The following is a 57,671-nucleotide window of genomic DNA, read 5'->3' as shown; positions in this document are numbered from 1 at the left end:
CGCCAGGTCTGCCAGCAACTGCGCCTGGTGCTGCGCGAAAGCGATGTGCTGGCGCGCGTGGGCGGCGACGAGTTCGCCGTGCTGCTGACCCATTGCCCGCCCCATGCCTCGATGCAGTCTGCCGAGCGCTTGCGCCAGTCCATCCACAATCTCAACGTGCAGTGGCGCCAGCACAACCTGCACACCGGCGTCAGCATTGGCGTGGTGCACATCGACCCACAGCAAAGCAGCGATCCGGCCAGCCTGCTGGGCATGGCAGAAAGCGCCTGCAAGCACGCCAAGGAAAGCGGGCGCAACCGCATCACGGTCTACAACCCGCATGACCGTGCCTTCCAGCGCTACCAGGGCGACATGGAATGGGTGCAACGCCTGCGCAACAGCCTGGAAGAAGACAAGTTCACCCTGTTTGCGCAGACGGTCTACCCGCTGCACCCCGAGGACCAGGGGGGCGTGCACTTCGAGGTGCTGCTGCGACTGTCGGACGTGCCGGGCCAGCAGTTGTCGCCGTCCGAGTTCATCCCGATCGCCGAGCGCTACGACCTGATGAACCTGATTGACCGCTGGGTGGTGCGGCACGCCCTGCAACTGCTCAAGACGCACATGGCGCAAGGCGCCGACATCCGCACCTGCTCCATCAACCTGTCCGGCTCCAGCCTGGGGGACAGCGACCTCACCGAGTTCATCCGGCAAAGCATCCTGGAGTTCGGCATCGCCGGCGACAAGCTGTGCTTTGAGATCACCGAGACCAGCGCCATCGCCAGCATGGACAGCGCCATCGCCATGATCACCGAGCTGCGCAAGCTCGGCTGCCGCTTCTCGCTGGACGATTTCGGCTCCGGCATGGCCAGCTTCCGGTACCTGCAACAGTTGCCCGTGGACTACCTCAAGATCGACGGCAGCTTCGTGCGCGACATGCTCAAGAACCCCAGCAACTTCGCCATGGTGGAGGCCATCGGCCACATCGGCCACGTCATGGGCAAATCCACCGTCGCCGAGTTCGTGGGCGACCAGGCCACCTTCGACGCCCTGCGCAGCATGGGCATCGACTACGCCCAGGGCTACTACATCGCCACCCCGGTGCCGCTGGACACCGCTTACTTCCAGCACGCCCACCAAGCCCCACAGCAGCGCAGCCGGGCCACCGCCGCCCCGGCCCCACGCGACTGAGGCCGCCCACAAAAAAGCCAGCGCAAGCGCTGGCTTCTGGGGTCAGCGCCTTCAGCGCTTGGGCTTGGGTTTGCCCCCGGCCGCAGGGCGTGGCTTGACGCCGGGGCGCGGCGGCAGCCCGGTGTGCTGGGTCAGCAGCTTACCGGGACGCGGTGAATTGCCACGCACCTCGGCCCCGCGGAAGCGCACATCGCTCTTGGGCTCCATCAGGGCGTGCTCGTCCTGCTTGCGCGGGCGCAGCGCCACGGCCTTGCCATCCTGGTTGGTGGTATAGCCCAGGCCGGTCTTGCCACCTGCCGAAGGCGTGCTGTTCTTCTTGCGCGCGCTCTGGTAGCTGCCGTCCACCATGGGCTGGAAGGTCGGAATCAGGTGGTGCTTGCCGTTGCCGATCAGATCGGCACGCCCCATGGTCTTGAGCGCATCGCGCAGCAGCGGCCAGTTGTTGGGATCGTGGTAGCGCAGGAAGGCCTTGTGCAGGCGGCGGCGCTTTTCGCCACGCACGATGTCCACGGTTTCCTCGTCCCGGTCGCGCATCTCGCGGCGTACCTTGGTCAAGGTGTTGCGGCCGCTGTGGTACATGGCCGTGGCCGTGGCCATGGGGCTGGGGTAGAAGGTCTGCACCTGGTCGGCGCGGAAACCGTTCTTCTTCAGCCAGATGGCCAAGTTCATCATGTCCTCATCGCTGGTGCCGGGGTGGGCGGCGATGAAGTACGGGATCAGGAACTGCTTCTTGCCCGCCTCTTCGCTGTACTTCTCGAACAGCTGCTTGAACTTGTCGTAGCTGCCGATGCCGGGTTTCATCATCTTGGACAGCGGGCCGGCCTCGGTGTGCTCGGGCGCGATCTTCAGGTAGCCACCCACGTGGTGCTGCACCAGCTCGCGCACGTATTCGGGCGACTTGACGGCCAGGTCGTAGCGCAGACCCGAGCCGATGAGGATCTTCTTGATGCCCGGCAGCTTGCGCGCGCGGCGGTAGATGTTGATCAGCGGACCGTGGTCAGTGTGCAGGTTCGGGCAGATGCCGGGAAACGCGCAGCTGGGCTTGCGGCAGTGCTTCTCGATCTCGGGGCTGGAGCAGCCCAGGCGGTACATGTTGGCGGTGGGGCCACCCAGGTCGGAGATGGTGCCGGTGAAGCCCTTGACCTTGTCGCGGATGTCCTCGATCTCCTGGATGATCGAATCTTCCGAGCGGCTCTGGATGATGCGGCCTTCGTGCTCGGTGATCGAGCAGAAGGTGCAGCCGCCGAAGCAGCCACGCATGATGTTGACCGAGGTGCGGATCATCTCCCAGGCCGGGATCTTGGTCGCGCCTTCGTGGCTGCCCTGCTCGTCGGCGTAGCTGGGGTGCGGGCCACGCGCGTACGGCAGGCCGAACACCCAGTCCATCTCGGCCGTGCTCAGCGGGATGGGCGGCGGGTTCAGCCACACATCGCGTGCCGTCGCGCCCTCCCCGTGGGCCTGCACCAGGGCGCGGGCGTTGCCGGGGTTGGTCTCCAGGTGCAGCACGCGGTTGGCGTGGGCGTACAGAATCGGATCGCTCTTGACCTGCTCGTAGCTCGGCAGGCGCAGCACGGTCTTGTCGCGCGGCGGCTGCTTGGCCTTGCTGCGCTGCGACAGGTTGGGCATGAACTGGATGTGCCGCACGGCCGGCATCGCCGATTCAGCAGCATTTTGGCCTATCGCGCAGGCTGCGCCTGCGCTGGGCGCTACACCATTTGCAGCATCTTCCTTGGAGCAGCTCTGGCCCTGGGCCGCGGCCTGCTCGCTGGTGGTCATGTAGGGATTGATGTGGGGCTCGACCACGCCGGGCTCGTCCACCACGGAGGAATCCACCTCGAACCAGCCGTCTTCGGAGCTGCGGCGGAAGAACGCCGTGCCGCGCACATCGGTGATGCTCTCCACCGGATCGCGGCGGGCAATACGGTGTGCCACCTCGACCAGGGCACGCTCGGCGTTGCCATACAGCAGGATGTCGCACTTGCTGTCCACCACGATGGAGCGACGCACCTTGTCGCTCCAGTAGTCATAGTGGGCAATGCGGCGCAGCGAACCCTCGATGCCACCCAGCACGATGGGCACATCCTTGTAGGCCTCGCGGCAGCGCTGGCAGTAGACGATGGCCGCACGGTCCGGGCGCTTGCCACCCACGTCACCGGGGGTGTAGGCATCGTCGCTGCGGATCTTGCGGTCCGCCGTGTAGCGGTTGATCATGGAATCCATGTTCCCCGCCGTCACGCCCCAGAACAGATTGGGCTTGCCCAGGGCCTTGAAGGCCTCGGCGCTCTGCCAGTCGGGCTGGGCGATGATGCCCACGCGGAAGCCCTGGGCTTCCAGCACGCGCCCGATCACCGCCATGCCGAAGCTGGGGTGGTCCACGTAGGCATCCCCGGTCACCAGGATGATGTCGCAGCTGTCCCAGCCCAGCTGATCCATCTCTGCCCGGCTCATCGGCAGAAACGGGGCCGTGCCAAAGCGTTTCGCCCAGTACGGGCGATAGCTGGTCAGCGGCTTGGCATCGCGCTGAAAAAAGGAAACATCAATCGGTGCGTTCATCGAGGGATTTCGTGCGGGAAAATTCAACCTGCCAGTGTACGTTTGACCCTCCAACATTGGAGGCTGTAGGCTTATAGCGCTGCAACCCGGCCATGCGCTGGGCGTACCCAGACCTGCCCGGCTGCGCCGCCTTCCCTTTTTCGCCTCTTCATCCAACCATGAGCATTGTCGTCTTTCACCTGCACAACGCCCAGCCCGCTGCCGAAGCCCCTGTCTGGGTGCCGCAGTGCCATGCCTACAGCGACAGCGCCATGACCCAGGCGCTGGCCCACTGCCAAAGCCTGCGCGCCGACCCGCGCAACGCCCATGTCTGCATCTCGTCCGACCTGAGCGAGATGGTCGGCACGCTGGGCGTGGCGGCGGTGGAGAACGGCCGCACTCCCGATGGTGAACCCTACGACTGGAGCAAGGCCGGCCGCGCCGGGGCCGTGCGCCGCCGCTAGGCGCCGGACATTCATCATCAAATCGGCGTTTTGCGCAGTACCAGCAATCGCTGACTGCTATGGTTCTCGTCAGCCCTGAGCGAGAGAGTCGACACCCAGGGCGTGGCGGCGGTGGAGAACGGCCGCACCCCCGATGGCGAACCCTACGACTGGAGCAAGGCCGGCCGCGCCGGTGCCGTGCGCCGCCGCTAGGCGCCGGACATTCACCATCGAATCAGCGTTTCGCGCAATACCGGCAAGCGCTGAATGCTATGGTTTATAAATTTTCTTGGGGCGGTTTGTCCACCGCGGCCTTCCAGCCGAAATGCTGCAAGCCCGGCAGGGCGGCCTGCGCGGCGGCATAGCCCGCGGCCACGGCCTCCTTGGCGCGGTGAAAATCCAGCAGCCCCATGTCGGACAGCCTGGGGGCAATCACCAATTCCGGCGGATCGCCCGCCATGCGGCTGCGCGTGATGCGCATCTGCATGATGTTGACGCTGGTCATCGCCACATCCAGCAGCGAAGGAATGGGGATCGCATCGCTGGCCTGGGTGGCGCGCCCGGCACGCCGCCCCCGCAGGCGGCTTTGCAGGCGCGCCACCCAGGCCGCGCTGTGCGCATCCACCACCTCCGCCGGCTGACCGGCCGTCTCGTCGGGGTGCGTCGCCACCACCCCCAGGGGGTGCATGTGGCGGTGCAGCAAGCTGGCGTTCAAATCCACGGCGATGACAATGTCCGCCCCCATGGCGCGCGCCAGCGAGGCCGGCACCGGGTTGACCAGGCCGCCATCGGCCAGCAGCCGCCCCTCGCGCACCACCGGGGTGAACAGGCCCGGCATCGCGATCGAGGCCCGCACCGCGTCGGCGATCGAGCCATGGCGCAGCCAGACCTCAGCGCCCGAATGCAGGTCCGTGGCCACGGCGGCAAACGGCAGGGCCGAATCCTCGATGTTGAAATCCGCAAAATTGCGGCGCCAGAAGCTGATCAGCTTCTCGCCCTTGAGCATGCCGCCCGACAGGTTGAAGTCCATGAAGCCGAAGACATCGCGCATGCCCAGGCTTTGCACCCAGTCTGCAAAACGCTCCAGCTCGCCGGCGGCATAGGCCGCGCCGACCAGGGCACCGATCGAGGCGCCACAGACCACATCGGGGCGGATGCCGGCTTCGTCAAGCGCCTGCAGCACACCGATGTGCGCCCAGCCGCGTGCCGAGCCACTGCCCAGCGCCAATCCAATCTTCGGGGTGCGCCGGGCCAGTGTCATGCTCAGTTCTCCGTAGCGTTCAGCAGCGCCAGCATGCCGGCTTCGTCCAGTACCGGCACGCCCAGTTCCTGGGCCTTGGTCAGCTTGCTGCCGGCCTCGGCCCCTGCGATCACATAGCTGGTCTTCTTGCTGACCGAGCCGCTGACCTTGGCGCCGGCCGCCTCCAGCAACTCCTTGGCGGCATCGCGCCCCAGGGTGGGCAGGGTGCCGGTCAGCACCACGGTCTTGCCCGCCAGCACCTGCGGGGCTTTTTCCGCCGGTGCGCCCTCGTCCCAGTGCACGCCGCAGGCGCGCAATTGCTCCACCACCTCGCGGTTGTGGGGCTGGGCGAAGAAGGTGTGGATGCTTTCGGCCACCACCGGCCCCACGTCACGCACCTGCAGCAACTGCTCGACGCTGGCATCCATGATGGCGTCCAGCGTGCCGAAATGGCGCGCCAGGTCCTTGGCCGTGGCCTCCCCCACATGGCGGATGCCCAGGCCGAACAGGAAGCGGTTCAGCGTCGTGGACTTGGATTTTTCCAGTGCTGCCAGTACGTTTTGGGCCGATTTTTCGGCCATGCGATCCAGCGAAGACAGCGCGGTCAAGCCCAAGCGGTACAAATCCGGCAAGGTGCGCACCACATGGCCATCCACCAGCTGGTCCACCAGCTTGTCACCCAGGCCTTCGATGTCCATGGCGCGGCGCGCGGCAAAGTGCAGGAGGGCTTCCTTGCGCTGGGCCGGGCAGAACAGCCCGCCGGTGCAGCGGTGGTTGGCCTCGCCGGGTTCGCGCACCACCTCCGAGCCACAGATCGGGCAGGCCTGGGGCATCTGGAAGTTGGGCACGTAGACCGGGCGCTCGCCGGGCACCTTGCCCACCACCTCGGGGATCACATCGCCGGCGCGCCGCACGATGACGGTGTCGCCCACGCGCACGCGCTTCTTGCGGATTTCAAACAGGTTGTGCAGCGTGGCATTGGTCACCGTGACCCCACCCACACTGACCGGTGCCAGCCGCGCCACGGGCGTGAGCTTGCCGGTGCGCCCGACCTGCACGTCAATGCCTTCCATGACGGTGGGCATTTCCTCGGCCGGGTACTTGTGCGCCACGGCCCAGCGCGGCTCGCGCGTCACAAAGCCCAGCTGGCGCTGCAAGGCCAGGCTGTTGACCTTGTAGACCACGCCGTCGATTTCATACGGCAGGCTGGCACGCTGCTGGCCCAGCTCGGCATGGAAAGCCACCAATTCAGGAGCACCCCGCGCAATGCAGACCTGCGCTGCCACCGGAAAACCCCAGGTGCGCAGCTGCTGCAGCAAGCCATAGTGGGTGCTGAACACCGGTCCTCCCTGCTCGGGCGGCGTCACCTCGCCCACGCCGTAGGCAAAGAAGGACAACGGCCGTTGCATGGCGATGTGCGAATCGAGCTGGCGCACCGAGCCCGCCGCCGCATTGCGCGGATTGGCAAACAGCTTGCCGCCGGCGGCTTCCTGGCGCGCATTCAACGCCTGGAAGTCGGCACGGCGCATGTAGACCTCGCCGCGCACTTCCAGCACCGGGGGCACGCCGTCCGGCAGGGTCAGGGGAATCTGGCGGATGGTGCGGATGTTGTGGGTCACGTCCTCGCCCACCTCGCCGTCGCCGCGCGTCACGGCGTGCACCAGGCGGCCCTGCTCGTAGCGCAGGCTCATCGCCAGCCCGTCGAACTTGGGCTCGGCCACGTACTCCACGGGCGGCGCGGCCAGGTCCAGCTCCAACTCGCGGCGGATGCGTGCATCGAAGGCCTCGGCACCCGAAGCCTCGTTGTCGGTTTCCGTGCGGATGGACAGCATGGGCACCACGTGGCGCACCGGTTTCAACCCCTCCAGCACCGCACCGATGACTCGCTGCGTGGGCGAATCCGGCGTCTGCAGCGCGGGGTAGGCGCCTTCCAGGGCCTGCAGCTGCTGGAACACGCGGTCGTACTCCCCGTCGGGCACCGAGGGCGCATCCAGCACATAGTATTCATGCGCCCACTGGTTCAGCTGGGCACGCAGCTGCTGCACCTTGGCAACAACGGTTTTAGGAGCAACAGGCGCAGGCTGCTCGGGCGCTGGAGCGCCAAAAAGGTCCAGATTGTCGTGCATGCCGCCTCAATTGAACAGACGGCGCGCCAGCATGGAGCCGGCCGACAGTTCACGGCTGTCGAGCTTGTCGTACAGCTTTTGCAGGTCGGCCTCGATCGGGTCCAGCACCTGGGGCAGCAGCTGGTAGCCGTTCTGGTCGCACAGCATGCCGTCCATGCCTTCGCACAGCACCTGCACCACCTGGCGCAGGCGTCCAAACGGCTCCTCGGTGCGCGGCACCTGGGGCACGTCCAGGCTCAGCCAGACCTCGTGCACGGCGGTTTGGTCCAGGTTGTCGGCCTGGGCCGCCTGGGCGTCATAGGCCAGGGTCAGCAGCGGCGCATGGCCGGGCGTTTCGGACGGCAGCAGCATGCGCCCGGGCATGGTGGCCGGCACGAAGCCGACGGCCGCAGCGTGCTGCTCGATGTAGCCCGGGCTCCAGGCCGCGCGGCGCGGGCGCAGCATGAAGCTCAGCTGCGCATCGTGCTCGCCAGCGAACTGGTCCAGCTCGCGCGCGCGGGCCACCTCATGCAGCATGTCGGGCAGGTCCACGGCGGCATTCAGCGCATCGCCAAAGCCCTGCACCTTGGCCACGAACTCGGAAAACTCGATCTCGTTGAGCGCCCCCAGGCGGTTGGCCAGCTGCACCCCGGCCTGAAACGCCGTGTAGCGCTGGCCGGCACGCACGGTTTCCCATTCCTGGGTCGCGGCGTTCAGGCCTTCGATGCGGAACTGCTTGCTGCCGGCGCGGCGCGTGGTGGGCTGCACCATCAGGGCGGCATCGCCGGTGACCACGTGCTCCACGCGCAGCGGGGCAATCGCGTCGATCAGGCCATCCAGCGCCAGCTTGCGCTCGGCCGCCGCCGCGGGCGACACGGCCACGGCCGCACCGCCATCCACCGCGGCCGTGGCCGGGGCGGCGTCCAGCGCCGGATCGGCGGCCAAGATGCCGGCCTGCGCCTCTTGCGCGGGCGCGGTGTCCATCAGGGGGTCGACCACCGGAGTGCGGTGGCTGGGTGGCAGATCGGTGACATCCACACCGTCCAGGGCCGGGTCGAAGCGCGAATGCCCCTCGCCCAGGCGCGTGTCCCCATCGGCATACTGCGCGCGCTTGGGGGCATTGCGCCGGTGGGTCCAGGTGTTGTAGGCCACGATCAGGCCCAGCAGGATCACCCCCACCACGGCCAGACTGATTTGAAGGGTACTCATGGAATTGCTTCGTCCCGTAATCCGTTGACTCAGGCGTGGGCCATGGACAGGGCCGATTCCATGTCCACGGCCACGATGCGCGAGACACCTTGCTCCTGCATCGTCACACCGATCAGTTGTTGCGCCATCTCCATGGCAATCTTGTTGTGGCTGATGAACAGGAACTGGGTTCCCTTGCTCATGCTGGCCACCAGTTTGGCATAGCGCTCGGTGTTGGCGTCATCCAGCGGCGCGTCCACTTCGTCCAGCAGACAGAACGGCGCGGGGTTGAGCTGGAAGATGGCGAACACCAGCGCAATCGCCGTCAGGGCCTTTTCGCCACCCGACAGCAGGTGGATGGTCTGGTTCTTCTTGCCGGGTGGCTGGGCCATGACCTGCACGCCGGAATCCAGAATTTCATCGCCGGTGATGATCAGCTTGGCCTGCCCGCCACCGAACAGCTCGGGGAACATGCGGCCAAAATGCTCGTTCACCGTGTTGAAGGTGCCCGACAGCAGCTCGCGCGTCTCGTTGTCGATCTTCTTGATGGCGTTTTCCAGCGTGGTCATGGCCTCGGTCAGGTCGGCCATCTGGGCATCCAGGAAGGTCTTGCGTTCCTTGGCCAGCTGCAGCTCTTCCAGGGCCGCCAGATTGACCGCGCCCAGGGCCGCGATCTCGCGGTGCAGGCGGTCGATTTCCGACTGCAGGCCGTGCAGCTTGACATTGCCCTCGAGGATGGACTGCGCCACCGCCGCCAGGTCGGCCCCGGCTTCGGCCAGTTGCTGCTCGTACTGGGCACTTCCCAGCGAGGCGGCCTGCTCCTTGAGCTGGAATTCGGTGATGCGCGCGCGCATCGGGTCCAGCGCGCGTTCGATCTGCACGCGGCGCTCGTCGCTGGCGCGCAGCTTGTTGGTCAGGTCTTCGTAGGCGCTGCGCGCGGTGGCCACGGCCTGCTCGCGCTCCATCTTCAGCGCCAAGGCATCCTGCAGCCCGCCCTGGGCGGCGGCATCGTTCAGGCGCCCCTGCTCGGCCTGCGCGCGCTCGCGCTCTTCCAGCAGCGCCTTGGTCTGCTGCTCGGCGGTTTCCAGGGTGCGCTGCAGCTCGCCCTGGCGGGCCTGCATGCTGCGCTGGCTGAACGTGGCTTCCTGTGCCCGGCGCTCCAGCGTGCGCAGCTGCTCCCGGCTTTCGGCCAGCTTGCGCTCGGCCTCGATCACGCGGTCGTCCAGCTGGGCGTGCAGCTCCTGGCTGTCGGCCAGTTGCATGTCGAGCTCTTCAAAGCGCGCCTCGGCGGCCACGGCGCGCTCCTGCAGCTCGTCCAGCGCGGCCTGCACCTCGGCCACGTCGGCCTCGATCTGTGCGGTGCGCGCGCGCGCCTGCTCGGCCTGCTGCGTCAGGCGCAGCATGTCCACCTGCAACTCGTGCGCGCTCTGCTTGGCCTCGCTGGCCTCGCGGCGCGCGCTGACCAGGCGCTGCGAGGCGTCGCCATAGGCGGCCTCGGCCTTGGCCAGGGCGGTGCGGGTCTCTTCGCTGATCAGGGCCTGGGCGCGCAATTCTTTTTCCAGGTGTTCGATCTCCTGGGCGCGCGCCAGCAGGCCGGACTGCTCCGAATCCTGCGCATAAAAACTCACGCTGTGCGCCGTCACGGCATGGCCGGTGGGCACATAGATGGTGTCGCCGGGCCGCAGCTGCGCCCGGTGGCTCAGCGCCTCGTCCAGCGAAGCGGCGGTGTAGCAACCGGCCAGCCATTCGCAGAGCACGGCCTTGAGGCCCGCATCGGTCACGCGCAGCAGGTCGGCCAGCAGGGGCAGGCCCTGGCTGGTCAGCGCAATGCTGGCGTCGGGTCGGGAGTAAAACGCCAGGCGCGCCGGCGGTGCGTCCTTGGCGCCGGCCCCGAGGAAGCCGCGCACCATGTCCAGGCGGCTGACTTCCAGCGCGCCCATGCGCTCGCGCAAGGCTGCTTCCAGCGCGTTTTCCCAGCCGGCTTCCACGTGAATCTTGGTCCACAGGCCCTGCAGGCTTTCCAGCCCATGCTGGGCCAGCCAGGGCTGCAGCTTGCCATCGGTCTTGACTTTCTCCTGCAGCGCCTTGAGGGCTTCCATGCGCGCGGCCAGCTCGGCCTGCTTGGAGGTCTCGGCATTCAGGGCCTGCTGGCGCTGGCGCCGCTCGTCATCGAGCTGGGGCACGCTGTCCTGCAGCTCCACCAGCACCGCCTCGGCCATTTCGGCCATCTCGGCGGCGTCCGCGTACTGGGCGCTGACTTGCTGCAGCCGGTCTTCGTCGGGGGCAGCCAGCGCATTGCGATCGTTGCGCAGCCGCTCCAACCGGGCTTCGTGCTGGCGGGTTTGCTCGTTCAGGCTGCGCTGCTCGGCGGCCAGCACCTGGATCTGCTGCTGCACCTGCACCACCTGCTGGCGCTGGGTATTGGCCTTGTGCTGGGTGGCGCGCAGCGCGTCTTCGAGGTCCGGCAGGCGCTGGCTCTGCTCTTCCAGCTGCGCGGCCAGCATTTCGGCCTGCTCTTCGGCATCCATGCCGCTGGCGGCCAGGTGCTCCAGCTCGGCATCGGCATCGTCCTTGCGCTGCGCCCACTGGGCAATCTGCTCGGCCAGCTGCTGCATGCGCTGCTCGACACGCTGGCGGCCCTCGACCACGTAGCGGATCTCGGCCTCCAGCTTGCCCACCTCGGCCGTGGCTTCGTACAGCCGCCCCTGGGCCTGGTTGACCTGGTCGCCGGCCTCGTAGTGCGCCTGGCGCACGGCTTCCAGGTCGGCCTCGATGTGGCGGATTTCCGCCATGCGGCTTTCCAGCTCGTTGACGGCCTGCAGGCCTTCCTGGCGGATCTTGGCCAGATCGCCCTCGGCGTCCTGCTTTTTCAGGAACCACAGCTGGTGCTGCTTGAGCGTCACGCTGGACTGCAGCGTGTTGTACTGGGCCGCCACCACGGCCTGCTTTTCCAGCTTGTCGAGGTTGGCGTTCAGCTCGCGCAGGATGTCCTCGACGCGCGTCAGGTTCTCGCGCGTGTCGCCCAGGCGGTTCTCGGTCTCGCGGCGGCGCTCCTTGTACTTGGACACGCCGGCCGCCTCTTCCAGGAACAGGCGCAGCTCCTCGGGCCGCGACTCGATGATGCGGCTGATGGTGCCCTGGCCGATGATGGCGTAGGCGCGCGGGCCCAGGCCGGTGCCCAGGAACACGTCCTGCACATCGCGGCGACGCACCGGCTGGTTGTTGATGAAGTAACTGCTGTTGCCATCGCGCGTGAGCACGCGCTTGACGGCGATTTCCGTGAACTGGCCCCATTGGCCGCCCGCGCGGTGGTCGCTGTTGTCAAACACCAGCTCCACGCTGGAGCGGCTGGCCGGCTTGCGGTGGGTCGTGCCGTTGAAGATCACGTCCTGCATGCTCTCGCCGCGCAGCTCGCTGGCCTTGCTCTCCCCCAGCACCCAGCGCACGGCATCCATGATGTTGGACTTTCCGCAACCGTTGGGGCCGACCACGCCGACCAACTGGCCCGGCAGCAGGAAGTTGGTGGGTTCGGCGAAGGATTTGAAGCCGGAAAGCTTGATCGAATTAAGGCGCACGGAGGTCGGGTCGGAGAAGCAGACGTGGCAACAGTGGAAACCAGGGGCCGATGATAACGCGCCTGCTTACAACTGCCGCCCGGGCTTCGGCGCGGACTTTGTAACAAAAAAGGCTTTTGCGCAGGTGCAGCCAGCGCGTTCAGCTCTCAATTCAGGAGTTAACGGTCCGCGAGGGTTCTCACACCGGGCGCGGCGCCAAGGCGATGATGGCCATGCCGCACAGGCAGACGGCGACGCCGGCCCATTCCCAGGCCGTGGGCCGCAGGCCGTCCACCAGCCACAGCCAGACCATGGCCACGGCCACGTAGACACCACCGTAGGCCGCATAGACCCGACCAGCGGCGGCCGGGTGCAGGGTCAGCAACCAGACAAAGGCCACCAGGCTGGCGGCGGCCGGCAGCAGCAACCAGGCGCTGCCGCCCTGCTTGAGCCACAGCCACGGCAGGTAGCAGCCCACAATCTCGGCCACTGCCGTCGCCACGAACAGGCCCGCCGTCTTGAGCAGCCCCCCCAGGCTGCCCACCCAAACCACCTCAGACATGGCTGCGCTCCGAACGTGCCGCGCCGTAGGCCCGTGTCCAGGTCTCGAATTCCGCAATCGGCTTGGGCTGACTGAACAGGAAGCCCTGCCAGTAATGGCAGCCGCTGGACGCCAGGAATTCGCGCTGCGCCTCGGTTTCCACGCCTTCGGCGATCACCTGCAGGCCCAGGCTGTTGCCCAGGGCGATGATGGAGCGGGCGATCGTGGCGTCGTTGGCGCTGGACAGCACCTCGTAGACAAAGCTCTGGTCGATCTTGAGCTTGTCCAGCGGCAGGCGCTTGAGGTAGCTCAGCGACGAATAGCCCGTGCCGAAATCGTCCAGCGAAAAGATCACGCCCATGGCCTTGAGCTGCACCATCTTGCGGATGGTGTCCTCGACATCGGCCAGCAGCATGCCCTCGGTCAGCTCCAGCTCCAGCATGCGCGGCGGCGCACCGGTGACGCGCAGGGCCTGCTGCACCTGCTCCACAAAGCTGGGCTGGTAGAACTGCCGCGGGCTGACGTTGACCGACATGGTCAGGCCCGCCATCTGCGGGTCCTTTGCCCACTGCGCCAGCTGGCGGCAGGCGGCGTACAGCACCCATTCGCCCAGCGGCAGGATCAGGCCGGACTCTTCCGCCGCCGGCACGAACACACTGGGGGAGATGAAGCCCTTGACCGGGTGCTTCCAGCGCAGCAGCGCCTCGGCACCGATCACCTTGTCCTTTTGCACCTGGGGCTGGAAGTACAGGTCGAACTCATGGCGCTCCAGGGCCAGGCGCATGTCCTTTTCCATCTCGACCCGGGCACTGACGGCCTTTTGCATGCTGGGGTCAAAGAACTGCAGCGTGTCGCGGCCCGCGCTCTTGGCCTGGTACAAGGCCAGGTCGGCACGCTTGAGCAGCTCTTCCACAGTGTCGCTCTTGCCGCTGAACACCACGGCGCCCATGCTGACGGTGACGTGAAAGTCCTGCGCCCCCAGGTAGAACGGTGTGCGCAGCGCCTCCAGCACCGCGCAGCCCACCTGCTCGGCGCGGCGCCCGGCCTCCAGGGACTCGCTGGGCAGATCCTCCAGGACCACGGCGAACTCGTCGCCCCCCTGGCGCGCCAGGGTGTACTGGCCCGCGATGCAGTTGCTCAGGCGCGTGGCCACCAGGCGCAGCAACGCATCGCCATGCTGGTGACCCAGGGTTTCGTTCAGGGATTTGAAATTGTCGATGTCCAGCAGCAGCAGCGCGCCCTTGCCCCCACCCGGGCGCTGGCAGCGCGCCACGGCCTCGGCCAGCCGCTCCAGCAGCAGGCGGCGGTTGGGCAGCTGGGTGACGGTGTCGTAAAAGCCCAGCCAGCGGATTTCCTCTTCCGCGGCCTTGCGCTGGCTCAGGTCCACAAAGCTCAGCAGGATGCGCCCGCCCAGGAAGCGGCCCGACACCTCGATGGGCAGCTCCTTGCCGTCCTTGCTGCGCAGCAGGTATTCGGCCGCCGGCATGTTGACGCCGGTGGGCACCACCTCGCAGCGCCCGGCGTTCAGGCGCTGCAGCAGCGCGGCATGCTGCATGGCGTCCACGCACAACAGGCGCCACAGCGTGGTTTCGTCGGCCATGTCGCACTGCGACCAGCCGGTCATCACCTCGAACTGGTGGTTCACGAACTCAATGTTGCCGCTGGGCCCGACCACCACCAGCCCCACCGGCATGTAGCGCAGCATTTCGCTGGAATAGGCTTCGCGCGCGTGCAGCTGCGCCTGCAGGATCTGGCGTTCGGTCACATCCAACAGCAGCACGATCTGGCGGCCCATGGACTGGCCGGTGTTGTCCACCACGGGCGAGACCCAGACCTCGGTCCAGACCTCGCTGCCATCGGCGCGCACCATGCGCTGCGTCACCGTGAAATGGGCCAGACGGCCGGCTGCCAGCGCGCCTTCCAGGCGCTGGAACTCGGGGCGTTCCTCGGGGTGCAGGATCTGGTAGAGATCCATCGTCTCCAGCGTCTTGGGGTCATAGCCCACAACATCAGAGAAGCGGCTGTTCACGCTGAGGTAGCGGCCGGTGCCGGGCTCGATCTCGGCCACGCCGATCGCCGACTGGTGCAGCAACGCCTTGAGGCGGTCGCTTTGCTGGCGCAGCAAGTTGTGCTTGACGCGGGTCTGGAATTGCGCACGCAGCCGCTGGTGCGACAGCACGGCCACCAGGGCCGCCAGCACCAGGGTCGCGCCCAGCCCGCCAATCCCGACAATCATGGGGTAGGCGCTTTCCAGCGCCGACAGCACCTGGGGCTGGGGGGCAAACTCCAACGACCAGATGCGCCCCCAGACCAGCAGCTCATGCTGCACCCTGGGGGCGGTGCCCGGCAGCTGCGCCCAGCCCTCGCTCACATAGATGGGCAGGCTCGGTGCACGGCTGGTGGCACTGCGGTGCGAAGCCGAGCCCTGGTCCTGGATCGACACCAGCCCCTGGTCCAGACCCCCACGTTCCATGAAATGTTCCAGCAACTGATCGGCACGCAGGCCCATCGCCAGAATGTCGCCCTGGTGCACCGCGGCGGAGCGGACCGAGGCCGGCCACACTGGCATGCCGATGACCACCCGCTGCGGCGAGGCGTCGCCGCCCAGCACCGCGAACGGCTCGCTCATGCTGGGCTCCAGGCTCTCGGGCAGCCGGGACCACAGCTGGGTCAGCGCTTCCAGGTGCTGGGCGCCCTCACCCATCCAGACATCGGTGCTGCGGGTGGGCCAGACATCGGACATTTCATAACCAGCCACGGCCGAGGGCATGCGCCGCACCAGGCTCAGGAATTCCACGCCCGGATAGCGCTGCGCATTGAGTTGGGGCAGCAAGGGCGACGACAGGCTCTCCGGCGATTTGCCGAGCACGGCCATGCCATAGACCAGCTCGCCGTAGGCATCCATCTTCTGTTCCAGCGAGCTGCTGAACTGCAGGGCCTGCTGCTCCAGGCGCTCCAGTGTCATGCTGGCCCGGTGCGCTTCCAGGGTGTGCCACAGGCCCAGACTCAGGGCACCACCCACTACGCAGACGGTCGCGGAAAGCCACCACAGTTGCAATCGCTGTCGGAACTTAGAGCGAAGTTTCATGAATCACTAGAGCTGTGCCGCAATACAGGTATGCAATTGCTAACAAAAATTAACCGAAGCGATAGCATAACCTTGGCTCAGGCCCTGTTTGGGCAAACCAAACTGCTAAATAACCCTGAGTCGAGCACGCTCACAGGGGCTTGAGCCGGGACTGGTGTTCTGTAAACAAATGCTTCAGTAGTTTCCATACCACTTGGATGCGCGGCACCCCCTTGGCTTCCTCGGGCATGGACATCCAGAAGCTGCGCTCGAACCGCGCCTGCTCGGGCAGCACGCGCTGCAGCAGCGGGTCCCGGTCGGCCAGGAACGCCGGCAGCACCGCCAGGCCTGCGCCGGCGCGCACGGCCTCGTACTGCGCCGCGATGCTGGTGCTGCGGAACACGAAATGGGTGGGCTTGTACAGCTGCGACAGCAGTTGCAGCTCCTGCGAGAACAACAGGTCGTCGACGTAGTGGATGAACTGGTGGTGGCGCAGGTCCTCGCTGCTGTGCACCAGCGGCTTGCGCGCCAGGTACTGGCGCTCACCATACAGATACAGGTGATAGTCGGTCAGCTTGCTGACCACCACCGTGCCGCGCTTGGGCCGCTCCAGGGAAATGACGATGTCCGCCTCGCGCCGCGACAGGTGCATCAGCCGGGGCAGCGCCAGCAGATCCACCGACAGCTTGGGGTACTGCAGCGACAGGCGCGACAGCGGCGCGGCCAGCAGTTGCACACCCAGCCCCTCGGTCACGCCAACGCGCACCAGCCCGGCCACCGCCGCATGCTCGGCATCGCTGTGCCGCGCCAGGTGCTCGATGCCGCTGGCGGCCTGCTCCATGGCCTGGGCCGTGGGCAGCAGCTGGCGCCCGGCCTGGTTGAGCTTGTGCCCCGTGGCATCGCGCACGAACAGCGGGGTACCCAGCTGGTGCTCCAGCGCCTGGATGCGCCGGGCCACGGTGGTGTGCTCCACGCCGAGTGCACGCGCCGCCCCCACCAGCGTGCCGGTGTGGGCCAGGGCCGCAAAGAAACGCAAATGATCCCAATCCATGCCCACAGTATGACTGTGCATTTATGCAAAGCCAAGGTGCGTAAATGCGTATTGCTTTGGCAGTTTTGCACACCTAGCATGTCCTCCATGGTCGGGCGAATGCACCGCAGCCGCTGCCAAGCCCACCTGATTCCTACAACACCCTGGAGACACGCACCATGAATGCACCTGCTTCCCAAGCCGTCCTGGCCCCGACCGTCAAACTGCTGATCAACGGCCAGCTGGTCGAATCCAAGACCACCCAGTGGCGCAACGTGGTCAATCCGGCCACCCAGGAGGTGCTGGCCCGCGTGCCCTTTGCCACCCCCGAGGAAATCAACCTGGCGGTGAGCAACGCCAAGGAAGCCTTCAAGACCTGGAAGAAGACCCCCATCGGCACCCGCGCCCGCATCTTCCTGAAGCTGCAGCAGCTGATCCGCGAGAACATGAAGGAGCTGGCCGCCATCCTGACCGCCGAACAGGGCAAGACCCTGCCCGACGCCGAAGGCGACGTCTTCCGCGGCCTGGAAGTGGTGGAGCACGCCGCCAACATCGGCACCCTGCAACTGGGTGAGCTGGCCAACAACGTGGCCAACGGCGTGGACACCTACACCCTGAACCAGCCCCTGGGCGTGTGCGCCGGCATCACCCCCTTCAACTTCCCTGCCATGATTCCGCTGTGGATGTTCCCCATGGCGATCGCCACCGGCAACACCTTCGTGCTCAAGCCTTCGGAGCAGGACCCCATGGTCACCATGCGCCTGTGCGAGCTGGCACTGGAAGCCGGCGTGCCCCCCGGCGTGCTGAACGTGATCCACGGCGGTGAAGACGCGGTGAACGCCATCTGCGACCACCCCGACATCAAGGCCATCAGCTTTGTTGGCTCGACCAAGGTCGGCACCCACGTCTACAACCGCGCCAGCCTGAACGGCAAGCGCGTGCAGTGCATGATGGGCGCCAAGAACCACGCCATCGTCCTGCCCGACGCCAACAAGGAGCAGTCGCTGAACGCCCTGGCCGGTGCCGCCTTTGGTGCAGCCGGCCAGCGCTGCATGGCGCTGTCGGTGGTGGTGCTGGTGGGCGAGGCCCGCAACTGGATCCCCGAGCTGGTCGAGAAGGCCAAGACCCTGAAGGTCTCCGGTGGCACCGAGCCCGGCACCGACGTCGGCCCCGTGGTCAGCTGCGCCGCCCTGTCGCGCGTGGAAAGCCTGATCGAGCGCGGCATTGCCGACGGCGCCAAGCTGGAGCTGGACGGCCGCAAGCCCCAGGTGGCCGGTTACGAGAAGGGCAACTTTGTCGGCCCCACCATCTTCAGCGGCGTCAAGCCCGGCATGAGCGTGTACGACCAGGAAATCTTCGGCCCCGTGCTGTGCATTGCCGAGGCCGCGGACATCGATGAAGCCATCGCCTTCATCAACGCCAACCCCAACGGCAACGGCACGGCCATCTTCACGCAAAGCGGCGCCGCTGCGCGCAAGTTCCAGGAAGAGATCGACGTGGGCCAGGTCGGCATCAACGTGCCAATCCCTGTGCCTGTGCCCCTGTTCTCGTTCACCGGCAGCCGCGCCTCCAAGCTGGGCGACCTGGGCCCCTACGGCAAGCAGGTGGTGATGTTCTACACCCAGACCAAGACGGTCACCGCGCGCTGGTTCGACGACTCGACCACCAGCCACGGCGTGAACACCACCATCAGCCTGAAGTAAGACTGCGCAAAGCATAGCTGGCAGCGCTGGTGCAGATTGGGCAGGAGGCCGTTTGGATACCAAACTCTGGGATGATGCAGGCATGAATTTGCCTGCCCCCTCCCTGGCCACCGCCTGCTTGCTGGTGGCCGTGCTGATCCACAGCCCTGCCGTGCGGGCCCAGGCCGGCGCGGCCTGCGAACCCGGTGCCAGCGACACCGCCAGCCGCAATGCCTGCGCCGTGCAGCGCTTTCAGCAGGCCGACAGCGCGCAGAACATTCTGTATGGCGATGTGATGCGCGCCCTGTCGGCCCACGAGCGCCCGGCCCTGCGCAAGGACCAGAGCGCCTGGAGCCGCCAGCGCACCAGCACCTGCAAGGCCCGCCATGCCAGCGATGAGGGCCGCGCCGACTGGCCCCAGCGCCTGCACGACTGCCTGACGCAGCAGACCGAGGCCCGCCACGCCAAACTGCGCTACTGGCTGCACCACGGCGAAGCGCCGCCCTGAGTTGCGGACGCTGCATGCGCAGGCCCCGCCTTCCACAACAACAAAGAAACAGGAGACACCGCCATGGACTTTGAACTCAGCGCAGACCAACGCGCCTTTGCCGACACCGCGCGCCAGTTCGCCCAGACCGCCCTGGCCCCGCATGCCGCCGAATGGGACCGCGAAGCCATCTTCCCGCGCGAGGCCATCGCCCAGGCCGGTGAACTGGGCTTTTGCGGCCTGTACGCCCCCGAGAACGCCGGCGGCCTGGCCCTGCCGCGCCTGGATGCGACGCTGGTGTTCGAGGAACTGGCCGCCGTCGACCCCAGCACCACCGCCTTCATCACCATCCACAACATGGCCACCTGGATGCTGGGCACCTGGGCCACCGAAACCGTGCGCACCACCTGGGGTGAGGCACTGACCAGTGGACAGAAGCTGGCCAGTTACTGCCTGACCGAACCCGGCGCCGGCTCGGACGCCGCCTCGCTCAAGACCCGGGCCGACAAGGACGGCGGCCACTACGTGATCAACGGCGCCAAGGCCTTCATCAGCGGCGCCGGCAGCACCGACGTGCTGGTGCTGATGGCCCGCACCGGCGCCCCCGACTCGGGCGCCAAGGGCATCAGCGCCTTTGCCGTGCCGGCCGATGCCCCGGGCATCAGCTACGGCAAGAAGGAAGAGAAGATGGGCTGGAACAGCCAGCCCACGCGCGTCATCAGCTTTGACAATGTGCGCATCCCGGCCAACCACCTGCTGGGCCAGGAAGGCGAAGGCTTCAAGATCGCCATGAAGGGGCTGGACGGCGGGCGCATCAACATCGCCACCTGCTCCATCGGTGCCGCCCAGGGCGCACTGACCCAGGCGCAGCAGTACATGCAGGAGCGCAAGCAGTTTGGCAAGGCGATTGCCAGCTTCCAGGCGCTGCAGTTCAAGCTGGCCGACATGGCGACCGAGCTGGTCGCCGCACGCCAGATGGTGCGCCTGGCCGCATCCAAGCTGGATGCCGGCGCGCGCGACGCATCGACCTACTGCGCCATGGCCAAGCGCTTTGCCACGGACGCCGGCTTCATGGTCTGCAACGAAGCCCTGCAACTGCACGGCGGCTATGGCTACATCCGCGAGTACCCGCTGGAGCGCCTGATGCGCGATGCGCGCGTGCACCAGATCCTGGAGGGCACGAACGAGATCATGCGTGTCATCATTGCCCGGCGCATGCTGGAGGCCGACGCGCCCGACGCCATCCGCTGACATTTTTCATAGCTGGCAGCGCGCACTGCACAAGCCCCAAGACCCTTTTTCACCCCAAAAACGCCATGCCTGCCCGCCCGCTGTCCGACGACACCCTGCAGCTCATCGACGCCGTGCGCGCAGCGCTGCTGGAGGCCGGCGAGGTCGAGGAAAAGCGCATGTTCGGCTGCCATGTCTTCATGGTCAACGGCAAGCTGTGCCTGGGCGTGGAAGGTCACGAGCTGCTGGTGCGCCTGCCGCCGGACACGCACGCCGCCGTGGCGGAAACGCCGGGCGTGCGCACCCTGTCCAGCAAGGGGCTGATGGACGGCTACTTCTACATCAGCCCCGCCGCCTACGCCACGCGCGCGCAGTGGCAGCACTGGATCGCCGCGGCCCTGGCCTTCAACCCGCTGGCCAAAGCCACGCGCAAGAAGGCGGCACGCGGTGACGGAGCACCGACGCGCTCCACCAAAGAGAGCACACCACGCGCTTCCAGCTTGCGCAAAACGGCCAAAACACCCAGCAACACGAAGGCCACGCCGCGCCCGCCTGCGCGCAAGCACTCCGTGTTCGATGACGACGCCTGACCGGCCCGGAGACACGCCATGCCCATCCGCATCCTTCAACTTGGCAGCCCGCGCAGCGCGGGCGAAGGCCTGCGCATCGGCACCGTGCGCCGACCGCCGCGCGGTGTGCCCAAGGCCGAATTTGCCAGTCGCGACTATTACGACGTCTGGTACCCCGAGCTATCACCCGAAGCCGACACCATGCAACTGGCGTTGCAGTCGCACCAGCTGCAGGCCCAGGGCCAGACGGCCGAGGCCGACAAGCTGTGGAAGCAGTTCCAGCAGCGTTTTCGCAAGCAGCTGGCGGCCGCGCCCGCCAGCCGCACCCTGGACCTGCTGGCCGCCCTGTCGCACCAGACGGCGTTTGCGCTGGGCTGCTACTGCGAGGATGAAGCCCGCTGCCACCGCAGCATTTTGCGCAGCCTGCTGGCCGAGCGCGGGGCCGACTTCAGCATCGGCTAGCTCACATTGCAAGACTTTTAAGCCTCCAGCCCTTATCACACCAGCGCAGACAGCTAGTTTTTTTGAAGATTACAACCACAGTTCAACACCACCAGGAGACAACGGTATGACCACCATCGCTTTCATCGGCCTCGGCAACATGGGCGGCCCCATGGCCATCAATCTGCAAAAAGCCGGCCACGCCGTGCGCGCCTTCGACCTGTCCAAGGAGGCCGTCGCCAAGGTGGTCGCTGAAGGCGCCACCGCCGCCTTCAGCGCACAGGACGCCGTGCAGGGCGCCAAGGTGGTGGTCACCATGCTGCCCGCCAGCCAGCACGTGGAGGCCCTGTTCCTGGGCAAGGACGGCGCCCCCGGCCTGCTGGCCAGCATTGCCCCGGGCACGCTGGTGATCGACAGCTCCACCATCGCCGCCGCCACCAGCCAGAAGGTGGCCAAGGCGGCCGATGCCGCCGGCATCGACTTCATCGACGCCCCGGTCTCGGGCGGCACGGGCGGCGCGATTGCGGGCACGCTGACCTTCATGGTCGGCGGCACCACGGCGCAGCTGGAACGCGCCCAGCCCTACCTGGAGAAAATGGGCGCCAACATCTTCCACGCCGGCGTCGTGGGAGCCGGCCAGACCGCCAAGATCTGCAACAACATGCTGCTGGGCATCCTGATGGTGGGCACCAGCGAAGCCATCGCCCTGGGCGTGGCCAACGGCCTGGACCCCAAGGTGCTGAGCGAGATCATGCGCCGCAGCTCCGGCGGCAACTGGGCGCTGGAAAAGTACAACCCCTTCCCCGGTGTGCACGAGAACGCACCGGCCAGCAAGGGCTATGCCGGCGGCTTTGGCACGGACCTGATGCTCAAGGACCTGGGCCTGGCCCAGGACAACGCCATCGCCACCAAGGCCAGCACCCCGCTGGGCGGCATGGCCCGCGCCATCTATGCGGCCCACAGCATTGCGGGCCACGGTGGCCAGGACTTCTCCAGCGTCATCAAGATGCTGCAAAAGCCGTGAGGGCCTGAGCCACCGCGGATGCCCCCGCCCAGGCCGCCAGGCACATGCCTGGCGGCTTGTTTTTTTCGGGGGTGCCGGTGCTCTGGCACCCACGGCCTCAGAGAACTATTCACTCTGCGCACGCGGCCCCCTGCCCCCGTGACCTGCTCTTCGAGCCGGACGTGCCAGCCGTGCAATCGCGCAAGCAGCGGCACCGTCCGGCTGGGGTCTGGGGCCACGACTGAAGCAGGAGCGCGCCACAGCACCAGCGCAGTCCTCGCCACCACGGAGCAAGGAAGAAGGACGAGCATTCACCCTCGCCAGACGTGGCGCACCCTGCGCCGTTTGGAGCCTGCACGCACAGGCTGCGCCACGCCCCGGGTTCTGCCGCTCTCATTCCGATGGATCATTCGGCCACCCGGTCGGGCGCCGCCCTGGCATGCCCCCAAACACTGGCTATTGCCGCGGACAGGATGCACACCCCGCCCACCACCAGCCCCAGATGCAAGGAGGCACCACCCCACCACACGGCAGTGACGGCCGCAAACAGCACTTCGCACGGCAGGACCACCGCCGTCACCCGGGCGCTGAGGCGGGCAACGGCATATTGCAGGCACAGGTTCACTACCAGAAAAGCCAGGGCCAGTCCCGCAACGGGCCCCACCCACGCTGCCGCGGCGCCAGGCCAGGTGACGGTCAGGACTGCGGCATCCCCGGCCCCGGACAACAAGGTGGCCGCAGCCCCCGCGACCAGGGCCCCGCCCAGGAACATGGCCATCGCCCGCCCTTCGCGCAGTACCGCGGCCGCACGCCGCAGCAGCACGGTGTTCAAGGCAAAGGCAAAGCCGGCCAGCAAGGCCAAGGCATCGGCAAGGCTGGCAGAACTGGCCCACATGTCCCCGATGGCTGCCGCGGGGCCGGCCAGCACGCAGGCGGCCCCAACCACCGCCAGCACGGCGCGCACGCACGCACCAACCGTCACGGCTTCGCCGAGCAACCGCCTTGCCAGCAGCAGCGACCACAGCGGCATCAGATAGAACAAGAGCACCACACGGACTACATCCCCGATGCTGACGGCCCAGTTGAAGGCCGCATTGGTCAGGTCGGAGGCGATGACGATGCCCCACAGCGACGGCAGGCGCACGACCTGCCCCAGTGCCTGGGGGCGCCACAGCCCGATCCCGCTGGCCGCCAACCCGTAGATGCAGGCGGTCGCCCACAGCGGATGCAGCCCCAAGGACTGAAGCTGCCGGAAAGGCCACCACGCGACACCCCAGGCCAGCGCATTGAGCAGCAGCGCCAGCACCGGCGCGGCTGTCGTATTCGAGATACGTTGCACGCATATATTCCACTATAGTAGATATCCACTATAATGGAATGCATGTCGCCCCACACATCCCCCGAACACCTCATTCCCCACCGCGTTCGCGAAGAGCGGATGCGGCGCGGCCTGACCCTGGACCAGCTAGCGACCCAGGCGGGCGTGAGCCGGGCCATGATTTCCAAGATCGAGCGCGGGGAGAGCAGCCCCACCGCCGTGCTGCTCTCGCGCATCGGTGATGCCATGGGCCTGAGCATGTCGGCCCTGATGCGCGAGCCCCGGTCGGCCCCCACCGCGATCCAGCGCGTGCAGGAGCAGCAGCAATGGACAGACCCGGCCACGGGCTATGTCCGGCGGCTGCTGTCCCCACCGGGCGATGCTGCCGAGGTGGAGATCGTGGCGGTCGAGTTGCCACCGGGGCAAACCGTCAGCTTTGCCGCCAGCGCCACGCTGCACTCGGACGATCAAATCCTGCTGCTTGAAGGCCAATTGACGCTCACCAGCGGGGTCACCGTCTACGAACTACAGCCCGGGGACTGCGCGCGCGTGTCCACCCACGAAGAACAATCCTTTGGCAACAGCGGAACGACCGCTGCGCGCTATCTGGTCACCAAGCGCCACTTTCGCTGACCCCCATCGGCAACGCCGCCTCGCCCCTGCCCCCCCCGCTCACCACATGATGCATCTGAACTACCACTGGAACCGCCTGGAGGCCTTCACGGCCCTGGAAATCTACGAAGTGCTCCGCGCCCGAGAATCGATCTTCATCGTCGAGCAGCAGTGCGCCTACCAGGACGCCGACGGCTTGGACCCACAGTCCTGGCACCTGCGGGTGACGGTGGGGGGCGAGCTGGCGGCCTATGCCCGGGTCGTGGATCCCGGGCTCAAATACACGGAGCCTTCGATCGGGCGTGTGATCACGCTGGCCCAATTCCGCAACATCCAAATTGGCCGTGCGCTGGTCGCCGAGGCCATCGCCTTCACGGAAAAACACTTTCCCGGCCAAGGCATACGGATCGGTGCGCAGGCGCACCTCGAAAAGTTCTATGGACCGCTCGGATTCCAGGCCGTCGGGGATGTCTATGACGAAGATGGCATTCCCCATATCGACATGCTGAAACCGGCGCCATCGGCCGGCGGCGCTGCGGCGTGATGGCACTCGAAAGCGCCCACGCCGTGGCCTGGGCCATGCGCACCGCCCCCACGCTGGGCGCGGACCAGCACATCCTGGTCAACCTGTCCGGCCGTGGCGACAAGGATGCGGACTATGTGGCCAAAATCCTCAACCTATAAAACGATCGTCAAGAGGTTGGCGCGAAATTTGCGAAACATTTTGTATACCGTTGCCACAAGCAGCGGGGCATACCCAAGGATTCGTGATGAACTTCGTTGCCAACCTGTCGATCAAGCGCCGCCTGTACTGCGGCACCCTGTTTTGCCTGGCCATGCTGGCCGCCATTGGCGGCGCGGGCTTTTATGCCCTGGAGCAGACCCACCACACGGTGGAAGAGGTCTTCGCCACCCGGGTGCAGACCCTGACCGATATCAGCGAGCTGCGCACCAATCTAGGGAGCCTGCAGATCGCCGAGAAAAACACCATCGTGAATGCCGACAGCTCGGACCGGGCCGAAGAGATGCTGGGCCGCTGGCAGGCCACGCTGGCCAGCATCAAGGAACGCGCCCAGATGCTGGGGATGCTGCAGCCCGACACCTCGGACTACGCCCAGAAGCTGGGCGTGGTCCACACCTCGCTGGAGCGCTATGGCAACGACCTGTCCCCGCTGCTGGAGCAGGTGCGCCAGGGCCTGGTCAGCCCGGCCGAGGGGGCCGAGCAGGCCGAGTTCGTGCGCTCGGCCATCCATGACGCGGACGCCCTGCTGAGCGCCGCCGTGATGCAGGCCCAGGCCGAGCTGGACACCGCCCGCCAGCAGATCACCGCCCAGGCCGAGCAGATGAAGCGGCTGATGGCCGCCGTGGTGCTGATCGCCGTGCTGGTGATGCTGCCGGTGACGGTGGTCAGCGTGCGCACCATCATGCGTTCGCTGACCATGGCGCGCGACATGGCGCAGCGCGTGGCCGCCGGCGACCTGTCGCAGGACATCGTGGCGCTGAACCGCGACGAGGTGGGCCAACTGGTGACCGCCATGGCCGTCATGCAGGCCGCCCTGCGCAGCCTGGTGGCCCAGGTGCAGGCCGCCTCGGGCCAGGTGTCCACCGCCAGCGCGGAAATCGCCACCGGCAACCACCACCTGAGCGAGCGCACGGAGGACACGGCCTCGCACCTGCAGACCACCACCGGCGCCATGGAAGAGCTGGGCCAGGGCGTGCAACACAACGCACAGGCCAGCGAAACCGCGCACCAGCACGCCCAGGCCGCCACCAGCGTGGCCCAGCGCGGGCGCCAGGTGACGGCGGAGGTGGTGCAGACCATGGCGCAGATCGCCCAGAGCTCCGAGCGCATCGCCCACATCACCGGCGTGATTGATGGCATCGCCTTCCAGACCAACATCCTGGCGCTGAACGCGGCCGTGGAGGCCGCCCGCGCCGGCGAACAGGGCCGCGGCTTTGCCGTGGTGGCCAACGAGGTCCGGGCCCTGGCCGGCCGCAGCGCCGAGGCGGCGCGCGAAATCAAGGCGCTGATCACCGCCTCCACCCAGTGCGTGGACAGCGGCACCAGCCTGGTGCGGCAGGCCGGCAGCACCATGGACGACATCGTGGGCAGCGTGCACCGCGTGGCCCAGGTGATTGCCGAGATCAGCGAGGCAGCCCACACCCAGCACCGCCAGATTGCGGAGGTGATGCGCTCCGTGGACGAGCTGGAACAGATGACCCAGCAGAACGCGGCCCTGGTGGAGCAGTCCAGTGCGGCCTCGGCCTCGCTGCGCGACCAGGCCGGCGTGCTGGACCAGGCCGTGCGGCAGTTCACCCTGCCCGGCAGCGCCCAGTCGGCCGAACAGGCACTCCTGGAATCAGAGCAGCCCGCGCTGATGCTGCAAGGCTAGAGGCCATTTTCACCCCTTGAGCACAGCCACAGGGTGTAGGCCAGCATCGCCGGGCCCTCGGCCAGGGGCGGGGGCCGTCACCCAGGGCGACCACACGCGCGATGCCGCCCAGACCGACCCCGCCCAATATCAGCCAAATTGGCCTGCAGCGCCTGTGCAGCAAGCGCAGGCAGCTATCAAAACCGAATAATCCGTTTTCAGGGCAGCGGCGGGGCCATCAGGCGTCGCCCTTCCCCGCCGGGCACGCTGCCAAAGCGTTCGCTCTGGACCTGCCAGGCCTCGCGGTAGGCGCGGATGCTCACCAGATCCGGGCCCACAAAGTTCCACCACATGGTCACCGGGTCGGCAAACGGCGCGCCACCGATCAGCAGCAGCCGGGTGCCGGCCTGCATCTGGAGCGTCACCGCGGTGCGCCCGGCAGCCAGGTACGCCAGTTCGTTGGCAATCCAGGTCTCGCCGGCCACGGCCAGCCCGCCAGTCAGCGGCAGCAAGCCGTATTCAAAGTCTGCGCGCAGCGGCAACGTCACGGTGGCCCCGCGGTCGCAGCGCACCTCCAAGCCCACCAGTGGGGAATGCAGCTGCGTGGGCGCGGTGTGTTCGCCATAGCTGCCGGCCATTAGGGCCCAGTCGCAACCCTGTGCCTGCCAGGTGGGCAGCACCGGGTAATGCGCAAAGGCGGGCGACTGGTCGGCCACCGCGGCCGGCAGGGCAATCCACAACTGGGCCGCATGCAGGCGCGCACCGGGCGTGACCGAGTCTTCGGTGTGCGAAATGCCGTAGCCTGCCGTCATCAGATTCACCTGACCGGGGCGCACCACCTGTTCCGAGCCCAGGCTGTCGCGGTGCAGGATTTCACCCTCGATCATCCAGGTGAAGGTCTGCAGCCGGGTGTGCGGGTGGGCCCCCACATGCATGCCCTGGCCGGCCGGAAAATCCACCGGACCCAGGTGGTCCAGAAAACACCAGGCGCCGATCATGCGCCGTCCCCGGGTGGGCAGGACGCGGGCCACCGTCATACCCTCCCCCAGGCTGCTGGTGCGGGCAACGATGCGTTCAGGCGGGACGGGTGCTTCGGACATGGTGCAAGACTCCTGGTGGGGCACATCAAACATGCGACGTTGTACCACCCAGCGGGCCTGCCCGGTGTCATCCAGGCACGCCAGACCCGCCGGCATCCAGGCCGTGGCGCCTGGGCGCCCCGCTGTCAGCCCAGGGCGACGACCGCGCCGGCCAGACGGGCGAAGGCGGACTCGGACAGGTCGTCGGCCGCCAGCGACTGGCGCCCGCCCCATTGGGTGAAGTGGCGCGACTGCGAACGCTGGTACTGGGGGTCGTAGTGCAGGCGCATCAGCTCGTCAAACAGCTGCGGCAACGCGCCAGCCTGGGCCCAGTCCTGCCAGCGGGCAATCGTCTCACTGCCCTGGATTTCCTTGAGGTAGGCCAGCCGCTCGCACAACGAGGCCACGTCATCGCCCAGGTAGGCGTAATCGCGCAACAGGTAGTCCAGCCGCGCCGCCTCGGTGGCCTGGATCTCGATGACCGGCGCCTGGCGCATGTGCTGCACCAGTTGCAGGGGCAAGGCCACGCGGCCGATCTTGGGGCTTTCCCCCTCCACATACACCGACCGGCTCAGGTCCAGGGTTTCCAGCACGGCCACCAGCTGTGTATCGAAGCTCTTTTGCGAGGGCTGCGGCACGCCCGGCAAGGCGCCCAGCAACGACCCCTTGTGGCAGGCCAGCCCCTCCAGGTCCACCACCTGCGCACCCTGCTGCTGCAAGGCGTGCAGCACCCGGGTCTTGGCGCTGCCGGTGGCGCCGCACAGCACGCGCAGCTGCAACTGCGGCACCAGGCGCTCGATCTCGTCGACCACATGGTGGCGGAAGGACTTGTAGCCACCCGCCAGTTGCTGGGCATCCCAACCGACCAGACGCAGCCACGTCACCATGGAGCCGCTGCGCAGCCCCCCGCGCCAGCAATAGACCACGGGACGCCAGTTCTCTGGCTTGTCGGCAAAGGTGGTGTGCAGGTGCTGGGCCAGGTTCTGGGCCACCAGGGCCGCCCCCAGGCGTTTGGCCTCGAAGGGGCTGACCTGCTTGTAGATGGTGCCGATGGTGGCGCGCTCGGCGTCGCTCAGCACCGGGCAGTTGATCGCACCGGGGATGTGGTCAAGGGCAAATTCTGCAGGCGTGCGGGCGTCGATGATGGTCGTGAACTGAGCAAGATCGGCCACACGGACGGGCTGGCGATGGGACATGGAAAAAACCGCAACAAGGAACAAAAGCCGACGCAGACAAGACGACCGGCGCATCTGCGCACAGCAGCCACCGCTGTACGCCAACACGAAGATGGGTCGACCCTCGACACGTGGCACACCCGCCTTCACGGGTTGCGCACACCTTGCAGTTGATGGCCCGCATTGTCGCCGCTGCAGGCGGCGCTTGCTGGATTTTCCATAAAGCACACACGGCCCGCACCTACAAAACTCGGGTTCTTCCCGCCTTATATGTGCCGCCGATCTATGCAACCATATGCATACATTCCCCGGCAGGCGCTATCGGTTAAAGGCTGGGGAGTGGGTCTTGTATGAGACACATAACTAGAATTTCGCCTACAAGCGTCAAGTTTTAAAAGGTAACCCCATGGTGCAACTATCCAGACGCCAGTTCATGCAAGTGACTGGCTCGAGTCTGGCGGCATCCAGTCTGGCAGTGATGGGCTTCTCGCCCACCGCTGCCCTGGCTGAAGTCCGTCAGTTCAAACTGGCCGCAACCACCGTCACACGGCAGACATGCACGTACTGTTCGGTGGGCTGCGGCATCCTGATGTACTCCTACAGCGACGGCGTCAAGAACGCCAAGATGTCGGTGATGCACGTTGAAGGTGATCCCGATCACCCCGTGAATCGCGGCACGCTGTGCCCCAAGGGCGCCTCGCTGCTGGACTTCGTTCACAGCCCCAACCGCCTCAAGTACCCCGAGTACCGCGCTCCCGGCTCGACCGAGTGGAAGCGCCTGTCGTGGGACGAAGCCCTGGACCGTATCGCCAAGCTTCTGAAGGAAGACCGCGACGCCAACTTCGTCGAGAAGAATGAAAAGGGTCAAACGGTCAACCGTTGGCTCACCACCGGCATGCTGGCTGCTTCGGCCTCTAGCAACGAAGCCGGTTACGTCACCCACAAGGTTGCCCGTTCCTGGGGCCTGCTGGCGCTCGATAACCAAGCACGTGTCTGACACGGCCCGACGGTGGCAGGTCTTGCCCCGACGTTTGGCCGTGGAGCCATGACAAATCACTGGGTCGACATCAAGAATGCTGATGTGATCCTGATCATGGGCGGTAACGCTGCGGAAGCGCACCCCTGTGGTTTCAAATGGGTGACCGAAGCGAAGGAGCACAACGGTGCGCACTTCATGGTGGTCGATCCGCGTTTCAACCGATCTGCTTCCGTAGCCGATTTCTATGCCCCTATCCGTTCGGGCTCGGACATCGTGTTCCTGGGCGGCATCATCAATTACCTGCTGACCAACGACAAGATTCACCACGAATATGTGAAGAACTACACCGACTTCACATACATCGTGCGCGAAGACTTTGCGTTCGACGAAGGCATCTTCTCCGGCTACAACCCCGAGACCCGTACTTACGACAAATCGTCGTGGGACTACGAGATGGGCGAAGACGGCTTCGTGAAGACCGACCCCACGTTGCAGCACCCCCGTTGCGTCTACCAGTGGCTCAAGCGCCATTACGCGGGCTATACCCCTGAGAAGGTGGAAAGCATCTGCGGCACACCCCAGGCCAAGTTCCTGCACGTGGCCGAGCAGTTTGCCTCGACCGCAGTGGCCGGCCGTGTGGCGACCATCATGTACGCACTGGGCTGGACCCAGCACACCACGGGCGCACAGATGCTGCGTACCGGCGCTATGATCCAGCTGCTGTGCGGCAACATCGGCGTTGCAGGTGGTGGCATGAACGCGTTGCGCGGTCACTCCAACATCCAGGGCCTGACCGACTTGGGTATCTTGTCCGCTTCGTTGCCGGGTTACCTGACGCTGCCCAACGAGCGCGAGCAAGACTACCAACAGTACATCGCCGCACGCACGCCCAAGCTGCTGCGTCCCGGCCAGATGAACTACTGGTCCAACACACCCAAGTTCCACGTCAGCTTGATGAAGGCATGGTGGGGTCCTGCGGCGACTGCGGAAAACAACTGGGCATTCGATTACCTGCCCAAGCTGGACAAGCAGTACGACATGCTGCAGATCACCGACATGATGGTGCAGGGCAAGGTGAATGGCTACATCGCGCAGGGCTTCAACCCCCTGGCCGCGTTGGCCAACTCCAACAATGTCCGCGAAGGCTTGAAGAAGCTGAAGTTCCTGGTCGTGATGGATCCGCTGGTCACCGAGACTTCCGAGTTCTGGAAGAACCACGGCGAATTCAACGATGTGGACTCCGCCTCCATCCAAACCGAGGTGTTCCGCCTGCCCACCACCTGCTTCGCCGAAGAAGACGGTGCCGTCGTGAGCTCCTCGCGCGTGCTGCAGTGGCACTGGAAGGCCGCCGATGCACCGGGTGAAGCCAAGACCGACATCGCGATCATGTCCGGCCTGCACCTGCGCCTGAAGAAGTTATACGAGAAGGACGGCGGCAAGTTCCCCGACCCCATCGTCAACCTCTACTGGCCATACTCGCACGCCGACCACCCCACTTCCGAGGAAATTGCCAAGGAATACAACGGTCGCGCCCTGGTCGATCTGTACGACCCCAAGGACCCCACCAAGCTCATCCGCAAGGCGGGCGAGCAGCTGGCGGGCTTTGGCGAAATGCGCGATGACGGCACCACCCTGGGTGGTTGCTGGATCTGGGCAGGCAGCTGGACGTCTTCGGGCAACCAGATGGCGCGCCGCGACAACAGCGACCCCACCGGGATCGGCAACACGCTGAACTGGGCCTGGGCCTGGCCGGCCAACCGCCGTGTGCTGTACAACCGCGCATCGTGCGACCGCCAGGGCAATCCGTTCAACCCCAAGCGCGTGCTGATCAAGTGGAATGGCAAGCAGTGGGGCGGCGCGGACGTGCCAGACGTGGCCGTGGGCCTGGATCCCGAGGTGATCAACCCCTTCATCATGAATCCCGAGGGTGTGGCGCGCTTGTTCGCACGCAAGGGCATGAACGAAGGTCCGTTCCCCACGCACTACGAGGCGTTCGACAACCCGCTGGGCTACAACCCCATGTATCCCAAGAACCCGCTGGCGGTCATCAACCCTGCGGCGCGTATCCTGGAGTCCACCAAGGGCACCGCGGGCGATCCCAAGGACTACCCACACGTGGGCACGACCTACCGCCTGACCGAGCACTTCCACTATTGGACCAAGCACGTTCAGCTGAACAACATCGTTCAGCCCGAACAGTTTGTGGAAATTGGTGAAGCGCTCGCCAAGGAGCTGGGCATCGAAACCGGCCAGAAGGTCAAGGTGTCGTCCAAGCGTGGTTTCGTCAAGGCTGCGGCAGTGGTGACCAAGCGCATCAAGCCCATGCAGATCGACGGCAAGACCATCCACCACGTGGGCATTCCGATCCACTGGGGCTTTGCCTCGACAGGTCGCAAGGGCTACCTGGCGAACAACTTGACTGCGTCGGTCGGTGACGGCAACAGCATGACCCCTGAATCCAAGACCTTCCTCGTGAAGGTTGAGAAGGCATAAGGAGAAATAGCTGATGTCCTCAACCATGTCCCTCGATATCAAGCGTCGCTCCGCAACGACCACCCCCGCCCCCAGTGCGCGTGAAGCGCACAGCGGGGAGGTCGCCAAGCTGATCGATGTCTCCAAATGCATTGGCTGCAAGGCTTGCCAGACCGCCTGCATGGAGTGGAACGATCTGCGCGACGAAATCGGCACTTCGGCTGCTGGCGTGTACGACAACCCGACCGATCTGACCGATCAGTCGTGGACCGTCATGCGCTTTGCCGAGTACGAGAACGAAGCCACCGGCAATCTGGAATGGCTGATCCGCAAGGACGGCTGTATGCACTGTGAAGACCCCGGCTGTCTGAAGGCCTGCCCCTCGCCTGGTGCGATCGTGCAGTACGCCAACGGCATCGTGGACTTCCAGCAGGACCAGTGCGTCGGTTGCGGCTACTGCGTGACCGGCTGCCCGTTCAACATTCCACGCATCTCCAAGAAGGACCACAAGGCGTACAAGTGCACCTTGTGTTCCGACCGCGTGGCAGTGGGCCGCGAACCTGCCTGCGTCAAGACCTGCCCGACCGGCGCCATCATGTTTGGCACCAAGAAGGCGATGCACGATCAGGCAGAGCGCCGCATCGGCGATCTGAAGCAGCGTGGCTACTCGAACGCCGGTTTGTATGACCCAGCAGCTGTGGGCGGCACGCACGTCATGTACGTGCTGCACCATGCTGACAAGCCTTCGCTGTACAAGGGCCTGCCGGACGATCCCAAGATCAGCCCGATGGTGTCCCTGTGGAAGGGTGTTGCCAAGCCTCTGGCCATGGCCGCACTGGGCGCAGCTGCTGTCGGCAGCCTGTTCCACTACATCACCAAGGGTCCGAACGACGTGTCCAAGGAACTGGAAGATGAAATGGAGCGCAAGGACGCTGAAGCGCTGAACAAGGAGAACGGCAAATGAAACGCAACCCTCGCGACCTCGTGCGCTACAACGCATCGGAGCGCGCCAACCACTGGGTGGTAGGCATTTGCTTCATTTTGCTGGCCCTGTCCGGTCTGGCGTTCTTCCACCCCGCCTTCTTTCCGCTGACTCAGCTGTTCGGTGGCGGCCCCTGGACGCGCATCCTGCACCCCTACATCGGGGTGGTGATGGCCGTGTTCTTCATCATCATGGCCTGCCGTTTTGCCAAGCTCAACATCGTGGAACCCCGCGATATTGACTGGCTGAAAAACGTCAACAAGATGATCGACGGCGACGACCACGACATGCCCGAACAGGGCAAGTACAACGGTGGCCAGAAGCTCCTGTTCTGGGGCCTGGTGATCGGCATGCTGCTGATCACGGTCACCGGTGTGCTGATGTGGCGCTCCTGGTGGACGCTGCCCGTGGGCGTGGTGCGTGCCGCTTCGGTGGTGCATGCCATCGCTGCGGTGTGGATGATCGGTCTGATCATCATGCACGTCTATGCGGCTATTTGGACCCGCGGCACCATCCGCGCCATGTTGTATGGCACAGTGACTCGTGCTTGGGCCAAGCAACACCACCGCGGCTGGTATCGCAAGATGACTGGCGACAACGACTGATCCGATCGGTCTTTAGATAAAGTCACTTAGACGCTTGTTGATTGCCGCCGGACGCCCTCTGCTGGGCGTGCCGGCGGCTTCAATTTCTGGACCCCTATTTCTATGCAACAACGCATTCTTCAACCCGGCGAAATCGAAGCGCTGGACAAGACCAGCTTCCCCCGCATCCTGCTGCCCCAGGTCGCCAGCCTGTTCGCCGACCGCGCAGCGCGCCTGCGCCAGCTGTCGGACGGCAACCCGATCGCGGACTACCTGCAGTTTGCCGCCAAGATCGTGGATGCCCAGCATGCGGCCGCCGCCCAGGTGACGCTGCAGCCCCTGGACACCAGCAGCATGGAACGTGCACAGCAGCACTCCATGCCCCTGCTGCCTGCCGCTGACCACATCGACCCTGCCTGGCACACCGTGCTGGATGCCATGCTGGACACCCTGGCGGGCAACGAAGGCCTGCCCGAGCCGCTGCAGCCCCTGATCACCTCACTGCGCGCCCTCAGCCTGCAGGAGCGCGATGAAATCGCCCAGCGCCTGCTGCAAAAGGAGGTGGCCGCCCGCCACATCGGCATGGCCCCCTTCATCATGGCCGCGCTGCAAGTGACCTATGCCCAGCGCGCCGCAGCCCTCAGCGTGCGCGACGTGCCCTACACCGAGCCCGCCACCATCTGCCCCGTCTGCGCCAGCGAGCCCGTGGCCAGCGTGCTGCGCATTGGCGGCCAGAGCAGCGGCCACCGCTACCTGCACTGCGGCACCTGCTGCACCGAATGGCACATGGTGCGCGTGAAGTGCTCGCACTGCGAGTCCACCGAGGGCATCCACTACCAGACCATCGAAGGCAGCAAGGACGTCATCACCGCCGAGACCTGCGACCAGTGCAGCACCTACCGCAAGGTCATCAACCAGGAAAAGGACCCCTTGGCCGAGCCGCTGGCCGACGACCTGGCCAGCCTGACCATGGACCTGCTGATGAGCGAGAGCACCCGCTTCCAGCGCTCCAGCGCCAACCCCCTGCTGTTTGTGGCCGTGGCCGAAGAGCAGGCGGCCGACGCCGAGGCCGGCCTGGTGGACCCTGCGGCACAATAAGAGGCCAGCCCCAGCCGAAAGGCCGCTGCGGCGGCCTTTCTTCATTGCCCGATTGTTTTTTGACTGCGAGATCCCCCGCCGTGAACGCTGCCACCCCGCGCCTCCCCTCCGTTGACAAGCTGCTGCACACCCCGGCCTTGCAGGCCTTGCAGCAGCAGTACGGCACCAGCAGCACCACGGATGCCGTGCGCCAGGTGCTGGAAGGGCTGCGCCCGGCGCTGCGCGAGGGCAGCCTGCACGCAGACCAGGTGGCCGAGACCGCCCTGGTGCAAGCGACCGAGGAGCGCCTGACCGAGCGCTTTGCCCCTCGCCTGCGCAGTGTGTTCAACCTCACCGGCACGGTGCTGCACACCAACCTGGGCCGCGCCCTGCTGCCCCAGGAAGCGGTGGACGCCGTGGTCGAAGCGCTGACCCACCCCGCCAACCTGGAATACGACCTGGCCACCGGTGGCCGTGGCGACCGCGACGACCTGGTCGAACAGCTGGTCTGCGAGTTGACCGGCGCCGAGGCCGCCACCATCGTCAACAACAATGCCGCCGCCGTGCTGCTGGCCCTGTCCACCCTGGCGGCCGGCCAGGAAGTGGTGGTGTCGCGCGGCGAGCTGGTCGAGATTGGCGGCGCCTTCCGCATCCCGGACATCATGAAGCGCGCCGGCTGCCAGCTGGTCGAAGTGGGCACCACCAACCGCACCCACGCCAAGGACTATGCCGAGGCCGTGACCGATGCCACCGCCCTGCTGATGAAAGTGCACACCAGCAACTACGCCGTCATGGGCTTCACCAAGAGCGTCTCGGATGCCGAGGTCACCGCCATGGCGCACGAGCGCGGCCTGTCCATGCTGGTGGACCTGGGCAGCGGCACCCTGGTGGACCTGCGCCAGTGGGGCCTGCCCCACGAGGTAACGGTGCGCGAGACCGTGGAGGCCGGCGCCGACATCGTCACCTTCTCGGGCGACAAGCTGCTGGGCGGGCCCCAGGCCGGCATCATCGTCGGCCGCAAGGACCTGATCGCCAAGATCAAGAAGAACCCCATGAAGCGCGCCCTGCGCGTGGGCAAGCTGACGCTGGCTGCGCTGGAGCCCACGCTGCGCCTGTATCTGCACCCGGAAAAACTGGCCGAGCGCCTGACCACGCTGCGCCTGTTCACCCGCCCGCCCGCCGACATGCAGGCCCAGGCTGAGGCCCTGCGCCCCCGGTTGCAGGACGTGCTGGGCGATGCCTGGGTCGTCGAGACCGCCGCCATGCACAGCCAGATCGGCAGCGGCGCCCTGCCCGTGGACAACCTGCCCAGCTGGGGCCTGAAGCTGTACCCCGCCAGCGGCAAGCAGGCGGGCCGCCAGCTGACCCAGCTGGAAGCGCGCTTGCGCGCCCTGCCACGCCCGGTGATTGGCCGCCTGCACGACGATGCCCTGTGGCTGGACCTGCGCTGCCTGGAGGCCCCAGCCCAGCCGCAGTTTGAACAACAGTTGCATGCCTTGCGCTGAGCACGGCCCGCACGCCACGACCCAGGCGATGAATGATGACGACGAAGCGCGCAGCCGCAAGCCGTCCTTCAGTACGACAATCCCAGGCAACGGCGTACCCAGGTTTGCACAGGGCTATCTAAATACATAGCTACCGGCGCTTGCTGGACAAGCGCTGGATGCCAATTTGACTAGGAACCATCGGGGTTCTGGAAAGTGTTTGCATGATCATCGGTACCGCGGGACACATTGACCACGGCAAGACCACGCTGGTGCGCGCCCTCACGGGGGTGGAGACCGACCGCCTGAAAGAAGAAAAGGCGCGCGGCATCTCGATCGAGCTGGGCTACGCCTACGCCCCCCTGCCCAATGGTGACGTGCTGGGCATCATCGACGTGCCCGGCCACGAAAAGTTTGTGCACACCATGGCCGCCGGCGCCGTGGGCATCGACCACGCCTTGCTGGTAGTGGCCGCCGACGACGGCGTGATGCCGCAGACGCTGGAGCACCTGGAAATCCTGCAACTGCTGGGTATCCGCCAAGGCACCGTGGCCCTGACCAAGGTCGACCGCGTGCTGCCCGAGCGCATCCAGGACGTGCGCGACGAGATCACCGCCATCCTCAGCGTCACGGCCCTGGCCGGCAGCCCAATCTTTGAAACCGCCGCCGCCCAGCCCGACGCCCCCGGCGTGCAGGCCCTGCGCGCGCACCTGGACGTGCAGGCCCAGCTGATGCCCCCGCGCCCGCGCGACGGCCTGTTCCGGCTGGCGGTGGACCGCGTCTTCACCCTGCCCGGCCAGGGCACCGTGGTCACCGGCACGGTGTTCAGCGGCCGCGTGGCCGTGGGCGACAGCCTGGTGCATTCGGCCAGTGGCCAAACGGTGCGGGTGCGCAGCATCCACGCCCAGAACCAGGCGGCCGAGCAAGGCGTGGCCGGCCAGCGCTGCGCGCTGAACCTGGCCGGCATCGCCAAGGACGACATCCAGCGCGGCGACTGGATCGCCGATGGCCGCGTGCTGCAGGCCACCGACCGCATCGACATCCGCCTGCACCTGCTGGCCGAAGCGCCGCCCATGGCGCAGTGGACGCCGGTGCACGTGCACCTGGGCACCCAGCGCGGCACGGCCCACGTGGCCCTGCTGCAGGACCAGCCGATCGAGCCCGGCACCGAAGTGCGTGCGCAGCTGGTGCTGGACGCCCCGGTCTTCACCGTGCCCGGCGACCGCCTGGTGCTGCGCAACGCCCAGGCCAGCCGCACCATTGCCGGCGGCCTGGTGCTGGACCCGTACGCCCCCGTGCGCAAGCGCCGCAGCCCGGAGCGCAGCGCCACCCTGGATGCGCTGGAGCACCTGGTGGCCACGCACGATGCCACGCCGCTGGTCGCCCAGGCCGCCCACGGCCTGCCCCTGTCGCAGCTGCAACGCCTGACCGGGCGCAGCCTGGACGGCATCGCCCTGGCTGGCACGCAGCGCATTGCGCTGGCCGACGGGGATGCGCTGCTGATCGACGCCCAGCGTCTGGCCCAGCTGCAGGCCCAGGTGCTGGACACCATCACGCGCTTTCACGACAAGTACCCGGATGAGCCCGGCATCAACGCCGCACGCCTGCGCCGCATGGCCTGGCCCGGCCTGGTCCATGCGCAGCACGACATGCTGTGGCGCGCCATCATCGACCAGTTGCTGCAGTCGCAGCAGCTGGCCAGCAGCGGGGCCTGGCTGCACCGACCCGGCCACAGCGTGCAACTGTCCGCCGCCGAGCAGGCCCTGGCCGAGCAACTGCTGCCGCGCTTGCAGGACGGCCGCTTTGATCCACCCTGGGTGCGCGACCTGGCGCGCGACACCGGCAGCGGCGAGGAAGTGGTGCGCCAGCTGCTGCGCAAGCTGGCCCGCCAGGGCCTGCTGTTCCAGGTGGTCAAGGACCTGTTCTACACCGCCGCCAACATGGACCAGCTGGCCGCCATCGTCAAAGACCTGGCCGCCACCACGCCCCACGGCGAGGTCGAGGCCCGTGCCTTCCGCGACGCGACGCAACTGGGCCGCAAGCGCGCCATCCAGATCATCGAGTGCTTCGACCGCCTGGGATACACCCGGCGTGTGCGCGACGCCCACGTGCTGCGCCCCGACGCGCAGTGGCACCCCCAGGCATGAGCCCGGCATCGCCCCGATTGCCGCGCTGCGCCACGCCAGCGCGTTACAATCGGCGCCAGCTTCTTCGGAAGGCAATCGTGCCCGGTGGTGCGGCCGGGCTTCAAACCCGGCGAGGGGTGTTAGCCACTCCTGGGTAGGTTCGACTCCTGCTGCTTTCCGCCACACATTCAAGCCCTGACTCTGCCGGAGTCAGGGCTTTTTTAATGAACCGCACGTTTGTATAAATAAATGAGCAATTAGCGCCTGCTCACTCGGCCTTTCCTTTTACTTTTGCTTGCAATCCAAAGAGAATCAAGCGCTTCGCGCTATGGTTTTAGGCCACCATGTCTTTGCATCTTTCTGACGAAGAGTTTCTGGACTTTCAAAGCTTCATCCATCGCCAGACGGGCATCCAGATGCACCGCGGCAAGAAAGCCTTGATCTGCGGCCGCCTGGCCAAGCGCCTGCAGCAGTGCGGCATGCACAGCTATGGCGACTACTTCCGCTTCATCCACACTGCGGAAGGCCAGGGCGAACACCAGACCTGCATCGACCTGCTGACCACCAACGAAACCTATTTTTTCCGCGAACCCAAGCACTTTGACTGGCTGACGGATTACCTGCAGGGCCTGTCGCCCGGCACGCAGCCACTGCGCCTGTGGAGCGCGGCCTGCTCCAGCGGCGAGGAGGCCTACAGCCTGGCCATGGTGCTGGCCGAATACAGCCCGCGCGCCTGGCAATTGATGGGCTCGGACATCAGCACCCGCATGCTCGAGCGTGCGCGCACCGGGCACTATCCGATGGCGCGCAACAAGCACCTGCCGCCCGATCTGCTCAAGAAGTACTGCCTGCGCGGCACCGGCCGGCAGGATGGCACCTTCCTGATCACCAAGGCCCTGCGCGAGCGCGTGGAGTTCTGCCACATCAACCTCAACGAGGCCCTGCCCCAGGTCGGCCTGTTCGATGTGATCTTTCTGCGCAACGTGATGATCTACTTCGGCTCGGCGACCAAGCAGGCCGTGGTCAACCGGCTGGCGCAGCAGCTACGGCCCGGCGGGTTCCTGTGCATCGGGCACTCGGAAAGCCTCAACGATGTGCAGCACCCATTGCAACCCCTGGCCCCGGCCATCTTCCGCAAGCCCGGCACGGCCGTCTGACGATGAGCATCCGCGTTCTGCTGGTCGACGACTCCGCGCTGATGCGCCAGACACTGGGGGCTCTGCTGCACGACAGCCCCGGCATCGAGCTGCTGGCCGCCGTCTCCGACCCGCTGCTGGCCATGAAGCGCATGCAGCAAGAATGGCCCGACGTGATCGTGCTGGATGTGGAAATGCCGCACATGGACGGCATCACCTTCCTCAAGAAAATCATGCACGAGCGGCCCACGCCCGTCATCATCTGCTCCACCCTGACCGAGCAGGGCGCACAGGCCACCCTGAACGCCATGGCCGCCGGCGCATTCACGGTGATGGCCAAGCCGCGGCTGGGCCTGCGCCACTTTCTGGACGAGCATGCCAAGGAGTTCATCACCACCATCCGCGCCGCCATGCAGGCCAACGTGCGGCGCCTGGTGCCGCGCGCGCCCTTGCCGGCGCCAGCCCCCAAGCTGAGCGCCGACGCCGTGCTGCCGGCCGTCGCGTCCCGCCATGCCCTGGCCCACACCACGGAGCGGATTGTGGCGGTGGGCACCTCCACCGGCGGTACCCAGGCCCTGGAGCGCATCCTCACCGCCCTGCCGCGGCTGTCGCCGGGCCTGGTCATCGTGCAGCACATGCCCGAGCAGTTCACCGCGGCCTTTGCCCAGCGCCTGAACCAGCTGTGCGACATCACCGTGCAGGAAGCCCAGAACGGGGACCGCGTACTGCCAGGCCATGCCTTGATCGCCCCGGGCGGGCGCCACATGCTGCTGCGCCGCAGCGGTGCGCAATACCGTGTGGAGATTGTGGATGGCCCCCTGGTCAGCCGCCACCGCCCCTCGGTCAATGTGCTGTTCCGTTCCGTGGCGCAGACCGCTGGCGCCAATGCCCTGGGCATTTTGCTGACCGGCATGGGCGACGATGGTGCAGCCGGCTTGCTGGAGATGCGCCAGGCAGGTGCCCACACCCTGGCGCAGGACGAGGCCAGCTGCGTCGTATTCGGCATGCCCAAGGAAGCCATCAAGCGCGGTGCGGCCGCCCAGGTGCTGGCCCTGCACGACATACCGGAAGCCATCGCGCGCTACAACAAAAGTACCGCCTAGGTAAAGCCTTTAACCGCGTGGTCTGCCCAGGATTCTAGGGTTTACCCGGTAAATCTTCGGCTTTGCGCATATCCTCGCCGTATACATTTTTTAACAAAAGCGCACACCGGGTCATCCGGCACTCGCGCTGCATGGCATGCCCCCCCTTTCTTCCAGCGCCTCGGCCGCAAGGCCAGCTTCGGCATGTGCGGCTTTTGCCGCACGCATGCACACCTTTGGTGAATGGGCCGGCAGTCCCACCACCTTGGGGATTGCCGCCGGCCTGGGTATCTGGGCGGCCAGTGCCTGGCAACCCGCAGCCGCGCTGGCAGGCCTGGCCTGCAGCGCCTGGGGGGTACTGGCCCACCGGCGGCATGCCCGGCACCTCCAACAGGTGCATGCGCAGCACAGTTCGCAGCACCAAGGCCTGCAGGCCTTGGGCCACGAACTGCTGCCACTGTGGCGCCAGCACCTGGGCGCATCCCAAGGGCAGATGGAAACGGCCGTGACGCAGCTGACCCACCGCTTTGCCAGCATCGTGGACCGGCTGGACCAGGCCATGCAGGCCTCCACCCTGTCCTCGCAGGCCGGGACCCAGGACGGGGTGCAGTTGTTCCAGCACAGCCAGACGCAGTTGCAGGCCGTGCTGCAGGCCTTGCGCGCGTCGATCGATTGCAACCAGCAGTTGCACCAGCAGGTGCAGGACCTGGAGCGCTACGTGCAGGAGTTGCAGGACATGGCGGCGGAGGTGGCCTCAATCGCCTCGCAGACCAACCTGCTGGCCATCAACGCGGCGATTGAAGCCGCCCACGCGGGCGAAGTCGGCCGTGGCTTCTCCGTGCTGTCGCAGGAGGTGCGCAAGCTGGCCGCCCTGTCCGGTGCCACGGGCCAGCGCATGACCCAGAAAGTCACGGCGATCACGCAGGCCATCAGCCACACCCGCCTTCAGGCCGCCGACACGGACGCGCAGCAGACTGCATCGCTGACCGCCTCCCAGGACAGCGTGGAGCAGGTGCTGACCCGCTTCCAGAGACTGACAGGGCAACTGACCGATGCCGCGCAGCTGCTGCAGGATGAAAGCCGGGGCATCCAGACCGAAATCGTGCAGTCGCTGGTCCAGTTGCAATTCCAGGACCGAGTCAGCCAGATGATGGGGCACGTGGGCGACAGCCTGCAGCAGCTGGGCGCCCAGCTGCAGTCCGCCCAGGGGCTCGACATCCCCCACCTACTGGCCACCCTGGAAAGCACCTACGCCATGGCCGAAGAGCGCCAGGCCCATGCCGCACAGCGCGGCCAGGCAGCCCCTCCCACGCCCGCACACGACAGCGATGCCGTGACCTTCTTCTGACCACCCCCTGCCTGCCTGTTTTCCAACTGCTGACCGTCGTGCAAAAGCTGGTGCTGCCATGAACGAAGCCCCCGTGTTCACCATCGCGGGCGAGCTGAGCATCTACCGGGCAGCCGAACTGTGCCAGGCCTTGCAAGCCTGGCTGCCCCAGGTCCTGGCCTGCGGTAATGACGCCGTGCATCTGGACCTCGCCGAGGTGTCCGACATGGACACCGCCGGCCTGCAGCTGTTACTGGCACTGCAGCGCAGCGCAGAAGACGCCGGCGCCCGGCTGGCCTTGCAGTCAGCCAGCCCAACGGTCATGGAAGTGCTGCAACTGACCGCACTGGAACACCTGATCGCGCCTGCCGCGTCCACCGCCCCATGAACCTGGACCACGCCTTGCACACCTTCATCGCGGAAAGCCGCGAGCTGCTGGCCGACATGGAAGCCAGCCTGCTGCACCTGCAGCCGGAGGCGCCCTCGCCCGACGCCATCCACGCCATCTTTCGCGCGGCCCACACCATCAAGGGCTCGGCTGGTTTGTTCGGGCTCGATCACGTGGTGGCATTCACCCACGTGGCCGAAACCCTGTTGGACCAGGTCCGTGCGGCCTGTGTTCCGCTGGATGCCGGCTTGATCGAGCTGCTGCTGGCCTGCTGCGACCACATGCACGCCCTGATGAATGTCGTCGAGGCGCATGGCGCCATCCAGGACCCACAGCTGCAGGCACGCAGCGACACCCTGGTGCAGGCCCTGCACGCCCGCAGCCTGATGTCCAGCAAGTCCGTGCTGCCGCCCCAGACGGCCACCCCCGACCTGCCTGCCGAAACCGACGCCCCCAGCTGCGCCTGGCAGATTGCGGCCCGGTTCGGTCCGGCCGTGCTGCAAAACGGCATGGACCCGCTGTCCTTTCTGCGTTACCTGCACACCCTGGGTCGGATCACCTATACCGAATTGCTGAGCCAGGCGGCACCAAACCTGCAGCAGCTGGATGCCGAGCAGTGCTACCTGGGCTTTGTCGTGCACCTGCACGGCCACGCCAGCCAGCAGGAGGTGGAGTCCGTGTTCGAGTTCGTGCGTGACGAATGCGAGCTGCAGGTCACGCCGCTCGCATCGCCACATGCTGCCCCCTGCCCCTCACAGCCCAGTGCGCAGGACAGCGCTGGTGGCGACAAGCCCCCCGCAAAAGCACTGCCCCATGCTCCCCCCAGCAACACCTGGCAGGATCTTGCCCAGGTCAACGTAGTGCCATCCGCGGAGGCCCTTCCCAGCGCGTCTGCAAGCACGACAGCCCCCCGCCAGGGCGAGCACGCCAGCCTCAGGGTCGATGCCCACAAGCTGGAGCAGCTCATCAACCTGGTCGGGGAACTGATCACCGCATCGGCCGGCGCCACCGAAGTGGCACGCCAGCTGCGCCAGAGCGAGATGCTGGAAGCCACCGCCACCGTCGCCGCGCTGGTCGAGCAGGTCCGCGACCATGCGCTGCAGCTGCGCATGGTGAAAATCGGCGGCAGCTTCAACAAGTTTCAGCGCATCGTGCACGACGTGGCACGCGAGCTGGGCAAGGACATCGCCCTGCACATCAGTGGCCAGGACACCGAGCTGGACAAGACCGTGGTGGAGCGCATCGGCGACCCACTGACCCACCTGGTGCGCAACGCCATCGACCATGGGATCGAGCCGGCTGCCGTGCGCCTGGCCAACGGCAAGCCAGCACAGGGCTCCGTGTACCTGGACGCCCACCATGAGTCGGGCCACATCGTGATCGAGATCCGTGATGACGGCGCCGGCCTGGATCGCGAACGCATCCTGGCCAAGGCCGTGGAGCGGGGCCTGATCGAGCCGGGCCGTCAGTTGGCGGACAACGACATTGACGCCCTCATCTTCGAACCCGGGTTTTCCACCGCCACGCAGATCACCAGTCTGTCAGGGCGCGGTGTGGGCATGGACGTGGTGCGCAGCAACATCACGGCGCTGCGCGGCACGGTTGAGGTGCGCAGCGTGCCGGGTCAGGGCACGACGGTGCAAGTGCGCCTGCCGCTGACCCTGGCCATCATCGACGGTTTCCAGGTGCGCGTGGGCCACTCCGTGTTCGTGATTCCACTGGAAATGGTGGACGAATGCGTGGAATACCTGGGTACGCCGACGCAGCACTACACCGACCTGCGCGGCACGGTGCTGCCCTTTATTCGTCTGCGCCAGCACTTTGCCCTGCAGGGCCCTGGCAGTGCACGGCCTAACATCGTGGTCATCCAGCATGGCACCCAGCGTTTTGGGCTGCTGGTGGACGAACTGCTGGGCGAAGCCCAGGCCGTGATCAAGCCCCTGTCCCGCATCTTCCGACAGGCGCGGGGCATCAGCGGCTCCAGCATTTTGGGCAATGGCAAGGTGGCGCTGATTTTGGACATTGCCGCGCTGCATCAGCAAGTGTTGACCACTCGCCGCAGCGAAACCCACCCCTTCACGACGACTGCGCCCTGAGCGCCCGACTTTATTACCTCTTAATCCCTTCAAGGACAGGCATGTTTGCAAATATGCGCGTTGTGACGCGACTTGGCATTGGCTTTGGGCTGATGATTCTGATGCTGCTTGGCAGCTCCATGTTCGGGCTGGACCGTCTGCGTTCGGTGAGCGATCTGAGCGCACGGGTGATGGACGTGCACTACCCCCTCGCCTCGCTGAGCCGCGACATCATCGACGCCAACGACCGCACCAAGGTGCTGGTGCGCGACCTGGTGTTCGCGCACACGGATGTCGAGCTGTCCCGCGCACTGCAAACGCTAAATGCCGGGCGTGCCGACGTGGTCAAACACATCGCGCAACTCAACGACGCTGTCCAGTCTGCTGAAGGCCGCCGCCTGCTGGAGCTGATCACCCAGAACTCGCACAAGCTCAATGCACTGTACGAACAGATCACGGCCCTGGCCCAGACGGACAAGGATGGCGCGCTGGCCCTGATCCGCGGCGAATACACCACCATCCAGGACCTGCAGACCCAGCACCTGCTGGACCTGTCGCGCCTCATTGCCACACGCATGCACGCGGCCAATGTCGAGGCCCAGGGCACCGCCCAGGCCACCCAGCAGATGCTGCTGTACATCGCCGTGGCGGCCATCGTCGTGGCCGTGCTGACCGCCTGGCTGATCGCACGCGGGCTGACACGCCTGCTGGGCGGCGAGCCGGCGTATGCCGCCGAGATCATGAACCGCATTGCCACCGGCGATCTGGGCATGGAGGTGCAACTGCGCCAGAACGACAGCAGCAGCATGCTGCATGCCGTCAAACAGATGGTCGCCAAGCTGCAACTGGTGGTCGGCGAGGTCAACAGCAGCTCCGAGGCGCTGGCCAGCGCCTCGGAAGAAGTCAGCGCCACCGCCCAGACCTTGAGCCAGGCTTCCAGCGAACAAGCGGCCGGGGTGGAAGAGACCAGCGCCACCATCGAGCAGGCGAATGCCTCGATCACGCAAAACACCGAAAACGCCAAGCTGACGGACAGCATGGCCGCGAAGGCCGCCCGCGATGCCGCCGAAGGGGGCCAGGCCGTCAAGGCCACCGCCACCGCCATGAAGCAGATTGCCCAGAAAATCAGCATCATCGACGACATCGCCTACCAGACCAACCTGCTGGCCCTGAACGCAGCCATCGAGGCCGCCCGTGCCGGTGAGCATGGCAAGGGCTTTGCCGTGGTGGCGGCCGAAGTGCGCAAGCTGGCCGAACGCAGCCAGGTGGCCGCGCAGGAAATCAGCGATGTGGCCACCTCCAGCGTGCAACTGTCCGAGCGGGCCGGCCAGCTCCTGGATGTGATGGTGCCCAACATCCAGAAGACCTCGGAACTGGTGCAGGAAATTGCTGCGGCCTCCGAAGAGCAGAGCAGCGGCATCGGCCAGATCAACCTGGCCATGGGGCAACTGAGCCAGGCCACCCAACAAAACGCCTCCAGTTCCGAAGAGCTGGCAGCCACGGCCGAGGAAATGAGCGCCCAGGCTGAGCAATTGCAGCAAGCCATTGCCTTCTTCCGGCTGAGCGGCCCTGCGGCCACTGCGCTGCACGCCCATCCACCGCGCACAGGCACAACCGCCAAACCCAAGGGCGCAACGCTGGCACGCGGCCCCATGGTGGCCCGCACCAGCGGCAAGACCCTGGACGAGTCTGATTTCGTCAAGTTCTGAGAGGACGGGCATGCACGCAAGCCAATCGTCCCCTGCCACCCCGGCCCTTCCCAGCCAGTACCTCACCTTCTTGCTGGGCGGTGAGGCCTATGCCCTGGGTATCCTGTCGATCAAGGAAATCATCGAATACACGCACATGACCGAGGTGCCGCTGATGCCGGCCTGCATCCGCGGGGTGATCAACCTGCGTGGTGCGGTGGTGCCGGTGATGGACCTGCAGGTCCGCTTCGGCCAGGCCACCAGCGCGGTGAGCAAGCGCACCTGCATCGTGATCGTGGAGCTGCCGGGCAGCGAAGGCCCCCACACCATGGGCGTGGTGGTGGACGCCGTCAGCGAGGTGCTGGAGATCGCCCCGCAGGACATCGAGCCACCGCCGGCCTTCGGCACCCACATCCGCACCGACTTCATCTCCGGCATCGGCAAGGTGCGGGGCCGGTTCGTCATCCTGCTGGACGTGCAGCGCGTGCTGGATCTGGACGAGCTGCAAACCCTCTCAGAATCGCTGGCAGCTGCGGAAAACGGTTAAGCTTGTCGTTTTAACGCCACCATGCCATTGACACACTCAGCCCCGTCATCGCTAGGTCTGCAGTCCATCATGGTGGTGGACGACAGTCCCGTGCAGCGCGACCACGCGGCGCAGTTGTGTCGCCAGCTCGGCATCGGCCTGATTTACGAGGCCTGCCACGGGGTCGAGGCCCTGGAGCAGCTGGCCATGCTGCGCCTCAAGCCCGATGTGATGCTGATCGACCTGCACATGCCCGTCATGGACGGGGTGGAACTGATCACGCAACTGCAGGACAAGGGCTGGAAGATCCCGATGCTGGTGGTGTCCAGCCAGCAGCAGGGCATCCTGAACGCGGTCCAGGAACTGAGCAGCACCCTGGGCCTGCCCATGCTGGGGTCGCTGCCCAAGCCCCTGCGCCAGGAGCAGTTGGAGTCCGCGCTGCAGCACTACAGCCAATGCCTCAAGGGCAATGTGTTGCAGTCCGGCCCGCGGCAGCCGCTGCCCATCAGCACCCAGGACCTGTGCCACGCCATCGACTGCGAGCACATCGACGTGCACTACCAGCCCAAGGTCGACATCCGCACGGGCCTGGTGCGCGGCATGGAAGTGCTGGCCCGCTGGACGCACCCCAGCCTGGGCCGCATCCCCCCCGACCAGTTCATTGCACTGGCCGAAAAGGAAGGCCTGATCTTCGACCTGACGCTGCGGGTGCTGCGCAAATCGATACGCCAGGCCGCTGCCTGGGTGCACATGGGCTTCACCCCCAAGCTGGCCATCAACCTCTCGCCCCTGCTGCTGGACAACCCCGGCATCGTGCAGGAGATCACCTCCCTGGTGGAAAGCAGTGCCATCAGCCCGTCCCAGGTGGTGCTGGAAATCACCGAAAGCGCGGGCGTGGAACACCTGGGCAAAGCGATTGCCGTGCTCACCCGCCTGCGGCTCAAGGGCTTCGGGCTGTCCATCGACGACTACGGCACCGGTTTCTCGTCCATGCAGCAGTTGGCGCGCCTGCCCTTCTCGGAGCTGAAGATCGACCGCAGCTTCGTGCACGGCGCGCACCAGCGCCGCAACCTGGGCGTGATTCTGGAGTCGGCGCTGGACATGGCCAAGCGCCTGGAGCTGGTCTCCGTGGCCGAAGGCATCGAGACCATGGAAGACTGGCGCCTGCTGCAACGCTGCGGTTGTGCAGTCGGCCAGGGCTACCTGATTGCCCGGCCCATGCCGGCGCAGGACATCCCGGCCTGGCTGCGCAGCCACCGCGCCCGCCTGCCCGAATTGCGCCTGCCGCCCTCGCCCGCCCTGGCGCCGGCCCTCACGCCCCTGGATTGAGCACGCACGCTCCTCGGCGATGGCCGCATGCCACCCGACCGGACCGTGAACTGGCGCACAATGTGGGGCACACCTGCGGGTGCCGTCTCTCCATGCCTCTCAAGCCACCTGTCGTGCTGCGTGCAGCCATTGAATGACCATGACCCAAGCTTCCCCCACCACCTCTGCCCACACGCCCCCCCGCCTGACCGCCCTGTCGCACGGCGGCGGCTGCGGCTGCAAGATTGCTCCCGGCGTTCTGGCCAAGCTGATCGGCCAGAGCACCCTGCCCAAGCAGTTCTTCCCGGACCTGCTGGTGGGGACGGAAACCGCCGACGATGCCGCGGTCTACCGCATCAACGATGAACAGGCCATCGTCGCCACCACCGACTTCTTCATGCCCATCGTGGACGATCCGCGCGACTTTGGCCGGATTGCCGCCACCAATGCGCTCAGCGACATCTACGCCATGGGCGGCACGCCCCTGATGGCGCTGGCCATCGTCGGCATGCCCATCAACGTGCTGCCGCACGAGACCATCGCCGCCATCCTGGAAGGCGGGGCCTCCATCTGCCAGGAAGCCGGCATTCCCCTGGCCGGCGGGCATTCGATCGACTCGGTCGAGCCGATTTACGGCCTGGTCGGCATTGGCATCGTCAACCCCCAGCACATCAAGCGCAACGCCGACGCCCAGGCTGGCGACCTGCTGGTGCTGGGCAAGCCCCTGGGCGTGGGCATCCAGTCGGCCGCGCTGAAGAAGAATCTGCTGGATGCCGCCGGCTACCAAGCCATGGTGGCGGCCACCACCCAGCTCAACCGCCCCGGCGCGGCACTGTCGCAGCTGGCCGGTGTTCACGCCCTGACCGATGTGACCGGCTTCGGCCTGCTGGGCCACAGCCTGGAACTGGCACGCGGCGCGCAGCTGACGGCCCACCTGGACATGCAGGCCCTGCCCGTGCTGCCCGGCGTCATGGAACTGGCGCAGCAAGGCGTATTCACCGGCGCGTCCGGCCGCAACTGGGCCTCGTACGGCGACGCCGTGCAACTGGCCAGGAGCATCACCGATGCCCAGCGCGCCCTGCTGACCGATCCGCAGACCTCCGGCGGCCTGCTGGTGTCCTGCACGCCCGAGACGGTGGACCAGGTGCTGGACATCTTCCGCAGCAGCGGCTTTGCCCAAGCTGCCGTCGTGGGTCGCATGCAGGCCGGTGCGGCCCAGGTGCACGTGGCCTGACGCCAGCGTTCACACAGCGCCCATGCACAAGCCCCAGGTGGCAGCACCCGGGGCTTTTTTTGTCTCTATTCCTGGGCCGGCTTCAGGCCAGCGTCTTGCGCTGCATCCAGGCACTGGCCTGGTCCACGGCATAGGCCAGCGCACCATCCGCCGACTCGAACACCGGGGTGAAGGTGAACAAGCGCTGGTAGCGCGCCGCACCGGCACCGCTGTCGATGCGCAATTGCGACACAAAGCCCGGCCCGTCCGTGGGCTGCGCATGCGGCACAAAGGTGAAGCGGTCCATGGTGATGCCCGGGTGGACGGCGATGTAGGGGCTGTGCATGGCAAAAAATCCTGGGTGATCGGGCCACCGCATCGGTGGCCGCACGCAGCCGTCATGGCCGCGCGGGTGTGCAACATCGGAGCGTGTGGAATGCAGCTTAGGCCTTGCGCATGACAGCCTGATTACATAAAAAAAGGAGCACCTTGCGCAGGCAATCCTTGGTATTCAGCACAAAAAGTATTCAAACCTCTTGAAATACGCGCGCAGCCAGCTCCTCAAATCGCAGCATCCGAATTGACCGTGGCGGGCAAGGTCGCATGGCCCAGCACCATGCGGCAGCTCTGCAGCCAGTCGTGCATGGCCGCATCGAAGGTGGTGCGCGGCTGCAGCAGCTGTGGCCAGCGCCGCACGCAGGCCTCGATGCAATGGTTGACCTGCCACAGCGCCTCTTTGTTGATCAACACCAGCTCGCCCATGCTGGAGGGGTCCTCCTCGAACATGCGCAGCCAGTCCGCCTGCTGGCGCGGGTGCGAGCCCGATTCGGCCAGCGATTTTTCCAGCGCCTGCATGCGCAGGTCCACGTACACGCCAGCGCGCCCACCGGGCAGGGCCTGCCACTGCGATGGGAACTTGCGCTTGCACACCGTCCAGTGCTGGAACACGGCGCCCAGTGTGGCGATCACCTCGCGCACCTCGGCGCTGGTGTGCGTGACCGCCGTGGCCGCGGCAGGCACGGCCTGCGCCAGCAGCGCAAACACGTGCCGCGTCAGCGCTGCGTCAAAGCGGCTGTGGTTCATGCGCAGCATCAGCGACAGGCGCTGGGCCGGCATGTCCGAGAACTTGCTGTAGAACGCAGACACCACCTCGGCCAGCATCAGGATGCGCCCCCAGGGCCCCACCTCGTCGCCCTTGGTGTGGCGCGGATAGCCGCTGCCGTCCAGGCGTTCATGGTGCTCCAGCACGGCATCGGCCACCGCCTGGGGGTAGACCTTGGCGCCCTGCACCACCAGCATGGCGGTGATGGAATGCGCGGCCAGCTGTCGGTGCTCCTGCGGTGTCAGCTTGTGCCGGAGGTTCAACCAGTTGGGCGGCATATAGAGCATGCCCACGTCGTGCAGCAGCGCCGCCGCCGCCAGGTCCGCGCACTCCGCAGGCTCCATGCCCTGCTGCACGCCCAGAAAGACCGCCACCATCATCATCAGCACGCTGTGCTCAAACAGCTCCGGCATCTGGTGGCGCATCACCGTCATCTTGAAGCTGGCCGGCTGGGGCCACTTCAAATGCCGCAGCGCCTCCAGCAGCAGGTGGTGGCGCTCGCCCATGTGCTGCGCCAGCAACTGGCCCAGTGGTGTCGAGCCGGACAGCAGCAGCACCTGGGCTTCCAGGCAGGCGCGGTCCACCGCATTGCGGGTGCTCAGCTGTTCATCGATCGATGTCGCCAGCCGGTGCTGGATCAGTTGCTCGTACAGGCGGCTGTCGATGCGCCTGCCCTTGTCCAGCAACTTGATGCCGCTTTCGGAGTAGATCGCGCTGTCGGCCACCACCTCCTGGCTGTCTGCCATGTCGGTGACGGCACGCAGGAAGTGTGCGTCGTTGTGCAGAGACGACGCATTCAAAAGCAAGGAGGCAGCATCCGCTGTGGCCGAATTCATCCGTAAAAAGCAAGTTGCGACGGTGCCGATGTTAGTGGATTACCCAAATCAAAAGCCCGCACCGGACTGGGTGCGGGCTTGACAGTCGTCAAAAACCCGGCGCTCAGCGCAGCAAGGTCACCCCGGTCTTGGACTGGATCTCCTCGAAACTCACGCCCTCGGCCAGCTCCACCAGGCGCAGGCCCTGGGGCGTGACGTCCATCACACCCAGGTCGGTGATGATGCGGTCCACCACGCCCACGCCGGTCAGCGGCAGGCTGCAGTGGGGCAGGATCTTCAGGTCGGTGGTGCCGTCCTTTTTCTTGGCCACGTGTTCCATCAGCACGATCACGCGCTTGACGCCGGCCACCAGGTCCATGGCGCCGCCCATGCCCTTGACCATCTTGCCGGGGATCATCCAGTTGGCCAGGTCGCCCTGCTCGGACACCTGCATGGCGCCCAGGATGGACAGATTGATCTTTCCGCCACGGATCATGGCGAACGACTGGTCCGAGCCAAAGATGGCCGAGCCGGGGATGGTGGTCACGGTCTGCTTGCCGGCATTGATCAGGTCAGCATCGACCTGGTCTTCGGTCGGGAAGGGACCGATGCCCAGCATGCCGTTCTCGGACTGCAGCCACACTTCCTTGTCGCCCGTGTGGTTGGCCACCAGGGTGGGGATGCCGATACCGAGGTTGACGTAGAAGCCGTCTTCGAGTTCCTGGGCCGCGCGCGCGGCCATCTGGTCTTGGGTCCAAGGCATGACAGCTCCTTATTGCTTTTCGGTGATAGTGCGCTTTTCGATGCGCTTTTCCGGCGTGGCGTTGTGCACGATGCGGTGCACATAGATGCCAGGCAGGTGGATGTCGTCGGGCGCGATCTCGCCAATCTCGACCACTTCCTCGACCTCCACGATGCAGACCTTGCCGCAGGTGGCCGCTGCCGGGTTGAAGTTGCGCGCCGTCAGGCGGAACTGCAGGTTGCCGCTCTTGTCGGCGCGCCAGGCCTTGACCAGGGCCACATCGGCCACGATGGCACGTTCCATCACATAGGTTTCACCGTCGAATTCGCGCAGTTCCTTGCCCTCGGCCACCTGCGTGCCTACACCGGTCTTGGTGAAGAAGGCGGGAATGCCGGCGCCACCGGCGCGCATCTTCTCGGCCAGCGTGCCTTGCGGCGTGAATTCCAGTTCCAGCTCGCCCGCCAGGTACTGGCGCTCGAACTCCTTGTTCTCACCCACGTAGCTGGCGATCATCTTCTTGATCTGGCGGGTTTCCAGCAGCTTGCCCAGGCCAAAGCCATCGACGCCGGCATTGTTCGAGGCGATCGTCAGGTCCTTGACACCGCTGTCGCGCAGGGCGTCAATCAGTGCCTCGGGGATACCGCACAGGCCAAAGCCGCCAACCGCCAGCAATTGCCCATCAGCCACCACGCCTTGCAAGGCCGCCGCCGCAGAGGGATAGAGTTTTTTCACGTTGTCTCCTATTGATCTTGAGCCACTTGCAACGATACTACGTAGCTACGTACGTAGTATTTCTTAAAGTCTTACCCACATGAACCTGGACCACCGTTTGGCATTCGATCTGGCGCCCGTCGGGCTGGTGATCTCCCGCAACCGCATCATGGTCGACTGCAACCAGCATGTGTGCGAGATGTTCGCCACCTCGCGCGAATTGCTGATCGGCCAATCCTTCCAGGTGCTCTACCCCTCGGCCGATGAATACGAACGCCTCGGGGCCCACATGGCGCCCATTCTGAATGCCAAAGGCTTTTACGCCGACAACCGCATCATGAAGCGGGGCACGGGCGAAACCTTCTGGTGCCACGTCAGCGGCCGGGCCCTGGACCGCAGCGAGCCCCATGCGGCGGGTATCTGGAGCTTTGAGGACCTCTCGGCCCAGCGCCCCGTCAAGGCCGAACTCACCGGCCGCGAACGCGAAGTGGCTGCGCGCCTACTGGAGGGGCTGACGTCCAAGGAAATTGGCCGGGCCCTGAACATCAGCCACCGCACCGTGGAAATCTACCGTGCCCGGCTGATGCGCAAGTACTGCGCCTCGACCGCTGCAGACCTGGTCCACAAGCTGCTGGCCGGCTGAGGGCTGCCCCAGCCCTGCTCGACCTGTTCCTCGGCCTCGACAGGGTTACAGACGTACTGCCTGATTTCAGCCCCCAGCAGCCAGGGCAGTTGCCCTGCATCACAACCGCCGCTGGTGTAGGCCAATCCCGCGATTTGACCGGGCACCCTTGTTAGTGCCTTGTCGGTCTTCTAAGCTTTTTGCACAGCATGCGCACGAGGCTGCGTCTTTGCTTGTCGACACCCAGGTTCCGGCCACACCCCGCACTGGCTAAGCGGGCCTGGACTGCCCGACAACCCGCCGTGCCAACGGTGATGAAGACGCTGCCTATGGTGCAGCTAAGAAAAATCAATAGCAAAAATCGCCCGCTTTGCTTGCAAGCAAGGATAATTCGAGGCATCAATTGCAAACAGCTATTGATTTAACAAGTTTAATATCGATTATTAATTGATATTGCACTCCCGAAACCGTCGACTTGTCAGCCTCGCAGAAACGGAGATTCCCCATGACCACTGAATCCAAGTGCCCCTTCCACCAAGCCAACAGCGGCACCGCTGCCAAGGGCGGTGGCACCACCAACCGTGACTGGTGGCCGAACCAGCTGCGCGTGGATCTGCTGAGCCAGCACTCCGCCAAAAGCAACCCCATGGACGAAGGCTTCGACTATGCACAAGCCTTCCAGCAACTGGACTACGAAGGCCTCAAGCGCGACCTGCGCGCGCTGATGACCGACTCCCAGGACTGGTGGCCTGCCGACTTCGGCCACTATGGTCCCCAGTTCATCCGCATGGCCTGGCACGCCGCCGGCACCTACCGCATGCAGGATGGCCGTGGAGGTGCTGGACGCGGCCAGCAACGCTTCGCCCCGCTGAACAGCTGGCCTGACAACGTCAACATCGACAAGTCGCGCCGCCTGCTGTGGCCCATCAAGCAGAAATACGGCAACAAGATTTCCTGGGGCGATCTGATGATCCTGTGCGGCAACGTCGCACTGGAAACCATGGGCTTTCGCACGTTCGGTTTTGCCGGTGGTCGCGTCGACACCTGGGAACCCGATCAGGATGTGTACTGGGGTGCGGAAAAGGAATGGCTGGCCACCAGCGACAAACCCAACAGCCGCTACAGCGGTGACCGCGATCTGGAGAACCCGCTGGCTGCGGTGCAGATGGGCCTGATCTACGTCAACCCCGAAGGCCCGGACGGCAATGGCGACCCGCTGTCGGCCGCCCGCGACATCCGCGAGACCTTCGCCCGCATGGCCATGGACGATGAAGAGACCGTCGCCCTGATCGCCGGTGGCCACACCTTCGGCAAGACCCACGGCGCAGGGCCGGCCAGCCACGTCGGCACCGACCCCGAGGCTTCCGGCCTGGAAGCCCAGGGCTTGGGCTGGGCCAGCAGCTTTGGCAGTGGCCACGGTGGCGACACCATCACCTCCGGCCTGGAAGTGACCTGGACGCAAACCCCCGCTCAGTGGAGCAACTACTTCTTCGAGAACCTGTTCAAGTACGAGTGGGTCAAGACCCACAGCCCCGCCGGCGCCATCCAGTGGGTGGCCAAGGATGCCGCAGACGTCATCCCCGACGCCCATGGCGGCCCCAACAAGAAGCCCACCATGCTGACAACCGATCTGTCGCTGCGCATGGACCCGGCCTACGAAAAGATTTCGCGCCGCTTCCTGGAAAATCCCCAGGCTTTTGCTGAAGCGTTTGCCCGCGCCTGGTTCAAGCTGACCCACCGCGACATGGGCCCGCGTGCACGCTACCTGGGCCCCGAAGTGCCCAAGGAAGAGCTGATCTGGCAGGATCCTGTGCCCGCCGTCAACCACCCGCTGGTGAATGCCGCTGACGTGGCTGCACTGAAGGCCAAACTGCTGGCCTCCGGCCTGAGCGTGCAGGAGCTGGTGGGCACGGCCTGGGCCGCGGCTTCGACCTTCCGGGGTTCGGACATGCGCGGCGGTGCCAATGGGGCCCGCATCCGCCTGGCCCCACAGAAGGACTGGGCCGTCAATCACCCTGTCCAGTTGGCCAAGGTCCTGGCCGTGCTGGAAGGCATCCAGCGCGAGTTCAACAAGGCCGCCGAGGGCGACAAGCGCATCTCCTTGGCCGACCTGATCGTGCTGGGTGGCTGCGCCGGTGTGGAACAGGCCGCCGCCGATGCCGGCACGCAGATCTCGGTACCGTTCACACCCGGTCGCACTGACGCCAGTGCCGAACAAACCGATGCCGCATCGTTCGATGTGCTGGAGCCCGTGGCCGATGGCTTCCGCAACTTCCAGAAGCGGGCCTTCGCAGCGCCGGCCGAGGCCTTGCTGATCGACAAGGCACAACTGCTCACGCTGACCGCCCCCGAAATGACGGTGCTGCTCGGCGGCCTGCGTGCCATCAACATCAACACCGATGGCAGTGAGCACGGTGTGCTGACCGCAACCCCCGGCAAGCTGACGAACGATTTCTTCGTCAACCTGCTGGACATGGGCACCCAGTGGAAGGCACTGGACGATGGCACCTACGAAGGTGTGTGCCGCAAGACCGGTGCCAAGAAGTGGAGCGGCACCCGCGTGGATCTGGTGTTTGGCTCCAACGCCATCCTGCGCGCCCTGGCCGAGGTGTATGCCGAGGCAGGTTCCAGCGGCAAGTTCATCCACGACTTCGTGGCCGCCTGGACCAAGGTCATGGAACTGGACCGCTTTGACCTGAAGAAGTGAGGCACCGCCCTGGGGCTCCGGCCCCAGCGTTGACTTCCTCCAACCGCGCCCTTCGGGGCGCTTTTTCATGGCGGCGTGCACCCACGGTGCCAGGCAGCGCGCGGTTTGCCCTGCATCAAGCGGCGCTGCCGCCGCGGGCCACGCGCCGCACCTGGCTTGAACAGCCCTCCGTTTCTGGCGTATGGTGGACCTGTGCACCACCGCTGCACAGGCCTGTCCGAGGGTGGTGTGCTCTCCTGCAACACAGGGACAGGCCCGGATCCTCATTCATGCAGATCACTTTTCATGGCGCCGCCCAGCAAGTCACGGGATCGTGTTTTCTGGTGGAGGCGGCGGACTGCCGTTTCCTGATTGATTGCGGCATGGTCCAGGGCAACCGCGAAGCCCGGGAACGCAATTACGAACCTTTTGCCTTCGACCCCCGACGCATTGATTTTGTGCTGCTGAGCCATGCACACATCGACCACAGCGGCATGCTGCCGCGGCTGGCCATGCAGGGCTTCAGCGGGCCGATCTTCACCACGCCGGCCACCCTGGACCTGGTCGACGTCCTGCTCAAGGACAGCGCCCACATCCAGGAAACGGATTTTGAACGCAGCACCCAGCGGGCCAGCAAGCCCAACGGGCGGCACCGCCACCACAAGATAATGCCACCGCTGTACACGCTGCGCGATGTGAACCACTGCCTGCGGCTGTTCCACACCGTGGACTACGACACCGAGTTTGCGCCGCATGCCTCGGTCAAGGTGCGCTTTCGTGACGCGGGGCACATCCTGGGCTCGGCCATCCTGGAAGTCAGGCTGACCGACGAGCAGGGGCACACCCGCAAGCTGGTGGCCAGCGGCGACCTGGGGCAGCCGGGGCGACCCATCCTGCGCGACCCCACGCCGATTGACAGCGCCGATGTACTGCTGATCGAGTCCACCTACGGCGACCGCCTGCACAAGGACATGCCCTCCACCCTCGACGAGCTGGTCGAGGTGGTCCAGCGCACGGTCGCCAAGGGGAATGTGGTGATTCCCGCCTTCGCCGTCGGCCGCACCCAGGAACTGATCTATGAATTCCTGAAGCTGTCCTCGCAAGGGCAGCTGGGGCCGCTGGACATCTTCATCGACTCGCCGATGGCGATTGCCGCCACGGAAGTCACCCGCAAGCATTTCACGCTGTTTGACGACGAAGCCCGCGAGCTGTTTGCGCAGGCCAAGCAGCTGACCCAGCAGTTGCGCATCCATTTCGTGAGCGATGTCCAAGACTCGATCAAGCTCACGCGCGTGCGGTCCGGGGCCGTCATCATCTCGGCCAGCGGCATGTGCGATGCCGGGCGGGTGATCCACCACCTGCACCAGAACCTGGGGCGCCGCGAATGCGCCGTGGTGATTGCCGGCTTCCAGGCCCAGGGCACGCTGGGGCGGCGGCTGGTCGATGGCGAACGCCATGTGCGCCTGCTGGGTGACGACATCGAAGTCCAGGCATCGATCCACACCCTGGGTGGCTTCTCGGCCCACGCCGACCAACGGGCGCTGCTGGACTGGGCACGGGCTTTTGAACAGCCACCGGCCAAGACCTATGTCATCCATGGCGAGGCCCAGGCCTCGCAGGCACTGGCCTCGGCACTGCGCCAGCAACAGGGCTGGGGTACCAGCGAGGTGGTCGTGCCCAGCCACGGAACCGCATACGCCCTGTGAGCGCC

Annotated in this window: 44 protein-coding genes, 1 tRNA gene and 1 pseudogene (1 of these 46 running past the window's edge); 31 read left to right on the top strand and 15 right to left on the bottom strand. The window is 66.0% G+C overall.

All coding sequences use genetic code 11. From position 1 onward, the window contains the following. On the top strand, positions 1 to 1,167 hold the end of the coding sequence (locus tag KAQ61_RS06135) for a putative bifunctional diguanylate cyclase/phosphodiesterase (RefSeq protein ID WP_210930801.1). The gene continues 1,266 nt to the left of window position 1, outside the view; only the last 1,167 of its 2,433 coding nucleotides appear in the window; the start codon falls outside the window, past its left edge; it ends in the stop codon at positions 1,165 to 1,167. A 51-nt stretch (positions 1,168 to 1,218) separates the two neighbouring features. Here the strand turns inward: KAQ61_RS06135 and KAQ61_RS06130 are convergent, their stop codons facing one another. Further along, a complete protein-coding gene (locus KAQ61_RS06130; protein ID WP_210930800.1) occupies positions 1,219 to 3,720 on the bottom strand; it encodes a YgiQ family radical SAM protein in 2,502 nt (833 codons plus the stop codon). 158 nt (positions 3,721 to 3,878) lie between these two features. On the opposite strand from KAQ61_RS06130, the gene KAQ61_RS06125 reads away from it, so the two are divergent. Then, positions 3,879 to 4,163: a hypothetical protein gene (locus KAQ61_RS06125; RefSeq protein WP_045266704.1), complete on the top strand. Its 285-nt coding sequence runs from the start codon at positions 3,879 to 3,881 to the stop codon at positions 4,161 to 4,163. Between the two features lie 256 nt (positions 4,164 to 4,419). Here KAQ61_RS06125 and rssA read toward each other — a convergent pair whose 3' ends face one another. From rssA to KAQ61_RS06090, 7 genes are all read right to left on the bottom strand, one after another. Then, positions 4,420 to 5,403: a patatin-like phospholipase RssA gene (gene rssA / locus KAQ61_RS06120; RefSeq protein WP_210930799.1), complete on the bottom strand. Its 984-nt coding sequence runs from the start codon at positions 5,401 to 5,403 to the stop codon at positions 4,420 to 4,422. Positions 5,404 to 5,405: 2 nt separating this feature from the next. Further along, a complete protein-coding gene (ligA, locus tag KAQ61_RS06115) occupies positions 5,406 to 7,508 on the bottom strand; it encodes an NAD-dependent DNA ligase LigA (protein WP_210930798.1) in 2,103 nt (700 codons plus the stop codon). Between the two features lie 6 nt (positions 7,509 to 7,514). After that, positions 7,515 to 8,696 (bottom strand): cell division protein FtsZ, encoded by a 1,182-nt coding sequence (locus KAQ61_RS06110; protein WP_210930797.1) that lies wholly within the window; start codon positions 8,694 to 8,696, stop codon positions 7,515 to 7,517. A gap of 29 nt (positions 8,697 to 8,725) precedes the next feature. Then, the gene (smc, locus tag KAQ61_RS06105) at positions 8,726 to 12,250 is read right to left on the bottom strand and encodes a chromosome segregation protein SMC (protein ID WP_210930796.1); all 3,525 of its coding nucleotides are present in this window, start codon (positions 12,248 to 12,250) and stop codon (positions 8,726 to 8,728) included. A 178-nt stretch (positions 12,251 to 12,428) separates the two neighbouring features. Continuing rightward, a complete protein-coding gene (locus KAQ61_RS06100) occupies positions 12,429 to 12,791 on the bottom strand; it encodes a YnfA family protein (protein WP_420839388.1) in 363 nt (120 codons plus the stop codon). Continuing rightward, positions 12,784 to 15,858, bottom strand: coding sequence for a bifunctional diguanylate cyclase/phosphodiesterase (locus KAQ61_RS06095; RefSeq protein WP_210930795.1), 3,075 nt, complete (start codon positions 15,856 to 15,858; stop codon positions 12,784 to 12,786). The genes KAQ61_RS06100 and KAQ61_RS06095 overlap by 8 nt, the downstream gene beginning before the upstream one ends. A 130-nt stretch (positions 15,859 to 15,988) precedes the next feature. After that, entirely contained in the window at positions 15,989 to 16,888 is a 900-nt protein-coding gene (locus KAQ61_RS06090; RefSeq protein WP_154162899.1) for a LysR family transcriptional regulator, read from the bottom strand. Between the two features lie 158 nt (positions 16,889 to 17,046). Between KAQ61_RS06090 and KAQ61_RS06085 the strand changes: the two genes are divergently transcribed. The 6 genes from KAQ61_RS06085 to mmsB all read left to right on the top strand — a co-directional run bounded on the left by KAQ61_RS06085 (position 17,047) and on the right by mmsB (position 22,300). Beyond that, positions 17,047 to 18,570, top strand: coding sequence for a CoA-acylating methylmalonate-semialdehyde dehydrogenase (locus KAQ61_RS06085; RefSeq protein WP_210930794.1), 1,524 nt, complete (start codon positions 17,047 to 17,049; stop codon positions 18,568 to 18,570). Between the two features lie 82 nt (positions 18,571 to 18,652). Then, entirely contained in the window at positions 18,653 to 19,057 is a 405-nt protein-coding gene (locus tag KAQ61_RS06080; protein WP_210930793.1) for a lysozyme inhibitor LprI family protein, read from the top strand. 63 nt (positions 19,058 to 19,120) lie between these two features. Then, the gene (locus KAQ61_RS06075; protein WP_210930792.1) at positions 19,121 to 20,287 is read left to right on the top strand and encodes an acyl-CoA dehydrogenase family protein; all 1,167 of its coding nucleotides are present in this window, start codon (positions 19,121 to 19,123) and stop codon (positions 20,285 to 20,287) included. 65 nt (positions 20,288 to 20,352) lie between these two features. Beyond that, positions 20,353 to 20,856 (top strand): TfoX/Sxy family protein, encoded by a 504-nt coding sequence (locus KAQ61_RS06070; protein ID WP_210930791.1) that lies wholly within the window; start codon positions 20,353 to 20,355, stop codon positions 20,854 to 20,856. An 18-nt stretch (positions 20,857 to 20,874) separates the two neighbouring features. Next, positions 20,875 to 21,297 carry a DUF488 domain-containing protein gene (locus tag KAQ61_RS06065; protein WP_210930790.1) on the top strand — a complete coding sequence of 141 codons (423 nt, stop codon included), beginning with the start codon at positions 20,875 to 20,877 and terminating at the stop codon, positions 21,295 to 21,297. 106 nt (positions 21,298 to 21,403) lie between these two features. Further along, positions 21,404 to 22,300, top strand: coding sequence for a 3-hydroxyisobutyrate dehydrogenase (gene mmsB, locus KAQ61_RS06060; RefSeq protein ID WP_210930789.1), 897 nt, complete (start codon positions 21,404 to 21,406; stop codon positions 22,298 to 22,300). Between the two features lie 385 nt (positions 22,301 to 22,685). Here the strand turns inward: mmsB and KAQ61_RS06055 are convergent, their stop codons facing one another. Then, a complete protein-coding gene (locus KAQ61_RS06055) occupies positions 22,686 to 23,618 on the bottom strand; it encodes an EamA family transporter (protein ID WP_244982996.1) in 933 nt (310 codons plus the stop codon). Between the two features lie 42 nt (positions 23,619 to 23,660). Here KAQ61_RS06055 and KAQ61_RS06050 point away from each other — a divergent pair, with 42 nt between their 5' ends. The 4 genes and pseudogenes from KAQ61_RS06050 (at position 23,661) to KAQ61_RS06035 (ending at position 26,602) form a co-directional block, all read left to right on the top strand. Next, a complete protein-coding gene (locus KAQ61_RS06050; protein WP_045267868.1) occupies positions 23,661 to 24,230 on the top strand; it encodes a helix-turn-helix domain-containing protein in 570 nt (189 codons plus the stop codon). 46 nt (positions 24,231 to 24,276) lie between these two features. Then, positions 24,277 to 24,753 carry a GNAT family N-acetyltransferase gene (locus tag KAQ61_RS06045; protein ID WP_338026757.1) on the top strand — a complete coding sequence of 159 codons (477 nt, stop codon included), beginning with the start codon at positions 24,277 to 24,279 and terminating at the stop codon, positions 24,751 to 24,753. Next, positions 24,750 to 24,893 (top strand): annotated as a pseudogene (locus KAQ61_RS06040) (tryptophan synthase subunit beta); the annotation flags it as partial. The gene KAQ61_RS06045 and the pseudogene KAQ61_RS06040, both read left to right, overlap by 4 nt. An 86-nt stretch (positions 24,894 to 24,979) precedes the next feature. Next, a complete protein-coding gene (locus KAQ61_RS06035) occupies positions 24,980 to 26,602 on the top strand; it encodes a methyl-accepting chemotaxis protein (RefSeq protein ID WP_210930788.1) in 1,623 nt (540 codons plus the stop codon). Positions 26,603 to 26,799: 197 nt separating this feature from the next. Here KAQ61_RS06035 and KAQ61_RS06030 read toward each other — a convergent pair whose 3' ends face one another. Beyond that, positions 26,800 to 27,681: a pirin family protein gene (locus KAQ61_RS06030; RefSeq protein ID WP_210930787.1), complete on the bottom strand. Its 882-nt coding sequence runs from the start codon at positions 27,679 to 27,681 to the stop codon at positions 26,800 to 26,802. Positions 27,682 to 27,806: 125 nt separating this feature from the next. After that, positions 27,807 to 28,856 (bottom strand): tRNA 2-selenouridine(34) synthase MnmH, encoded by a 1,050-nt coding sequence (mnmH, locus tag KAQ61_RS06025; protein WP_210930786.1) that lies wholly within the window; start codon positions 28,854 to 28,856, stop codon positions 27,807 to 27,809. A 385-nt stretch (positions 28,857 to 29,241) separates the two neighbouring features. Here mnmH and fdnG point away from each other — a divergent pair, with 385 nt between their 5' ends. The 16 genes from fdnG (at position 29,242) to selD (ending at position 49,303) form a co-directional block, all read left to right on the top strand. After that, positions 29,242 to 32,307 (top strand): formate dehydrogenase-N subunit alpha, encoded by a 3,066-nt coding sequence (fdnG, locus tag KAQ61_RS06020; protein ID WP_083215264.1) that lies wholly within the window; start codon positions 29,242 to 29,244, stop codon positions 32,305 to 32,307. A 13-nt stretch (positions 32,308 to 32,320) separates the two neighbouring features. Then, the gene (fdxH, locus tag KAQ61_RS06015; protein ID WP_210930785.1) at positions 32,321 to 33,250 is read left to right on the top strand and encodes a formate dehydrogenase subunit beta; all 930 of its coding nucleotides are present in this window, start codon (positions 32,321 to 32,323) and stop codon (positions 33,248 to 33,250) included. Continuing rightward, positions 33,247 to 33,873, top strand: a complete 627-nt coding sequence (locus KAQ61_RS06010) for a formate dehydrogenase subunit gamma (protein WP_045266690.1) — start codon at positions 33,247 to 33,249, stop codon at positions 33,871 to 33,873. The genes fdxH and KAQ61_RS06010 overlap by 4 nt, the downstream gene beginning before the upstream one ends. Positions 33,874 to 33,975: 102 nt before the next feature. Continuing rightward, a complete protein-coding gene (gene fdhE, locus KAQ61_RS06005; protein ID WP_210930784.1) occupies positions 33,976 to 34,950 on the top strand; it encodes a formate dehydrogenase accessory protein FdhE in 975 nt (324 codons plus the stop codon). 80 nt (positions 34,951 to 35,030) lie between these two features. Then, positions 35,031 to 36,434 (top strand): L-seryl-tRNA(Sec) selenium transferase, encoded by a 1,404-nt coding sequence (gene selA, locus KAQ61_RS06000; RefSeq protein WP_244982995.1) that lies wholly within the window; start codon positions 35,031 to 35,033, stop codon positions 36,432 to 36,434. Positions 36,435 to 36,637: 203 nt separating this feature from the next. Beyond that, positions 36,638 to 38,560 (top strand): selenocysteine-specific translation elongation factor, encoded by a 1,923-nt coding sequence (gene selB, locus KAQ61_RS05995; protein ID WP_210930782.1) that lies wholly within the window; start codon positions 36,638 to 36,640, stop codon positions 38,558 to 38,560. A gap of 66 nt (positions 38,561 to 38,626) precedes the next feature. Next, positions 38,627 to 38,722: transfer RNA gene (locus tag KAQ61_RS05990), tRNA-Sec, on the top strand. 161 nt (positions 38,723 to 38,883) lie between these two features. Continuing rightward, complete coding sequence (locus tag KAQ61_RS05985) at positions 38,884 to 39,696, top strand: CheR family methyltransferase (protein WP_210930781.1); 813 nt, start codon at positions 38,884 to 38,886, stop codon at positions 39,694 to 39,696. Between the two features lie 2 nt (positions 39,697 to 39,698). Beyond that, the gene (locus KAQ61_RS05980) at positions 39,699 to 40,778 is read left to right on the top strand and encodes a protein-glutamate methylesterase/protein-glutamine glutaminase (protein WP_210930780.1); all 1,080 of its coding nucleotides are present in this window, start codon (positions 39,699 to 39,701) and stop codon (positions 40,776 to 40,778) included. 205 nt (positions 40,779 to 40,983) lie between these two features. Beyond that, entirely contained in the window at positions 40,984 to 42,105 is a 1,122-nt protein-coding gene (locus KAQ61_RS05975; RefSeq protein ID WP_210930779.1) for a methyl-accepting chemotaxis protein, read from the top strand. 58 nt (positions 42,106 to 42,163) lie between these two features. Next, a complete protein-coding gene (locus tag KAQ61_RS05970; RefSeq protein ID WP_210930778.1) occupies positions 42,164 to 42,472 on the top strand; it encodes an STAS domain-containing protein in 309 nt (102 codons plus the stop codon). Then, a complete protein-coding gene (locus KAQ61_RS05965) occupies positions 42,469 to 44,568 on the top strand; it encodes a chemotaxis protein CheA (RefSeq protein WP_210930777.1) in 2,100 nt (699 codons plus the stop codon). The genes KAQ61_RS05970 and KAQ61_RS05965 overlap by 4 nt, the downstream gene beginning before the upstream one ends. A gap of 41 nt (positions 44,569 to 44,609) precedes the next feature. Continuing rightward, the gene (locus KAQ61_RS05960) at positions 44,610 to 46,256 is read left to right on the top strand and encodes a methyl-accepting chemotaxis protein (protein WP_210930776.1); all 1,647 of its coding nucleotides are present in this window, start codon (positions 44,610 to 44,612) and stop codon (positions 46,254 to 46,256) included. A gap of 10 nt (positions 46,257 to 46,266) precedes the next feature. Continuing rightward, positions 46,267 to 46,782, top strand: a complete 516-nt coding sequence (locus KAQ61_RS05955; RefSeq protein ID WP_043377987.1) for a chemotaxis protein CheW — start codon at positions 46,267 to 46,269, stop codon at positions 46,780 to 46,782. Positions 46,783 to 46,803: 21 nt separating this feature from the next. Continuing rightward, the gene (locus KAQ61_RS05950) at positions 46,804 to 48,090 is read left to right on the top strand and encodes an EAL domain-containing response regulator (protein WP_043377989.1); all 1,287 of its coding nucleotides are present in this window, start codon (positions 46,804 to 46,806) and stop codon (positions 48,088 to 48,090) included. A gap of 139 nt (positions 48,091 to 48,229) precedes the next feature. Beyond that, positions 48,230 to 49,303, top strand: coding sequence for a selenide, water dikinase SelD (selD, locus tag KAQ61_RS05945; protein ID WP_210930775.1), 1,074 nt, complete (start codon positions 48,230 to 48,232; stop codon positions 49,301 to 49,303). A gap of 82 nt (positions 49,304 to 49,385) precedes the next feature. Here selD and KAQ61_RS05940 read toward each other — a convergent pair whose 3' ends face one another. The 4 genes from KAQ61_RS05940 to KAQ61_RS05925 all read right to left on the bottom strand — a co-directional run bounded on the left by KAQ61_RS05940 (position 49,386) and on the right by KAQ61_RS05925 (position 52,673). Next, on the bottom strand, positions 49,386 to 49,628 hold the full coding sequence (locus KAQ61_RS05940) for a hypothetical protein (RefSeq protein WP_210930774.1): 243 nt from the start codon (positions 49,626 to 49,628) through the stop codon (positions 49,386 to 49,388). A 215-nt stretch (positions 49,629 to 49,843) separates the two neighbouring features. After that, positions 49,844 to 51,184, bottom strand: coding sequence for an HD-GYP domain-containing protein (locus tag KAQ61_RS05935; RefSeq protein WP_244982993.1), 1,341 nt, complete (start codon positions 51,182 to 51,184; stop codon positions 49,844 to 49,846). Positions 51,185 to 51,323: 139 nt separating this feature from the next. Beyond that, positions 51,324 to 51,962 carry a 3-oxoacid CoA-transferase subunit B gene (locus tag KAQ61_RS05930; RefSeq protein WP_043377995.1) on the bottom strand — a complete coding sequence of 213 codons (639 nt, stop codon included), beginning with the start codon at positions 51,960 to 51,962 and terminating at the stop codon, positions 51,324 to 51,326. Positions 51,963 to 51,971: 9 nt separating this feature from the next. Continuing rightward, on the bottom strand, positions 51,972 to 52,673 hold the full coding sequence (locus KAQ61_RS05925) for a CoA transferase subunit A (RefSeq protein ID WP_043377998.1): 702 nt from the start codon (positions 52,671 to 52,673) through the stop codon (positions 51,972 to 51,974). 79 nt (positions 52,674 to 52,752) lie between these two features. Between KAQ61_RS05925 and KAQ61_RS05920 the strand changes: the two genes are divergently transcribed. The 3 genes from KAQ61_RS05920 to KAQ61_RS05910 all read left to right on the top strand — a co-directional run bounded on the left by KAQ61_RS05920 (position 52,753) and on the right by KAQ61_RS05910 (position 57,666). Next, on the top strand, positions 52,753 to 53,295 hold the full coding sequence (locus KAQ61_RS05920; protein ID WP_042412684.1) for a PAS and helix-turn-helix domain-containing protein: 543 nt from the start codon (positions 52,753 to 52,755) through the stop codon (positions 53,293 to 53,295). A gap of 484 nt (positions 53,296 to 53,779) precedes the next feature. Then, positions 53,780 to 55,981, top strand: coding sequence for a catalase/peroxidase HPI (gene katG / locus KAQ61_RS05915; RefSeq protein WP_210930772.1), 2,202 nt, complete (start codon positions 53,780 to 53,782; stop codon positions 55,979 to 55,981). 269 nt (positions 55,982 to 56,250) lie between these two features. Next, positions 56,251 to 57,666 carry an MBL fold metallo-hydrolase RNA specificity domain-containing protein gene (locus KAQ61_RS05910; RefSeq protein ID WP_210930771.1) on the top strand — a complete coding sequence of 472 codons (1,416 nt, stop codon included), beginning with the start codon at positions 56,251 to 56,253 and terminating at the stop codon, positions 57,664 to 57,666. Positions 57,667 to 57,671: the final 5 nt, after the last annotated feature.

The organism is Comamonas aquatica (genome assembly GCF_018064205.1).
Taxonomy (GTDB): Bacteria; Pseudomonadota; Gammaproteobacteria; order Burkholderiales; family Burkholderiaceae_C; genus Comamonas; species Comamonas aquatica.
The sequence above is the reverse complement of the archived record's forward strand: the minus strand, read 5'-3'. Positions and strand labels throughout refer to the sequence as shown.

Bases quoted from the DNA above. Each gene is read 5' to 3' on its own strand.
- KAQ61_RS06130 (WP_210930800.1), bottom strand. From the start codon at position 3,720: ATGAACGCACCGATTGATGTTTCCTTTTTTCAGCGCGATGCCAAGCCG.
- KAQ61_RS06125 (WP_045266704.1), top strand. From the start codon at position 3,879: ATGAGCATTGTCGTCTTTCACCTGCACAACGCCCAGCCCGCTGCCGAA.
- rssA (WP_210930799.1), bottom strand. From the start codon at position 5,403: ATGACACTGGCCCGGCGCACCCCGAAGATTGGATTGGCGCTGGGCAGT.
- ligA (WP_210930798.1), bottom strand. From the start codon at position 7,508: ATGCACGACAATCTGGACCTTTTTGGCGCTCCAGCGCCCGAGCAGCCT.
- KAQ61_RS06110 (WP_210930797.1), bottom strand. From the start codon at position 8,696: ATGAGTACCCTTCAAATCAGTCTGGCCGTGGTGGGGGTGATCCTGCTG.
- KAQ61_RS06100 (WP_420839388.1), bottom strand. From the start codon at position 12,791: ATGTCTGAGGTGGTTTGGGTGGGCAGCCTGGGGGGGCTGCTCAAGACG.
- KAQ61_RS06095 (WP_210930795.1), bottom strand. From the start codon at position 15,858: ATGAAACTTCGCTCTAAGTTCCGACAGCGATTGCAACTGTGGTGGCTT.
- KAQ61_RS06090 (WP_154162899.1), bottom strand. From the start codon at position 16,888: ATGGATTGGGATCATTTGCGTTTCTTTGCGGCCCTGGCCCACACCGGC.
- KAQ61_RS06085 (WP_210930794.1), top strand. From the start codon at position 17,047: ATGAATGCACCTGCTTCCCAAGCCGTCCTGGCCCCGACCGTCAAACTG.
- KAQ61_RS06080 (WP_210930793.1), top strand. From the start codon at position 18,653: ATGAATTTGCCTGCCCCCTCCCTGGCCACCGCCTGCTTGCTGGTGGCC.
- KAQ61_RS06075 (WP_210930792.1), top strand. From the start codon at position 19,121: ATGGACTTTGAACTCAGCGCAGACCAACGCGCCTTTGCCGACACCGCG.
- KAQ61_RS06070 (WP_210930791.1), top strand. From the start codon at position 20,353: ATGCCTGCCCGCCCGCTGTCCGACGACACCCTGCAGCTCATCGACGCC.
- KAQ61_RS06065 (WP_210930790.1), top strand. From the start codon at position 20,875: ATGCCCATCCGCATCCTTCAACTTGGCAGCCCGCGCAGCGCGGGCGAA.
- mmsB (WP_210930789.1), top strand. From the start codon at position 21,404: ATGACCACCATCGCTTTCATCGGCCTCGGCAACATGGGCGGCCCCATG.
- KAQ61_RS06050 (WP_045267868.1), top strand. From the start codon at position 23,661: ATGTCGCCCCACACATCCCCCGAACACCTCATTCCCCACCGCGTTCGC.
- KAQ61_RS06045 (WP_338026757.1), top strand. From the start codon at position 24,277: ATGATGCATCTGAACTACCACTGGAACCGCCTGGAGGCCTTCACGGCC.
- KAQ61_RS06035 (WP_210930788.1), top strand. From the start codon at position 24,980: ATGAACTTCGTTGCCAACCTGTCGATCAAGCGCCGCCTGTACTGCGGC.
- KAQ61_RS06030 (WP_210930787.1), bottom strand. From the start codon at position 27,681: ATGTCCGAAGCACCCGTCCCGCCTGAACGCATCGTTGCCCGCACCAGC.
- mnmH (WP_210930786.1), bottom strand. From the start codon at position 28,856: ATGTCCCATCGCCAGCCCGTCCGTGTGGCCGATCTTGCTCAGTTCACG.
- fdxH (WP_210930785.1), top strand. From the start codon at position 32,321: ATGTCCTCAACCATGTCCCTCGATATCAAGCGTCGCTCCGCAACGACC.
- KAQ61_RS06010 (WP_045266690.1), top strand. From the start codon at position 33,247: ATGAAACGCAACCCTCGCGACCTCGTGCGCTACAACGCATCGGAGCGC.
- fdhE (WP_210930784.1), top strand. From the start codon at position 33,976: ATGCAACAACGCATTCTTCAACCCGGCGAAATCGAAGCGCTGGACAAG.
- selB (WP_210930782.1), top strand. From the start codon at position 36,638: ATGATCATCGGTACCGCGGGACACATTGACCACGGCAAGACCACGCTG.
- KAQ61_RS05985 (WP_210930781.1), top strand. From the start codon at position 38,884: ATGTCTTTGCATCTTTCTGACGAAGAGTTTCTGGACTTTCAAAGCTTC.
- KAQ61_RS05980 (WP_210930780.1), top strand. From the start codon at position 39,699: ATGAGCATCCGCGTTCTGCTGGTCGACGACTCCGCGCTGATGCGCCAG.
- KAQ61_RS05975 (WP_210930779.1), top strand. From the start codon at position 40,984: ATGCACACCTTTGGTGAATGGGCCGGCAGTCCCACCACCTTGGGGATT.
- KAQ61_RS05970 (WP_210930778.1), top strand. From the start codon at position 42,164: ATGAACGAAGCCCCCGTGTTCACCATCGCGGGCGAGCTGAGCATCTAC.
- KAQ61_RS05965 (WP_210930777.1), top strand. From the start codon at position 42,469: ATGAACCTGGACCACGCCTTGCACACCTTCATCGCGGAAAGCCGCGAG.
- KAQ61_RS05960 (WP_210930776.1), top strand. From the start codon at position 44,610: ATGTTTGCAAATATGCGCGTTGTGACGCGACTTGGCATTGGCTTTGGG.
- KAQ61_RS05955 (WP_043377987.1), top strand. From the start codon at position 46,267: ATGCACGCAAGCCAATCGTCCCCTGCCACCCCGGCCCTTCCCAGCCAG.
- KAQ61_RS05950 (WP_043377989.1), top strand. From the start codon at position 46,804: ATGCCATTGACACACTCAGCCCCGTCATCGCTAGGTCTGCAGTCCATC.
- selD (WP_210930775.1), top strand. From the start codon at position 48,230: ATGACCCAAGCTTCCCCCACCACCTCTGCCCACACGCCCCCCCGCCTG.
- KAQ61_RS05940 (WP_210930774.1), bottom strand. From the start codon at position 49,628: ATGCACAGCCCCTACATCGCCGTCCACCCGGGCATCACCATGGACCGC.
- KAQ61_RS05930 (WP_043377995.1), bottom strand. From the start codon at position 51,962: ATGCCTTGGACCCAAGACCAGATGGCCGCGCGCGCGGCCCAGGAACTC.
- KAQ61_RS05920 (WP_042412684.1), top strand. From the start codon at position 52,753: ATGAACCTGGACCACCGTTTGGCATTCGATCTGGCGCCCGTCGGGCTG.
- katG (WP_210930772.1), top strand. From the start codon at position 53,780: ATGACCACTGAATCCAAGTGCCCCTTCCACCAAGCCAACAGCGGCACC.
- KAQ61_RS05910 (WP_210930771.1), top strand. From the start codon at position 56,251: ATGCAGATCACTTTTCATGGCGCCGCCCAGCAAGTCACGGGATCGTGT.